Here is a 56,106-nt window from a genome sequence, read left to right as displayed (position 1 = left end):
TGGAGACGGAGCTGCCCTACGCGAGCGGGCCCGGCTGGCAGGCCGCCGAACTGGCCTACGCCGGCGGCGGGCTGGCCATGTGGGTCCTGCTGCCCGCGCCGGGCGGTTCCCCCGCGAGACTGCTCGCCCCCGAGGCGCTCACCCGGGTGCGCGACGGGCTGGAGCGCACGCGGGTCCGGCTCGCCCTGCCCCGCTGGGACTTCTCCACCGCGCTGGAGCTGGGACCGGCTCTGGAGGGGCTCGGGCTGCGGAGCTCCGGCTATCCCGGCATCTCCGACGGCCTCGTCCTCGATCGGGCCGTCCACGGCGCGAACATCACCGTGGACGAGTGGGGCACCGAGGCCGCGGCCGTCACCGGCCTGGCCTTCCGGCTCTCCGCTCCGCCGCCCGCCGAGGCGGAGCTCCGCGCCGACCGGCCGTTCGCCTTCGCGGTCGTCCACCGGCCGACGCTGGTGCCGCTCTTCATCGGCCAGGTCGCCGACCCCGCCGCGACCGGCTGACCGGCCCCGCGGGCGGGCCCGGAGCCCGCGACGCCCGGCCCGGCACGATCAGCTCGGCACGATCAGCTCGGCATGATCAGCCCGGCATGGTCCTGGCGGGCCGGCACGGTCCTGCCCGGCCCCACCCGGCACGACCGGGCGGGCCTGTCACGCCTGGACGGCTCCCGACGGCCGGCCGCCGATGTTCAGCAGGCCCGCGTCGACCACCCGGCGGCCGAAGGCCCGGGCCAGCTCGGCCAGGCGGGCCGGCTCGTCGCCGGTGAGCGCGGCGTAGGCGGGCGCGGCCAGTTCGTCGGTGCGCTCCTCGATCCGCCGGTTCAGCGCCCGTCCCTCCCGGGTGAGCTCGTCGCCCGCCAGGAGCCCGCGCTCGCGCAGCGACTCCTCGGCCGCCAGCCACTCCTGCGCGGGCCAGGCCCGGCTGACCTTCAGGAAGACCGCGGGCACGGCCCCGGTGGCGCTGTGCAGGACCAGCGCCTCCAGCGGGCCGATCCCCTCGGCGAGCAGGGCCGCGACGTGGCCGTCGCCCCGGAACTCGCGCAGCAGCGTCTGGGCGTGCCAGAGCTCCAGCAGCGGGTCGTCCGGCCACGGCAGCGCGGCGTGCGCGGCGAACAGCGGACGGCCCTGGGGGTGCTCGCAGGCGCGCTCGGCCGCCCGCCGGGCCAGCGCGGCCGTCTCGGCGAGGGCGGGCAGCTCGTGGACTCCGCCCCGGCGCAGCGCGGCCCCGGCGGCCTCGTAGCGGGCCGCCAGGACCTCGGCGGGGGTCGTCTTCTCCCAGGCCGCCGGGAGCGAGGCACGCACGAGGCCGGGACAGAAGTTGTAGAAGGTCGCGATGACGAGCTCGGGTGAGGCGGTGCCGAACGCCGCCGAGCGGGAGGCGAAGTAGCCCGCCCGCTCGTCGAGCCCCAGGGCCGCGTAGCGCTCGGCGGCCTCGGGGACGAAGTAGATCATCGCGTGGACGGGCTCCAGGCGGCGCCAGGCCTGCCGGGCGAGCTGGACGTCGGTCATCGTGCCTCCAGGAGTCGGCGGAGCGGGCTCCTCCGACCGGGGCCGCCGCACCCGGACGGGCACGGCCTTGGACCGACCGGCCGGTATGCAGAACCTAAACCTACTCGCCGGTAACCGTCAACGACGGCGCAGCACGAAGACGCCCCAGCCCAGGTAGCGCCGGCCGTACTCGACGTGCGAGCGGCGGGCGCGCTCCAGGAACACGCGCATCTCCGCGGCGTCCGGATCGCCGGGGTTGGCGCGCAGCCAGTCGCTCACCGTCCACCACTGGCTCGCCGCGTACCGGTCCCAGCTGTCGGGATCGGCCAGCACCATCTCCAGCACCTCCGTCCCGGCCGCCTCGAACCGGTCGAACGTCCCGGCCAGCGAGGTGAAGTCGTCCGGCCCGAAGCCGAACGCCTCGTGCGCCCCGGCGGGCGGCTCCTCGGTCCAGTACGGCTCGCCGACGAGGAGGATCCCGTCCTCCTTCAGCGCGGGGAGCATCAGCTTGACCGTGCCCTCCACCCCGCCGCCGATCCAGGTGGCGCCCAGGCAGGAGACGACGTCGAAGGAGCCCGGGTCGGCCCGGTAGGCGCCGGCGTCGCCCCGCTCGAACCGGATCCGCCCGGCCACGCCGAGCTCCACGGCCCGTTCGTGCGCCGCGTCGAGGAAGACCTCGCTGATGTCGACGCCCACCCCCTCGGTCCCGTGCTCGACGGCCCACCGGCAGAGCATCTCGCCCTTCCCGCAGCACAGGTCGAGCAGGCGCATGCCGGGCCGGAGCCGGGCGACCTCGCCGAGCAGCGCCAGCTTCTCGTCGGTGAACGGGTTCAGGATGCGGTGACCGCCCTCGGCGATCTCATGAAAGCGCAGTGGCATGTGGTCATGCTGCCCGTTCCGCCCGGGCGGGCCAACCGGTTATCCGCGTCCGCCGCCCGCGCCACGGCGGGACGCCGACCGGGACGGCGACCGGGACGGCGGCCCCGGACGCCCCGGCCCGGGGCGCCTCAGCCCCGGGTCTCCTCCCGCGCCGCAGGCTCGGGCCCGGCCGCCTCCTCCTGCTCCCGGGGGACGCGGATGGTCAGGCCGCCGGGGACGACCTCGGCCCGCAGCTCGGTGACGGTGCCCTTGGCTCCGCCGTCGAGCTCGTAGGCCATGGGCGCGCCGAGCTTGACGGTGATCCTCCTCGCCCGGGTCATCCGGACGAAGGGCGAGGAGTCGGAGCGCCCGACGCTCATCCGGCCGAGCGTGCGGGCCCACTGGACGGGCCCCTTCGCCGTGGTCACGCCGACCTCCAGCCAGCCGTCGTCCGGCCGCGCGTCGTCGAACGCCTCGATGCCGCCGGTGATCGTGCCGACGTTGCCGAACAGCACGCAACTGGCCTCGCCGTCGAACCACTTCGCCCCGTCGACCTTGATCTTCATCGGCACGAGGTCCCCGCGGACGTGCCGCAGGCCCGTCCAGAAGTAGGCCGCCCGGCCCATGCGCTCCTTCAGCCCCCGGTCGGCATCCTTGATCATCTCCGCGTCGAACCCGGCTCCGGCCATGACCGCGAAGTGCTCCCCGTTGACCCGGCCCAGGTCCAGCCGGCGCTCCCGCCCGTGGAAGGCGATCCGCACCGCCTCCGGCAGGTCCTCGGGGATGCCGAGGTTGCGGGCGAACATGTTGGCCGTACCGGCCGGGATGATGCCGACGGGCACGCCGGACCCCGCGGCCGCGTCCACGCACCGCTGCACCATGCCGTCGCCGCCCCACACCAGCAGCAGCCGGGCGTCCGCCTTGAGCGCCTTCCGCACCTTCTTGGGCGCCTTCTTGCTCTTGGGCACCTCGTACCAGAGCAGTTCCTCCACGCCCTCGTCGGCCAGGAGCCGGCGCAGCTCGTCCAGTCCTCCGCCGAGCGACTTCTTCCGGTGGGCGACCACCGCGACCGTGCCGATCCGTGGCCGCTTCTGCAGCATGGCCGTCCTCCTCATGCACACCGTCGTCGGGACGGCCGACGGCTTCCCTGATCGGGGAGATCCAAACGCGGGAACGGCGGCAGGCGCGGGGCTCGCGGACGGGAAGCGGACATCCGGGCCGTTCCCCGGTACGATGCCGAGCAAGGTTACCGGCCAGTAGCACAAGTGCCCACGCAGAACTCCACGGGTCAGCCGACCCCGCCCGGCGCGGACCGCCCACCGGGCGGGAAAGCGGCGGGCAGGACCGGCCCCGCGCCTCGGGGAGCGGCCCGCGACCCGACCGATCCTCGTGAAGGAGCAGCCATGCCCACGCTCGACCGCCAGGACGACGTCTTCGTCCTCGACCTCGGGGACACGGAGAACCGCTTCCACCCCGACTGGATCGCCTCCGTCAACGCCGCGCTGGACGAGGTGGAGAAGGCGGAGGGCGCCCGGGCCCTGGTGACCGCCGCCACCGGCAAGTTCTTCTCCAACGGGCTGGACCTGGAGTGGCTCTCCGGCAACCTCGACCGGATGAGCGACTACGTCACCGGTGTCCAGGAGCTCTTCGCGCGGACGCTGAGCCTGCCGCTGATCACCGTGGCGGCCCTGCAGGGGCACACCTTCGCGGCCGGGGCGATGCTCTCCCTGGCCCACGACTTCCGCGTGATGCGCGCCGACCGGGGCTTCTGGTGCCTGCCCGAGGCCGACATCAACATCCCCTTCACCCCGGGCATGTCCGCGCTCATCCAGGCCCGGCTCACCCCGCGGACCGCGCACGAGGCCATGACCACCGCCCGCCGCTACGGCGGCCACGACGCCCTCGCCGCCGGGATCGTCGACCGCGCGGTGGACGAGGACGCCGTCCGGCCGACCGCCCTGGAGATCGCCCGCGCCAACACGGGCAAGGCCGGCCCCACCCTCGGCACCATCAAGACCCGCATGTACGCGTCCGTCCTGGACGTGCTCCGGGAGAAGGACATCTCCATCTCCTTCGGCTGAGCCGTACGGGCTCCTCCGGCTGAGCCGTACGGACGGAGCGCCCCGGCGCGGACGGCGGCCGGGGCCTCCGGGGTCCCGGCCGCGTTCCGTCACGGCGGCGGTGCCGCCGGGCCGTCGGCCAGGTCCGCCACGACGGCGGCGTGGTCGGAGGGCCACACCCCCTCGACCGGGGCGTCGCCCGCCCGGAACACCCGCAGGACGCGGCCGAGGCCATCGGGGCCGGGCGCTCCGACGTGGACGTAGTCGATGCGCGCGGCGGGCTCGAAGGTCCGGGCGACGTAGGGGTTGGCGGGATCCCAGGTGGACGACGGGGCGGCGGGGTCGGCGTACAGCCAGGCGTCCAGGAGCACCTGCCCGGGCACGGGCGGGGCGGTTCTGTGGCCGCCGAGCAGCCGCATCTCGTCGGAGTCCGGCACGGCGTTGCAGTCGCCGGTCAGCACGGGCGGGAAGGGCGTGCCGGCGCGGTGCGAGGCGACGAACCCGGCCAGGGCCCCGACCTGGGCGCACCGCACCGCGGACTCGTGCGGGGCCGAGTTCAGGTGGGTGGTGAACAGCGGCACGGGCTGCCCGGGGGCCTCCACCCGGGCGTAGAGGACCGTGTGCCCGTCGTCGGCGCCTCCCGCGGCCGGCAGGCGCAGTGTCGCGTGCTCGGCGACCGGCCAGCGGCTGAGCACGGCGTCGCCGACGTCGAAGGCGGAGTCGCCCAGGCGCCGGTGCCACCGTCCGGGCGTGTCGGAGGGCGCCCACGTCCAGTGCATGCCGAGCTCGCCGGCGAGCCATCCCGCGAGGTTGTCCTCGCCGCGGCCCCACACCTCCTGCAGGCCGACCAGGTCGGGCCGCAGGTCACGCAGGACGGACAGGATCGCCTCGCGCCGCTCCCGCCACGGGCCGAAGCGCCACCACACGTTCCAGGTCATCACCCGCATCTCAGCCCGCACCGAGCTCGAGGACCGGTGTGAGGGCGGGGCGCTTGGCCGTCCGGCCGTCACCGGAGGAACGGCCGAGCAGGCGGCGGCCGAGCCACGGGCCGGCGAACGCGGCGAACCACCGCAGTTCCGTCGCCGCCGCGCGCCAGACCGGGGGTGCGGGCAGCGGCGGGAGCGGGTCCATCCAGGTGCCGTCGCTGCCGGGGAGGTCCAGCGCGTGCGCCAGCGCGGCGGCGATCACGGTGTGGCCGGCGGGGCTGGCGTGCAGCCGGTCCGCGCTCCACAACCGGGCGTCGGTGACGGAGGCGAGCGGGAAGGTGTCGACGACGGTCACCCCGTGGCGGGCGGCGGCCCGGCGGATGCGCTCGTTGAGGTCGAGCACCCGGGGCAGCAGCCGCCGCGCGACCGGGACGATCCTGCCGATGTCGGGGTAGGTCACGGTGACCACGTGCGCCCCGCCGGCGGTCAGCCGGGCGAACATCTCCTCCAGGGCGCCCGCCACCTCGGCCGCGTCGAACCCGGGCCGGATGAGGTCGTTCATGCCCGCCACGACCGTGGCCAGATCGGGACGGAGCTCCAGGGCCGCCGCGAGCTGCTCGTCGCGCACCTGGACGGCACGCCGGCCGCGCACGGCGAGGTTGGCGTAGAGCAGGCCGGGACCGACGCGGGCCAGGTGCTCGGCGAGCCGGTCGGCGAAGCCGCGGTACCCCCTCGCCTCGTCGCCGTCGCCCATGCCCTCGGTCTGGCTGTCCCCGAGGGCGACGTACCGGTGGTAGACCGTCATGGCCGCCTCCTCTCCGCCCGGTGGTAGACCGTCACGACGGCCTCCTCTCCGCACGCCGCGCGGCGCGCTCGCTCAGCGTCCGCGCCGTCTGCGCGCACCACTCGTGCATCTGCCGCTCCAGCCGGATCCCGCCCAGGCAGGTGAGGTACGGGCCGACGCGCTCCCCGCGGCGCAGGAACTCCTCCTCGTCCAGCCCGCCCCGCAGATGCGCCAGCGTCCTGCCGAACAGCTCGAGCTTGGCCTCCGCCTCCCTGGCGCGCTCGTGGAGCTGGTCGATCAGCGGCTCGGGGGCGAGCAGATCGGAGGCGTGGACCTTCACGATGAGGTCGTCGCGGATCAGCAGCGGCCTGGCCGGCGCGGCGGCGAAAGCGGCCAGCTCGGCGAGGCCGGCCTCGGTCACGGCGAACACCCGCTTGTCGGGGCGCCCCCGCTGGACCACCCGCCGGCCCGCCACCAGTCCGCCGGCCTCCATCCTGGCCAGTTCGGCGTAGAGCTGCTGCGGGGAGGCGTACCAGAAGTTGGAGACGCCCACGTCGAAGATCTTGGCCAGCTGGTAGCCGCTGTGCTCCCCGTCCAGCAGCGCCGCCAGCACCGCGTGCCGCAGAGCCATCGGCTAGCGATACTCAAAAAATTGACTAGTCACGGAAATGACCATAAGAGATGGTGCGGGCAGCGGCAAGCCCCGGACCCAGGTCCCGACCGGCGGGCGGCGCGCCGAAGAGCCGAACCAGCCGGTCGGCGTCGAGATACGTGGTGATGCCGCGGATCAGCCCCTCGGACACGTCCAGGAGGACCAGCCCGAAGGGCGTGTAGGCGCCGTCGGGACCGGGCCGCAACTGCCAGAACGCCGGCGAGCCGTTCGCCGCCACCGGGACGAGGCGCGCACCGGCGCAGGGGGCGTCCGGGGCCAGCAGCACCCGCCTGATCCGGTCACGGCCGCGGAGCCACCAGCCGAAGGGCGGCATCGACATCGTGGCGTCCTCGCGGAGCAGGGCCACGAGCGCGGCGACGTCATGGCGCTCGAACGCGGCGCAGTAGCGGGCGAGCAGCTCGCGCTGGACGGGGTCGGACGGCCGCAGCGGCTCACCGGGCATGACGCCGACCGCTCTGAGCCTCGCCCTCGCCCGTTGCAGGGCGCTGTTCACCGACGCGACGGTGGCCGCCAGGAGGTGTGCGACCTCCTCCGCCTTCCAGGCCAGCACGTCGCGCAGGATCAGCACGGCCCGCTGCCGGGGCGGCAGGTGCTGGAGCGCGGCGACGAACGCCAGTCGGATCGTCTCGCGCCGCACCGCCGCCTCCTCCGGATCGCCGTCCGCGGGCGGCAGGAGACCGTCGGGGATCGGCTGGACCCAGGCCCGCTCCGGCAGCGGCTCACCGATGCCCTGCCCCGCATCCGCCGCCCGGCGCAGATCCATGGCCAGGGCCCGGCGCTGCGCGCTGCGCAGCATGTCGAGGCAGACGTTGGTGGCGATGCCGTAGAGCCACGTCCGCAACGACGCCCGCCGCTCGTCGTAGCGGTCGAACGACCGCCAGGCGCGCAGGAGCGTCTCCTGCACCGCGTCCTCGGCCTCGAAGGCCGAACCGAGCATCCGGTAGCAGTAACCGATCAGCTCGGCCCGGAACGGCTCCAGCCGGGCCCCTTCACCGGTCGATGTCTCCGTCACCCCTCGACCGTACGCGCCGCCGCCGACACATCCCGGCGGTGACCGATGACTTTCCGGCCCGGCGTTCGTACCCCTGTACGGAGCGCACGGCGGATCCGTGCGCCGGACGGGAGAACGTGATGACCGGGAACGTGATGACCGAGGACCGCATCAGGGCCGCGGTGGCGGAGGAACGCGGCGAGCAGGCGGATCTGCTCGCCGCCCTCGCACCGGAGCAGTGGGACGCGCCCACGTTGTGCGACGGCTGGAGGGTGCGCGAGGTGGTCGCCCACACGACGATGCCCTTCCGGACCTCGCTCGGCAGGACGCTCGTGGAGCTGGTACGGGCACGCGGGGACTTCAACCGTATGGCCGACCGGTGCGCGCGCCGCGACGCGGCCGGTCTGCCGCCCGAGAGGCTGCTCGCGTCGCTGCGGGCGAACGTCGCCCACCCGTGGGCCCCTCCCGGCGGAGGCGTCCACGGGGCGCTCTCCCACGACGTCGTCCATGGACTCGACATCACGGTGGGCCTGGGGCTCGACCGCCGGGTCCCCCTCGAGCGGATCGCCGCCGTGCTGGCCGGGATGCGGCCGAAGAACGTCGCGTTCTTCGGAACCGACCTCACGGGGGTCGCACTGCAGGCGACCGACCTCGGCTGGAGTCACGGCACGGGGACACCGCTCCGGGGTCTCGCGCAGGACCTGCTGCTCGTCCTCTGCGGGCGGCGCCTGCCGCCGGGCCGGCTCGAGGGTGCGGCCGCCGCGCGGTTCTCCCGGCGGCCCGGACGCTGACCGGGCCTGGACGCCGGCCGGGCGGCGGCTTCGAGGGCGCTCGCCTCGTGCCCTACGCCGGTTCCCTGACGGCCGGGCCCGCCGCGGCCGGCTCCCGCGTGACGCGGCGGCGCCGGCCCGGCAGCCCGAACGTCGGGTTGGCGACGCCCCAGGCGGCGCCTCTGCAGACCAGCTCCTTGTAGACGGCGGCGAGCCGTCCGGTCAGGGTCGCCCGCACGGCGCGGTCGTCGGCGGTGACGTACTGGATCAAGCCCTCCCTGCGGCCCAGCGAGACGCACTGGTTGAAGTAGCGGATCGACGTGTTCGGGAGCCTCCCGCCGGTCAGGCGCGCCGCGATCGCGTCGGCGGCCTGCCACGCGGTCGGGGTCCCCGAGGCGCACGACATCCGCAGCGGCTTGCCCCCGGGGCCCGTCACCATGGCCGCGTCGCCGACGGCGTACACCTCCGGGTGCGAGACCGAGCGCATGGTCCCGTCGACCACGATCCGGCCGGTGCCGGTGACCTCCAGGGCGGTCGCCCGCGCGATCGGGTGGACCGCGAAGCCGGTGGCCCACACGGTGACCGCGGCCGGGACCGTCCTGCCGTCCGCGGTGGTGACGCGGTCGGCTCCGACGGCGGTGACGGCGGCGTGCTCGTGCACGGTGACCCCGAGCCTGCCGAAGACCTTCCGCAGGTGCCCGCGGCCCTTGGGCGAGAGCCAGTCGCCGAGGCCGCCGCGGGCGGCGAGGGCGACGTCGAGGTCCGGGCGGGCCTCGGCGATCTCGGCGGCGGCCTCCAGGCCGGCGGGGCCGCCGCCGACGACCACCACGGCCTGCCCCGCGCCGAGGCGGGCCAGGCGCTCACGCAACCGGAGCGCCCCGGAACGGCCGGCGATCTCATGGGCGTGCTCGGCCACCCCGGGGACGCCCTGGGTGTCCCAGCCGCTGCCGAGGGCGTAGACGAGCGTGTCGTAGGCCAGCTCTCCGGTGCCGTCCGCGCCGGCGACGGCGACGGTCCTGCGGCCGGCGTCGACGCCGGTGACCTCCGCGATCCTCGGCTCGACGCCGGTGCCCGCGAACATCTCGCGCAGCGGCCGGGGTTCGAGGTCCTGGCCGGCCGCGAGCTGGTGCAGGCGGACACGTTCCACGAAGTCGGGCTCGGCGTTGACGAGGGTGATGGCGGCGTCCTCGCGACGGAGCCGCCTGGCGAGGCGCCCGGCGACGGTGGCTCCGGCGTATCCGGCTCCGAGGACGACGATGCGGTGCTGCATGCCCTTGCTCCTGTCTTGTGCGGTTCACCTCCTGAACCGGGCGGCCCGCCGTTCCCTGACAGGAACACGGTGTGAAGCACCTCACACCGTGTTCGGAAGGCGATGGACAGGGGTTCTCCGTCAGAAGGCGGTGAACAGGGGCTCTCCGTGCTCCGCGGCCGCCCACCGTGCGGTCGCGCGGTCGAGCTTGTCGGGGTTGACCTGGTTGCGGAGCGCGGTGATGCCCTCGGCGGTGACCTCCAGGCACATGACGCCGACGACCCGGCCGTCCACGACGGCCACGACGGCGGGGTCGCCGTTGGCGGTCCAGGCGTAGACCTCGGGCGTGCCACCGGCCAGGGCGCGCTTGGCCGTGCCGGGCTTGAACAGGCCCCGCAGGAACTTCGCTACCGCGACGGCGCCCTCGAACGCCTTGGCCCGGGCCGGGACCTTCCCGCCGCCGTCACCGATCGAGACGGCGTCCTCGGTGAGCAGGCGCACGAGCGGCTCGATCCGGCCGCTGGCGGCGGCCGCCAGGAACTCCTCGACGATCCGCCGCGCGGCGGCCCCGTCGATCTCGGTGCGGGCCCTGCCCTCCGCGACGTGCTTCTTGGCGCGGTGGAAGAGCTGCTGGCTGGCGGCCTCGGTGATGTCGAGGATCTCGGCGATCTCCCGGTGCGGGTAGCCGAAGGCCTCCCGCAGCACGTACACCGCCCGCTCGCCGGGCGACAGGCGCTCCATGAGGGTGAGGACCGCGTACGAGACCGACTCGCGCTGCTCGGCGGTGTCGGCCGGGCCGAGCATCGGGTCCCCGGCGAGCAGCGGCTCGGGAAGCCACTGGCCCACGTAGGTCTCGCGCCGCGCCCGGGCGGAGGTGAGCTGGTTGAGGCAGAGGTTGGTGAGGACCTTCGTCAGCCAGGCCTCGGGGACCTCGATGCGCTCGACGTCGGCGGCCTGCCAGCGCAGGAAGGTCTCCTGCACGGCGTCCTCGGCCTCTCCGGCGGAGCCGAGGAGGCGGTAGGCGACGGCCTCCAGACGCGGCCTGGAGGCCTCGAACCGGTCGACGTCGTCCGCGGTCAGGGGCATGGCCCGATCCTAGGCCGCGCGACGCGGACCGGCCGCCGCCACGACGGGCCCCTCACCGTCCGAGGCCCCGTCCGTCCTCACGGACGGCCGGCGGGCACGTCAGCCGGCCACCGCCGGTCCGCCGCCGAGGCCGAGCCCCAGCTCACCCACGCGCACCCCGGCCTGGAACCGGGAGCCGGCGTCCAGTTTCGCCATCAGCTCGGCGACCCGTCTCCGGTAGGTGCGCAGCGAGAGGCCGAGCCGCCTGGCCGCGGCCTCGTCGGTGTGCCCGGAGCCGAGGGCCCGGAGGACCGCCAAGCCGTCCGCGTCGAGGTGGGGCACGTCCCCGGCGAGATAGGCGCCGAGATCGGTGGCGGCCTCCCAGGCCGCCTGGAAGAGCGCGTGCACGCCGCCGACCAGCGCGGGCGAGGTGGTCACGGTGAACTCGCGGGGACCCGGCGCGTCGCGGCCGGCGAGGATCGCCACCCGCCGGTCGATGACGATCGTCTCGTGCGGAAGCCCCGTCGAACTGATCCGCACCTGGGCGCCCCCGGCCATGACCTCGCGCAGATGCGACCTGGCCGCCTCATCGGCCAGAGCCACCGGGCTGAGGAGCTTCCTCACCGCGAGACCCGCTCCGCCGGTCGCGCGCATCCGGTCCGTGACGGCCTGCCGCGCCGCAGGCTGCGACCAGGTGTCCAGGTCACGCGCCGCGCACACGAACTCCTGGCGGATCCCGGCGAACAGGTGACCGGCCCGGGCGACGAGCTCCGCGTCACCGCGGACGGTGATGACCTGATCGGTAGTCACCCGCCCATTATCGCCCTCGGCTCCACCGGCCGACCGGCCGCGAGCCCCCCGTGACGACCCGATCGGTGGCCACCCGCCCGTCGTCCCCGCCGCGGGTGGTGGCAGCTTGCTGCCACCGCGTTGGCCCGCCGTACGGGTCCGGAGATGCTGACAGGCATGACGACGAACGGCACGCATCCGGACCAGGCACTCCCCGCGGCTCTCTCCGGAGAGTTCCTCCTCGGCGGCGATCTTCCCGTCCGCCGGCTCGGCTTCGGAGCCATGCGCCTTGTGACCGGCACCTTCCAGGGACCCGTCCGCGATCCGGAGACGGGCATCGCGGTGCTCCGCCGCGCGGTCGAACTGGGTGTCGACCACATCGACACGGCCTGGTTCTACCGGAGGGGCGGGGTGGCGGCCAACGAGCTCATCCGGAAGGCGCTCGCTCCGTACGGGGACGGCCTGGTGATCGCGACGAAAGTCGGTCCGCTGCTCGACTCCGGCGGGATCCCGAGCGGCGAGGCCGGACCGGCCGACATGCGGAGACTGGTGGAGGACAATCTGCGCAGTCTCGGCGTGGACCGGCTCGACCTCGTCTACCTGCGGGTGGGCGGCATGGCCGGCCCCGGGGGCGAATCGGTCGCCGACCGGTTCGCGGCCCTCGCCGGGCTCCGCGAGGAAGGACTGATCAGGCACCTGGGTGTGAGCAACGTCGACGCCGCCCAGCTCGCCGAGGCGCAGGCGATCGCACCGGTGGCGGCGGTGCAGAACAGCTTCCACGTGCAGGACCGGGGCGACGCCGGGCTCCTGGCGCAGTGCGAGAAAGACGGGATCGCCTTCGTGCCGTTCTTCCCGCTCGGCGGCGGCCGTCGCCCGATCGACGCGGCCAGGATGGCGCGGGTCACGGCCCGCCGTCAGGCGACCACCGCGCAGGTGGCGCTCGCCTGGTCGCTGGCGAGCTCCCCCGTGCTGCTCGCCATCCCCGGCACCGGCTCCCTCGACCATCTGGAGGAGAACATGGGCGCGAGCCGGATCCGCCTAACCTCCCAGGACCTCGCCGAACTCGAGAGCTGAGACACCCAGCGAGCCCGGACCGCCTGGAAACGACGAGATCCCGCTCGATCGGAGCGATCGGGCGGGATCTCGTCGACTATCTTGAGTGGAGCTATGGGGATTCGAACCCCAGACCTCTTCCATGCCATGGAAGCGCGCTACCAACTGCGCCATAGCCCCTTGCGGTGCAGAGAAATACTAGCCCACTCCGGACCCGCCTCGCGCCACCGTCTCCCGGCGGGAGGGCCGCGGGCGTGCCGCGCGGGAGCGGCCGCGGCGCGTCCCCGCGCCCACGGCCGCCGGACGCTTCGCGGGGCGCCGCGGCCCGCCGGCCCGGGTCGAGGCCGCCGCGCTCCCTGCCGCCGGCCGGCTCCGGGGGCGTCCGCGGCAGGACGCCCCCGGAGCACAGGTCCGCCTTCGGTGCTCAGCCGAGCACCGCGGTGACCGTTCCCGCGCCCACGGTCCGGCCGCCCTCACGGATCGCGAAGCCGAGCCCGCTCTCCAGCGCGACCGGCCTGCCGAGCTCGACGGTCGCCTCGACCGTCTCCCCCGGCAGCGCGCTCGGCGCCCCGTGCAGCTCCATCCGGCCCGGCACGTCCGCCGTGCGGAGGTAGAACTGCGGCCGGTACCCGGTCGCGACCGCCGTGCTCCGCCCGCCCTCGGCGGCCGCCAGCAGGTAGACCCTGGCGGTGAACCGGTGGTGGGCCGTCTGGCTGCCGGCGGCGGCCAGCACCTGGCCGCGCCGTACCTGGTCGCGGCGGACCCCGCGCAGCAGCAGCGCGGCGTTGTCACCGGCCTCGCCCCGCTCCATGGTCTTGCCGAAGGTCTCCACCCCGGTCACCACCGCGGTGAAGCCCCCGCCGAGGCCCACGGCCTGGACGGTGTCGCCGACCTTGACCGTGCCGCGCTCGATCGCCCCGGTGACCACGGTGCCCCGTCCGGTGACGGTGAGCGCGTTCTCCACCGGGAGCAGGAACGGCGCGTCGGTGTAGCGGACCGGCACCGGCACGTGGTCGTCGACCGCCTGCAGCAGCCGCTCGACGGCGGCCGTCCACTCGGGGTCGCCCTCCAGCGCCCGCAGGCCGGAGACCCGCACGACGGGCGAGCCGGGATAGCCGTGCTCGTCGAGCAGCTCCCGCAGCTCCAGCTCGACGAGGTCGGCGAGCTCGGGGTCGGCGCCGTCGGCCTTGTTGAGCGCGACGACGACGTGCTCCACCCCGACCCGTCGCGCGAGCAGCACGTGCTCGCGGGTCTGCGGCATGATCCCGTCCAGCGCGGAGACCACCAGGATGGCCCCGTCGAGCTGCGCCGCCCCCGTGATCATGTTCTTCACGTAGTCGGCGTGGCCCGGCATGTCCACGTGGGCGTAGTGCCGCGTGGCGGTCTCGTACTCGACGTGGGAGATGTTGATGGTGATGCCCCGGGCGGCCTCCTCGGGCGCCCGGTCGATCCGCTCGAACGGCACGTACTCGGCGCCGCCCCGGTCGCCGAGCACCTTGGTGATCGCCGCGGTGAGCGTGGTCTTGCCGTGGTCGACGTGCCCCATCGTGCCGATGTTGAGGTGCGGCTTGGTGCGCGCGTAGACCTTCTTGGACCCTCCGGTCCGGTCGGCCGTGCCGGCCATGTTCCCTTCCTTCGATGCTCGTCTCCTCGGTGACCCGCGCGTACGGCCGACCCCTCCCCGCCGGGTCACCCGGACTCACGGGAAGAGGTCAGCGCTCCGCGCCGCCGAGGGGCATCGAGGCACGCGCCGCGGCGCCCGCGGTGGCGGGCGCTGCGAGAAGGGCGTGCCGGAACATGCCTGCCATGGTCGGGCACGGCCCCGTGCCGTGGCAAAGGGTTTTCCGTCCGGGAAGACCCCGGCCGTCAGCCGGCGGTGGTGCGCATGGTCAGCTCGGAGCCGTCGGCGGACAGCTCCAGCGCGACGGCGACCGTGCCGAGCTCGGAGGTGCGCGACAGGTGGGTGCCGCCGCACGGGATGCTCGCCTCGCCGCCGGGCAGGCCGCAGTGCCAGGTACGGCGTGCGGTCAGCTCCGGCCCCGGGCTGTCGATCCAGACCGGCGCGTCGGCGGCGGCCCACTCCTGGAGCAGTTCCCCGGCCCGCGCCTCGACCTCCGGGAGCTCCTCGGCGAGCCCCTCGGCGGTGAAGCCCTTGCGCCGCAGTGACTTGCCCAGCCGGTAGACGTCGTGGCTGCCGCCGGGCACGATCCGCGAGGAGGTGATGGCCGCCTGGTCGAAGTCCGGGTGGCCGAGCGCGTCGGCGGGGGCCTCCTTGCGCCAGCGCCCGGCGAGCGCGGCGTTGAGCGCGAGGGCCGACAGGTGGCAGGCGGTGTGCCCGGCCGACAGGGAGCGGCGGAGGCGCGGGTCCACCTCCAGGTCGACCTCGCCCTCCAGCGGCGCGTCGGTGACGTGCACCACCAGCCAGTGCCAGCCGTCCGTGCCCCGGCGGACGGGGATGTCCTCGCCGAGGCGGACGGCGCCCGTGCCGTGCTCCACGGCCCCGGTGACGCAGTCGGCCACCGGCCGCCCGCCGATCGTGCCGGTGTCGGCGGGCTGGTCGGGCCAGGTGTGGTCCAGCGGGTGGAAGGGGGTCTCGGCGACGACCACCCCGTACCGGTCCCCCACCGGCAGGGCGGCCAGCACCTCCGAGCGCCCCCGGGTCTCCCCGGCCGGATAGGTGACCCGTGTCGACGCCGTGAACTCCGTGAGATCCATGGCGTCCATGATGGCAGCCGGGGTCCGCGCCGCCCCCGAGGAGGCGCGGGCCCCGGCCGCCGGGCGGACCTCAGCGCGCGACCGCCCGATGGGTCCGCTCGTCCTCCAGATAGCGGGTGCGGCCGGCGTACCAGCCCGCGGCGGACTGCACGGCGACCACCGCGAACAGCAGCAGGAAGGGGAGCGTCCAGCCCCCGGTCGCCTCGCGCAGCACGCCGACGACCAGGGGTCCGGCGCCCGCGATGAGGTACCCGGCGCTCTGCCCGAAGGCGGACAGCGCGGCGGTGGCCTCGGGGGTGCGGGTGCGCAGGGCGAGCATGGTCAGCGCGAGCGGGAAGGATCCCATCCCGATGCCCACCAGCACCGCGGACGCCCAGGCCCAGGAGGCGGGCGCGAGCCAGAGACCGAGGAAGCCGGTCACGTAGAAGGCCGCGAACGCCGCCACCGCGGGCCGCTGGTCGGAGAACCTCGCCGCGACCGCGGGCACGGCCATCGAGACCGGGATGCCGATCGCGGTGAAGACGCCCAGCACCAGGCCGGCCTGTCCGGCGCTGAGGCCGCCGTCGACGAGGATCTGGGGCAGGAAGCCGAACATGATGTAGGCCACCATGCTCTGGGTGCCGAAGTAGGCGGCGACCGCCCAGGCCAGCCTGCTGCGCAGCAGTACGGCCAGGCCCAGCCGCCCGGTGCCGCCGGCGGCCGCGGACTCGCTGCGCAGCAGCACCAGCCAGGGAAGGGCGGCGACGGCGGCCAGCGCGCCCCACACCCCGAGCGCGACGTGCCAGTCGCCGCCGGCGGCCTGCTCGATCGGGACGGTCGCGGCGGCGGCGAGCATCGTGCCGACCGCCAGGGCGGTCGTGTAGACCGTGGTCATGGTCCCGGCGCGGCCGGGGAAGTGGCGCTTGATCAGGGTGGGGATGAGCACGTTGCCCACCGCGCCGCCGGACAGCGCCAGCGCGCTGCTGAGCAGGAAGACCTCGGCCGAGCCGGCCGCCGCGCGGATCACCAGGCCCGCGCCGAGCGCGAGCAGGGCGAGCAGCAGCAGCCGGTGCTCCCCGGTCCTGCGGGCCAGGGACGGGGTGGCCGCGCCGACCGTGGCGAAGATGAGGACCGGCAGCGTGGTGAGCAGGCCGACCGTGGCCCCGGACATGCCGAGCGCGGCCGAGACCTGGTCGAGGACCGGTCCGACGCTGGTGACCGCGGTGCGCAGGTTCAGCGCGGCGAGGACGATTCCCAGCACGAGCAACCAGGCCAGAGATCCTGTCGTTCCCCCTGTGCGGCCCCGGGTCCGGTGGGTGAGCACGCTCATGCGGGTCCGGTCCTCCTTCTCGACTTCGCGATCGGATCATGTATTCATGGGATGATCAGGTGACTCAAACTGTAACAGGACTGAAACCACTGCTTGTTCCTGACTTGGCCGATCCCTGACAACGTGAAAGCCCGGGCCCCTCCCTGCTGACAGAGAGGAACCCGGGCCCGGAAGCTCAGCGGCTCAGATCAGATCGGCCCGCCCGGCGCGGTCGGGGGAAGGCCGCCGCCGAGGGCGCCGGTGCCGCGGTCCTGCGGGCCGGGCACGTCCCCGCGCCAGGCGCCGGTCTCGGCGCCGCGCGCCTCGATGAACGCCTTGAAACGCTCCAGGTCCCCCTTGACCCGGACCCGGACGATCTGCAGCCAGTCGCCGACGGTCTCGACGAAGCCCTCCGGGTCGTACTCCATCTGGAGCGTGACCCGGGTGGTGTCCGGGGTGAGGTGGTGGAAGGTCACCACACCGGCCTGGTGCGGCCGGTCGACGGACTTCCAGGCCACCCGCTCGTCGGGGTGCTGCTCGGTGATCTCCGCCTCGAACTCCCGGCGGACGCCGGCGATCTCCACGATCCACGCCGTGCGAGTGTCGCTCAGCTGTTTGACCGACTCGACGCCCTCCATGAACTCCGGAAAGCTCTCGAACTGCGTCCACTGGTTGTACGCCGTGCGGATCGGCACGTTCACGTCGATCGACTGCTCGATCGTGCTCACGATCTGCCTCCCTTGTTCGTTTTCCGTTCGGGAGGCTGCACTGCCCAGCCGTACGCCGGGCTAACTACTTACGCCGCGACAACCAGTAAAGGCCCAAAAGGGGAAGAAGCACCGGAATGTAGACATATCCACTGCCGAATCCAGACCAGACCGTGGCGTCCGGGAACGCCTCGGTGTACACCAGGCTCAGCGTGCCCACGATCAGCACTCCGGCCAGCTCGATGCCGCACGCGGCCAGGGCCAGCCTGCGCATCCCCAGGCCCAGCGCCACGGCGAGCAGGAGGTAGACCGCCGCGGCGAAGGCCGACAGCGAGTAGGCCAGCGGCGCCTCGCCGAACTGCCGCGCGATCTGCACGGCCGCCCGCGCCCCAGCGGCGAGCGCGAAGACCCCGTAGACCGCGACCAGGACCCGGCCCGGCCCGGAGCCGACGCCGTGGCCGGCGTCGGACGCCCCGGTCCCCGCGCCCTTCTCCCCGACCCGCTCGCTCATGCCACTCCCTGCCAGATCTGCAGCATCCGCCCGACCATCCCCGGGATCGCGAAGCCCGCGACCGCGATCACCGCGGGACCCCAGCGGGAGCGCTCGCCGACGCCCCAGAACGCCGCGATCGGCGGGATCACCACGGTGCCGGCCGTGTAACCGATCAGTGTGGCGGTGTCGTCCGGGCCCTCTCCCCCGACCAGTCCCGCGACCACGAACCCGGCCTGGACGAGCAGGCCGAGCTCCAGCAGGCCGAGCGCGACGAGCAGCACCGTGCCCATCGCCTTGTTCAGCGCGGTCGTCAGCAGGCTGCCCAGCGCGATCACCAGCGCGAACACGATCAGGCCGATGGCCAGCGGATCGATCATCGGGCCACCCCGGCGTTTACGGACATGGAAAGAAGGGTACTGCCCGCCCGGCCCGGTCCCCGACCCGGGCGCGTACCCTGGGGACCGTGGAGAAGATCCTGGTCAGCGCCTGCCTGATGGGACGGAAGGTCCGCTACGACGGAGGCGCCAAGACGAGCGGCGACGCGCTGCTGGCCCGCTGGCGGCAGGAGGGCCGGCTGGTCCCGTTCTGCCCCGAGGTCTCCGGCGGGCTGCCCGTCCCCCGCCCGCCCGCCGAGATCGAAGGCGGCGCCGGAGGCGCGGCCGTGCTCGAGGGCGCGGCCAGGGTGCTGACCGCGGACGGGGCCGACGTCACCGGGGAGTTCCTCGCGGGCGCCCGCGCCGCGCTGGAGGCCGCGCGGGCGGCCGGGGTCAGGATCGCGATCCTGAAGGAGGGCAGCCCCTCCTGCGGGAGCCTCGCCGTCTACGACGGCGCCTTCCAGGGACGCCTCCTGCCCGGCCGGGGCGTCACCACCGCGCTGCTGGAGCGGCACGGCATCGCGGTCTTCAACGAGGACCGCGTCGCCGAGGCCGGGGTACGGCTCGGCGAGCTCGAGCGGCCGGATCCCCCGTCGTCCGGACCGGTCTGACCCGGCCCCGCCGGAGGCCCTGCGGACCGGCCCGATCCGGCCCGCGGGGAGAGGCGGAAGGCCCCGCGCCCGGAAGGTCCGGAGCCCGGCCGGTCACGACTCCCAGGAGTCGGTGCGGTTCTCGTGGCCGATGCAGAAGGCGGACGAGGTGCTCCCGTCCTTGGTCAGGTCCACCCTCATCCAGCCGGCGTTCTCCCAGACCTTGGTCTCGTAGCCGGCCCTGGGCGCGGCGGAGATCAGCCTGCAGACCCCGTTCTCGATGGTGAACGAGACCGAGCCTCCCTTGACGTTCACCACCCGGACGTCGCCGGCCGGAGCCGCCTGGGCCGGGGCGCGGGGCGCGGCGGAGGTCGCGGCCGAGGTGGGCGCGGAGGTCGAGGCCGGCGCGGACGTCCGGGCGGGCGCGCTCGCGCGGGGGCTGCCGGAGGCCGCGCGCCGATCGGGCGGGGCGGTGGCCACCGGGGCGGAGCCGGTCCGGTCCGTCCGTGCCGTGCTCCTCACCGGTGCGGGGGTGGCCGGGCGCCGGGTCGTCCGGTCGCGCCCGGCGGGGACGGACGACGCGGTCGGAGTGCCGACCTGGGGGGACGCGGCAGGCGCGGCGGACGGGTCCTCGGACGGGGGCGCGGGCAGGGCCGCGGTCCCCGGTCCGTCGTCCACGGCGCTGATCGGCTGGATGCTCATGTCGTCGACGGCTTCGCTGCGGAGCACGTCGCGGACCCCGAACCAGGCGACGCAGGCCGCCAGGACGGTGGCTCCCAGCCATACCGCGAGGAACCCGAGCGTCTGTCGCATGCGGTGAATTATTACCCCAGATGTCTCTTTGTTCACTACGGTACGCCCATGGCGACCGTTCTCGTGGTGGAAGACGACGAGTACGTGCGCTCCGCGATCATCCAGGAACTGGGCAGGCGCCGGCACGCCGTGCGCAGCGCGGGGCGCGCTCTCGACGCGTTGCGGGAGATCACCCAGCATCCCCCGGACGCGGTGATCCTCGATCTCGGCCTGCCCGACCTGGACGGTTCGGAGGCCCTGAAGATGGTGCGCAGCGTCTCCAGCGTCCCCGTCATCGTGGCCACCGCCCGGGACGACGAGGCGGAGATCGTCCGCCTGCTCCAGGCCGGCGCCGACGACTACCTGGTCAAGCCGTTCTCCGGTGACCACCTGAACGCCCGGCTGGAGGCGGTCCTGCGCCGCGCGCGGCCCGCGGGCCCGTCGAAGGCGGTCCGCGTCGGAGGGCTCGCGGTGGACCTGGACCGGCGGGAGGCCACCCTGGACGGCACGCCGGTCACGCTGACCCGGCGGGAGTTCGACCTGCTGGCCTACCTCGCGGCCCGGGCCGACCGGGTCGTCTCCCGCAAGGAACTGCTCGCCGAGGTGTGGCAGCAGTCCTACGGCGACGACCAGACCATCGACGTCCACCTGTCGTGGCTGCGCCGCAAGCTCGGCGAGAAGGCCTCCGCCCCCCGCTACCTGCACACCGTGCGCGGCGTCGGCGTCATGCTCGTCACCCCGCGATGAGACGGACCCTCGCGCTGCTCGCGCTCGCCGGCACCTCGATGATCGCCCTGGCCTTCCTCGTCCCGCTGGGGATCATCGTCAAGGAGACCGCCCACAACCGGGCCCTGTCCGCGGCAGAGCGGCAGGCCTCGGCGCTCGTCCCGGTCCTGGCGATCACCCTCGACCCGGCCCGGCTCCCGCACGCCCTGGCCAGCAGCGGGGCGCGGGACCGCATCGCCGTGCACCTGCCGGACGGCGGCACGGTCGGCACGGTCCGCGCGCCCGCCTCGGTCGTGGCCGTGATCTCCCGGCGGACCCGGGCCGAGACCGTCGAGATCGACACCGGGTACCTCCTGCTCCGCCCGGTCGCCCTGGACGGCGGCCGGACCGTGGTCGTCGAGGTCTTCGTGCCCGCCGGGGAGCTCACCCGGGGCGTCGCCCAGGCGTGGGCGGTGCTGGCCGGGCTCGCGGTGGTGCTGGTCGCGGGCTCGGTGCTGGTCGCCGACCGGCTGGGCGCACGCGTGGTACGCGCGACCCGCCGGCTGGGCCGGGCGGCCGGCGCGCTGGGCTCCGGGGACCTCAGCGTCCGCATCCGGCCCGAGGGGCCGCCCGAGCTGGTCACCGCCGCCGAGGCCTTCAACACCATGGCCGACCGGGTGGTCCAGCTGCTGGCCGCCGAGCGCGAGATGGCCGCCGACCTGTCGCACCGGCTGCGCACCCCGCTGGCCGCCCTGCGGCTCAGCCTCGGCCACCTGGGCCCGGAGGCGGAGCCCAGCCGTCACTCCCTCGCCCGGCTGGAGGCCGAGGTCGACCAGATCATCGCGGCCGCCCGCGCGCCCTCCCGTGCCCCGGAGGCCGTCTCCTGCGACGCGGCCGAGGTGCTGCGCGAGCGGCTGACCTTCTGGTCCGCGCTCGCCGAGGACCAGCAGCGGCCGTGGGAGCTGATCGGCGCGGACGCGCCCGTCCGCGTCCCGGTCCCGGCCGGCGAGCTCAGCGCGGTGGTGGACGCGCTGCTCGGCAACGTCTTCCGGCACACCCCCGAGGGCACCGCCTTCACCGTGACCCTGCACCAGGGCGCCGGCACCGTCGGCCTGCTGATCGCCGACGCGGGACCGGGCATCCCCGACCCGGCGGCGGCGCTGCGGCGCGGGGCCAGCGGCGCGGGCTCCACCGGGCTGGGCCTGGACATCGCCCGCCGGCTCGCCGAGTCCTCCGGCGGCGATCTGCGGATCGACTCGTCCTCGCTCGGCGGCGCCCGGATCCAGCTCTGGTTCCGCACCGAGCAGCGGGCCCGCGCCCCGCGTGCGGCCCGGCGGCTGGTGGGCGGCCGCTGGTCCCGCCGGGGCGCGGTGCGCTGAGAGGGTACGGGCACGGAGAAGGCGGGAGCACAGAAGGCTCGGGCACGGAGAAGGCGGGAGCACAGAAGGCGCGGGCGCAGGGAAGGCGCGGGCACGGAGCCCGGGCCGCCCCCGGTCAGTCCGTCCGGAGCAGGGGGAGCAGGATCTCGTCCACGGTCCGGACGACGAACTCGTCGTCGAGCGCCTCTCCGGTGAGCAGCAGCCGGTGCCAGAGCAGGGCCTTGGTGACCTCGACGGCCGCCGCCACGCGGTCGGCGCCGACGGGCTCGCCCCGCGTGCGGGCCCGTTCCACCAGCTCGTCCGCCTCTCCCCGGCCGGATTCCAGCATGTGCCGGTGGAGCAGCCGCCCGAGCGCCGGGTCGCTCCGGATGGCGGGGAGCAGGCCGAGCACGATGGAGTGCTTGCGCTCGTAGATCCGGCAGAACACCGAGAGCGCGGCGACGAGGTCGCCGCGCAGGGTCCCGGTGTCGGGCAGCGGCTGGTGCTCCACCACCAGCCCGTGCATGGCCGCGGCGACCATCTCCGCCTTGCCCGTCCAGCGGCGGTAGATCGTCGCCTTGCTGGCCCGGGCCCGCCGGGCCACCTCGTCCATGGACATGCGGTCGTAGCCGACCTCCGCCAGGATGCTCAGGACGGCGCTCAGGATCGCCCGCTCCCGCTCGGGGTTGAGGTTGCGCGCGCCATCCGTGCCCTGCGGTGTACGGCCCGGCGCCCGTGCCGTCATCCCGACCCTCCTGCGCTCCGGTCCGTCCGGGCCTGCGGACGAAAGATCAGGGACGTACCCCGCCCCGCTCGAACGCCAAGAAGCGTACCCCGGTCAGCTCCTCGGAGGCCTCCCAGAGCCGCCGGGCGGCCTCCCGGTCGAGCGCCCGGGCGGCCGGGCGCACCCGGGCCGGATGCCCGCGCCGCTCGGCGAACCCGTCCGGGCCGAAGAGCTCCCCGCCGGTGACGGACGGATCGGCCGCGGCGTACAGCGAGGGCAGCGCTCCCATCGCGGCCGGCTGCGCCCCCGGTTTCACGAGGGTGACCAGCAGGTCCTGGAGCGGGTGACCGGTCCGGGCGAGGTTCGTGCGGGCGACCCCGGGGTGGGAGGCGACACTGACGAGGTCCGCTCCCACCGCCGTGGCGCGCCGGTGCAGTTCGAGGGTGAAGAGCACGTTCGCCAGCTTCGACTGGGTGTACGCGCGCAGCCTGCCGTAGCGGCGCTCCCCCATCAGGTCGTCGAAGTCCATCCGCCCCGAGCGGTGCAGGCCGCTGGTCACGGTCACCACCCGGGCGCCGGGCCTGGCGAGCAGTTGCGGCAGCAGCCGGCCGGTGAGCGCGAAGTGCCCCAGGTGGTTGACGCCGAACTGCCGCTCGAACCCGTCGGCCGTGACCTGCCGGGGCAGCGCCATCACTCCGGCGTTGTTCACCAGCAGGTCGAGCCCGCCGTGCCCGCCGAGCGTGGCGGCGACGCGGGCCGCGAACCGCTCCACCGAGGCGAGGTCTCCCAGGTCGAGCGGGGACCACTCGGCGTGCCCGCCCGTCTCGGCCCGGATCCGCGCCGCCGCGGCCTCTCCCCTGCCCCCGTCCCTGCTCGCGAGCACGACCCGGGCGCCGCGGCGGGCCAGCTCCAGAGCGGTGTGGAGGCCCACCCCCTCGCCGGCTCCGGTGACCACCGCGTTCCGGCCGCGCAGCTCGGGCATCTGCGCCGCGGTCCAGCCGCTCATCTCCCACCTCCATTGGTGTACGAAACGGTTTCGTACACCAATGGAGCGTAACGCCGTACGGCGGCGCGGACAACCCCGGGCGCGGAGAGGCGGTGGCGGGAGGCGGCACCCGCGGCACCCGCGGCACCCGTCCGGACGGACCCTCCGGCGGCACGCCTGCCGGGAGGGCCACAGGATCCCGGCGGAGCGCGGCCCGGCGGCTTCTGTCGGTGATGATCTCTACTCTCCCGCCCATGACGAATGCGACGCAGGCGTACGGACACGCCTCGCCCTCCGCCCCGGCGGACCGGGCTCACGCGGAGACCGACCGGTGAGCGCCTGGCAGCAGGTGCGCGACCTCATCACCGAACGCGACGCCCGAGGACTGGTCGAGCGGGTGACCTCGCTGACCGAGGCCGAGCGCGCCGAGGTGGGCGGGCGGCTCCCGGACTTCCTCAAGGAGATGCGCGAGACCGCGACGCGGATGGCCCGCGAGGGCCACCTGGACGGCTCCGGCCTCGGCGAGGACGAGAGCGGCTGGTCCGAATGGGAGCGGGAGGAGCTCCGGAGGGAGGTCCGCTGGGAGGTGGGCGACGCGATCGCCGCGTTCGGGACGCTGCTGCGGATCGCGGGCGCGGGCACGATCTCCGGTCCCGCCGCCGCGGCCGCCTGGCTGACGCGCCGCGAGTTCGGCTCCCGGTGGGAGCCGCAGCCGGACCCCTCCGACGTGGTCCGGGTGGCGGCCGCCCGGCCCGCCGCCTGGCAGGCCGAGGTGGCGCACCGGCTCGCCGGGAGGATCCGCCGGGCGAGCGACCCCGTCGTCCCGCTGGCGCTCGCGCTGCTGCGCGCCTCCGGGTGCGAGCCTCCCGAGCACGACCCGCTCGTGGTCGCCTGGCTCTCGGCCGCGCCGGCGGACGACGACCCGCTGACCGGCTCGCTGCTCCCCCGGATCTTCGAGGCGGAGGGGGCGGGCCGCGCCCTCCGCGAGGAGCGGCTGTCCCCCTCGCCCACCCGGTGGCTCTCCCTGTTCCAGCGCCTCCTCTCCCGCGGGCGGATCTCACGCAAGGAGGTCCTCGACGGGTGCCTGAGCCGCTTCCTGCGCGGCGGCGACGCCCTCGACCTGCGGTTCTTCGTGCGGCTGCACGAGCTGGTCGGCCCCACCTCCGCCGAGGCCGCCGAGCGGGCCCCCGACTACCTGCGGCTCCTGCCGGCCGCTCCCGGCCCGGTCGCCGAGCTGGCGCTCGCGCAGGTGCGCCGGACCGGGCCGCACGACGCCGCCGACGCCGCCGAGGCGATCGGCGCGCTGACCTTCCGGGCCGAGGCCAAGCTGGCCCGCGCGGGGCTGAGGTGGCTGGAGGAGGAGGTACGGCGGGCACCCGAGCTCGCCGGTGAGCTGGCGCCCGCGCTGGCCACGGCGTTCGCGCACGCCTCCTACGAGGTCAAGGGGCGGGCTGCCCAGATCGCGCTCAGGCGCGCCGCGGCGTTCGGCGCCTGTCCGGAGCCGATCACCGAGGCCGTCCCCCTGCTGCCCGCGGCGCTCGGCGCGCGGGTGGCCGCGGTGTTCGGGGGCGAGGCCGTGCGGGAGGAGGCGGAGGAGCCGGAGCCGTTCGTCCCCGTCGCGCTGCCCGTGCTCCCGGAGCAGCCCGGCCCCTTCCCCTCCCCCTCCCTGGACCGGAGCGAGTGGTACGGCCACGGCTGGGTGGAGTCCGAGCGGTGGCTGGCCGCCTTCGTCGAAGAAGCATGGAACGACCGCGCGGCCCTGCGCGAGGCGCTGGCGCCCGCCTTCGGCGGCTCCCTCCGCGGGTACGGCAGGGAGGACCTGTACGCCAGGGAGCGCTGGACCTCCTCCGAGCAGTGGATCGCCGCCCTCGCCAAGGAGGTGATCGATCCCGGCTCCGATCCCGGCTCCGATCCCGGCGTGCCCGACCCGGAGCCCGTCGATCCCTGGGAGGGGGCGGGCTTCTCGGTGAGCGTCACCGCCGTGTCCGCCGAGGAGCGGGCGGCGCTGGACGCGCAGCTCGCGGAGGCGGCGGAGCAGGCGGAGGCGGCAGAGGGCGACGAAGGAGCGGGCGAACCCGGGCCGGCCTTCGCCGACCTGCCCGAGCGCGTGCGGGAGGAGATCTTCCGGGGGATGGAGGAGATCGGGGTCTCCCCCGAGCGGGTGGCGGCGATGCGCAACGGCCTGCCCGAGCCCCCGCCCGGCCCCGAGGAGCCGGACTACAGCGTGCACATCGGCTACATGGGCTACGCGCCGCTGTTCGGCCGGCGCGAGGAGCCCGACCCCGCGGTGGAACTCCGCCTGCGACTCCGGCTCCCGGAGCCCTCGTGGGTCTCGCCGCCGCACATGTTCCTGTTGCGCCGGCTCAGCGAGCTCCACACGGCGCTGCGGGAGGGGACGCTCCCGCCCGTCCTGCTGGCGACGCCCACGCTGCTGACCGGTCACCTCGACCCGGACGTGCTGGTGGACCGGCTGGAGGCGTGCGCGGCCGCGGGCGCCGAACCGCTCTCCACCGACCTGCAGCAGGCGCTGCTGCGGCTCCCGCGGGGCGCGCACCCCCGCGCCGCCGCGCGCGCCGCGCGCCTGGACTCGCGGGCCGCGGCGCAGGCCGCCGCCTGGCTGGCCTCGGGCGGGCTGCCCGATCCGGAGACCGGCGTGCGGTGGCGCTACTACGAGGACGGCCGTGGTCACCTCTTCGAGGAGCGCAGGCCGCGGCAGCGCGTCCGCGAGCCGCGGCTGGTGCCGGTGCTGCGCGCGGAGCCGACCGGGCACGGCCTCATCGACGAGCTGCTCCGCGAGGTACCGGACTGGTCCGGGGAGGACCACGGCGAGGGCATGGGCGAGTGGCCGGCGGTGCTGCCGTCGCACCGCGAGGTCGTCGCCGTCAACTTCCTGCCCCACCTGCTCTACCAGTGGAACCGGCCGGGGGTCTATCCGCCGTATCTCGCGGCGCTGGCCGAGGCGGACGGCCCGCTCGGGGACGCGACCGCGCTCATCCTGGCCTACTTCCTGGCCGATCGGAACAGCGAGGCGGTGCCGCTGCTGCTGCGGATGGCGGCCCGGGGCGACCTGCCCGCCGAGGCGGTCGGCCGCCAGCTCGCCCTCCTGATCCGCCTGACCTGGTTCGAGACCCGGCCGGTGCTGGCCTCCCTGGCCGAGGCCGCCCGGCAGGGCGGGCACGTCCAGGTCTGGGAGATCATGCGGGGCATGCTCCCGGTCCTGCTGCCGGGGGAGGGCGAGCGACCGAACGTCACCCACTCCGAGGCGGTGGCGTTCGCCGCCGACGTGGCCGCCTGGACGGGGGCCCGCGGCGAGATCCCCGCCGTCTCGGCCGCCGCGGGCAGCGGCCGCGCCAGCCGCTTCGCCCGGGAGTGCGCGCGCCTGCGCGACCGGCTCCGCTGACCGCTCTCCGGCCGACCGGCGGCCTCGCCGGGTTCACGCGGCCGCGCGGTGAGCCCGTCGGTCAGGGACTGTCCGGCCTCGCGCGCCGGTCCTGCCCGGCAGGACCGGCGACGACCGGAAGAACGCCGAGATCCCGCCCGATCGGGGTGATCGGACGGGATCTCGTCAATCCTCTTCGGGGCCTCTCGGCGACGCCCTTACGTGGAGCTATGGGGATTCGAACCCCAGACCTCCTCCATGCCATGGAGGCGCGCTACCAACTGCGCCATAGCCCCTGGTCACCGCTCCGAGTGCTCTCGTCGCGGCGCTCCGGAAGCATATAGGGACATCGTCCCGTTCGCCTAATCGGCGCCCGTACGGCCCGGCCCCGCGGAAGAGCGGCGGGCCGTACGGCGTGCGGATCGGGCGTGCGGCGTCAGGTCCGGGTGGCCTCGGGGCTGTCGTCGCTCTGGACCGGCTCCGGCAGGGTCCCGGCGTTGTGCTCCATCAGGCGCCAGCCCTTGCGCCCCTCCTCCAGCACCGACCACGAGCAGTTGCCCAGCCCGCCGAGGGCAGGCCAGTGCTCCTGGGGCAGACCCATCAGCTTGGCGATGCCGAGGCGGATCGCGGCCCCGTGGGAGACCACGACGAGCAGCCCGTCAGGCTCTACCTGGGCGGCCCAGCGGCGGATCGCCGCCGAGACCCGCTCGGCGACGTCGGCCACGTCCTCGCCGCCGGGGGCCTCCCAGGCGGCGAACTCACGGGGCCAGCGCTCGGAGATCTGCTCGCGGGTCAGGCCCTCCCACTCGCCTCCGCCGCGCTCGCGCAGCTCCTTATCGACCGCCACGTCCAGGCCGGTGGCACCGCCCAGCGCCCTGGCGGTGTGCAGGGCGCGCTGCAGGTCGGAGGAGACGATCATGTCGGGGCGGAGGTAGGCGAGCAGCGAGGCGGCACGGGCCGCCTGCGCGACCCCGGTCTCGTCCAGCGGGATGTCGGTGTGCCCCTGGAAGCGGCGCTCGACGTTCCACAGGGTCTGGCCGTGCCTCAGGCAGACGACGCGGCGGCTCATGCGGCCCCCTCACCGGCGGCGCGGGCCACCGCGCCGCCGGGCTCTCCGGCGGGCATGCGGCGCAGACTCACAGAGCGTCCTCCGCAGGCACGTCCTTCGGCGGCGCCGGCCGGGCACGCTGCGCGGCGACCTGGGTCACGCTCTCCGGCAGGGCGATGGAGGGGCAGTCCTTCCACAGCCGCTCGAGCGCGTAGAAGGTGCGGTCCTCCTCGTGCTGGACGTGCACGACGATGTCGACGTAGTCCAGGAGGACCCAGCGGCCCTCCCGCTCCCCCTCGCGCCGGACGGGCTTGGCGTCGGCCTCGACGCGCAGGCGCTCCTCGATCTCGTCGACGATGGCGCGGACCTGGCGGTCGTTGGTGGCGGAGCAGAGCAGGAAGGCGTCGGTGATGACGAGCTGGTCGCTCACGTCGTAGGCGAGGATGTCGTCGGCCAGCTTGTCCGCTGCGGCCTCGGCGGCGATCCTGATGAGCTGGACGGATCTGTCGGTTGCGGTCACGGTGTGGGTAAGTCCTCCGGTAGTCGGCGCTGTCACCCCTAAGGATGCCCCGCGCTGCCCGCGGTCAAGAGCGGGCAGTCAGTACAACGCCTATCGTGTGCCACCCGATTCCGCGCCGCAAACGGATTGACGGGCCGCCGGGCGCCCACCCGCCCGCGCCACCGGGCCGTGGCGGTGGCACGGGCGGGCGGCGGCCCCGGTCAGGGGCCGGTGAGGCGGCGCTCGCCGCGGGTGGTGACCACGAACACCTGCCAGTTGTAGTAGGCGTAGTACTTCCTGATGTCCCGCTTCATCTGGCGCGCGTGCAGCAGCACCGCGTCGACGTACGCCCAGGAGTGGTTGTAGGCGTACAGCGCGCGCCGGTAGTGGCGCGGGGCCCCCGACGCGTGCAGATAGTTGGCCGCGCCGAGCACGGCGTCCCGGGTGTCGTGGACGTCGCCGCCCATGCCGTAGGCCTCCCACGTCCGCGGCATGAACTGCATCGGCCCCTGGGCGCCCGTGTGGCTCGGCGACCGCACCCGGCCGAACTTGGTCTCGACGAGCATCACCGCCGCCAGCACCTCCCACTCGACGCCGAAGCGGCGCTCGGCGTGCCGGAAGTGGCCGAGCAGGACGTCGGCGGGCTTGGGCTCCTTGACGCGGAACCTCGCGGGCCTGCTGACGGGGTGGACGAGGGTGAGCAGTTTCCTGATCGCCGTGACGTCCGCCTTCACCGAGGGCTCCAGGGCCCGCGGCAGCCTGGCGTAGGTACGGGAGGCCAGGCGCGGGTCCCGAGCCAGGAGGCGGTAGGCGCGCTGCTGGTACAGGGCCAGCAGCACCACCGGCTCGGGAGCCTGACCCCGGGACGGGTCCCCCTCGCTCCGCCACTCGTCGACGGCCCGCCGGAGCCGCTCGGAGGTCTCGGTCAGGGAGCGGGCCAGCCGCGCCGGGTCCCTGGGGATCGCCGCGTCCGGGTCGGGCAGGGCCTCGGACGGGACCGGGGTCCGGTGCGCGGTCTCCGTCGCCGCCGCGGTCGTCCCCGGTTCCGCCCCCGTCGCCGCCGAGGTCGCCTGCCGCTCCGGGGCCGGAACCGGAGCGGTGACCTGGGCCGACTGCGCCGTACGGCCGGGCGCGGTCGCCGAGGCGGCGCCCGGCGAGCCGGTGCAGCCGGAGAGCGCGACGGCCAGGCCGACGATCGAGGCGACCACCGGCGTGCCACGCCCCGTACGCGCGTCCACCGGCCCACCACGTCCCGTGCGCGCCTCCACCGGCCCGCCACGTCCTGTGCGCGCGTCCGGTGGCCCGCCACTCGGACCGTCCGTCCAGGCGGACGTCACCCGCCCGCTCCACCACTGACCTCGCATCGGCCCCGCACCCCCCGTGTGCTGATCCTCCATCCGGCTCAACGTAGCCCGGGGCGCGGCCTCACGCCCCGCTTTCCCGGGGCGACACGGCGGCGGGGACCGGCAGCGATGATCTCACCGGGTGGGAGCGGCATGGGCGGCACCGTCATCTTCGGAGCTTCGGAGCGGCCCGCTTCCGCCGACGTGCCCCGGGTGTGCCCCGCACCGGAGGACCGGCGGCGAAAGCCCTGGTCAGCCCTCCGCGTCCCGGTACAGCCCGCGCTTGTTGATGTACTGGACGATGCCGTCGGGCACCAGGTACCAGATGGGCTCCCCCGCGGCGACCCGCTGCCGGCACTCGGAGGAGGAGATGGCCAGCGCCGGGATCTCCAGCAGGCTCACCCTGCCCTCGGGCAGGCCGGGGTCGTGCAGGTGGTGGCCGGGCCGGGTCGCGCCGACGAAGTGCGCGATGGTGAACAGCTCGTCCGCGTCCCGCCAGCTCAGGATCTGGGCGAGGGCGTCGGCTCCGGTGATGAAGAACAGCTCCGTGTCCGGCCCGCAGGACGCCGAGATGTCCCGCAGGGTGTCGATGGTGAAGGTGGGCCCCGGCCGGTCGATGTCCACCCGGCTCACCGAGAAGCGCGGGTTGGAGGCGGTCGCGATGACCGTCATCAGATAGCGGTCCTCGGGCGCGGAGACCGCCTGGGCGGCCTTCTGCCACGGCCGTCCGGTCGGCACGAAGACGACCTCGTCGAGGTCGAAGTGGTGGGCGACCTCGCTGGCGGCCACCAGGTGCCCGTGGTGGATCGGATCGAAGGTCCCGCCCATGACACCCAGACGGCGCTTTCCGTGTTCGGTGGGAGCGTTCGCCATGGAAGGGACCATACGCGCAAGCCGTACGGAGCTTTTAATCACCCCCCGCGCGTGCCCGGCGGGGCCGACGTAGCATGCCGGGCATGACCACCACCCCGGATCGCAACCGCGTGCAGCTTCCCGGCATCAGCTCCCGGGCCTACGAACATCCCGCCGACCGGTCCGCGCTGGTCGCCCTCCGCTCGCTCAGCGGATTCGACACGGTCCTCAAGCAGATGTCCGGCCTGATCAGTGAGCGCCGGCTGCGCCTGATCTATCTCGCCTCCGCGGTGCGCACGAGCGACACCCAGTTCCGCGCCCTGCACGACATGGGCCGGGACGCGGCCTACATCCTCGACCTCCCGCGCATCCCGGAGGTCTACGTCCAGCAGGACCCCAAGGTCCAGGCGATGGCCATCGGCTTCGACGACCCGTTCATCGTCGTCACCACCGGCCTGCTCGACCTGATGGACGCCGAGGAGCAGCGCTTCGTCATCGGTCACGAGACCGCGCACATCCTGTCCGGCCACGCCGTCTACCGCACGATGCTGGACATCCTCACCCGGCTGGCCACCCGGGTGGCCTGGATCCCGCTGGGCTACATCGGCCTGCGCGCGATCGTGGCGGGGCTGGAGGAGTGGCACCGCAAGTCCGAGCTCTCCGCCGACCGGGGCGGCCTCCTCGTCGGCCAGGACTCCGACGCCGCCCTGCGCGCGCTGATGAAGCTCGCCGGCGGCTCGCGCCTGCACGAGATGAACATCGAGGCCTTCCTCGACCAGGCGCGCGAGTACGACACGGCGGGCGACGTCCGCGACGGCCTGCTCAAGGTCCTCAACCTGCTCGGCACGACGCACCCGTTCGCGGTCTCCCGCGTGGCCGAGCTCGACAAGTGGCGCCGCGGCGGAGAGTACGACGCGATCCTCTCCGGCACCTACCCCCGCCGCACCGACGACTCCAGCGCCAAGATCACCGAGGAGATCAAGGCCGCGGCCCGTTCCTACCGCGAGTCCTGGTCCCAGTCCCAGGACCCGTTCATCGGCGTCCTGCGCGACGTGGCCGAGGGCGCGGTCAACGCCGGCGAGCGCATCTTCAACCGTTTCGCCCGCCGTGACGGCAACTGACACCTGCCGTTCTCATACGGTTCACGGAAAGGCCCGGGAGTCCGCCTCCCGGGCCTTTTGCGGCTGAATACGGGTTTGCCGATCACATGGGACTGCCTTACCGTGCCTGTCCATGAGAATCCGCGTGATCACCGCCCTGACCGGCGCGGCAGGTCTTCTCCTCACCGGCACGGCTCTGACGGGAACGGCTCACGCCTATCCCATCAAGGACAAGGCGCTGACCCAGAACAAGCTCTACTCCACCGGCAAGCTCGCCACGACGGAGTGCGCCGAGAAGCCCGTCGAGGACGGCGACCGCGCCTCTGCCAAGAGATACCTGACCGGGGTGCTGAACTGCCTGAACACCTCCTGGAAGGCACACCTCGATGCCGCGGGCCTGCCCTTCACCAAGCCCGTGCTGAAGACGTACGCCAAGGCGCCCGCGCGTTTCTGCGGTGACAAGGTCGGCAAGGGAACCGAAGCCCTGTACTGCTCGAGCTCGAGGACGATCCTCATCGAGCTCCACAAGGACCTGCTCTCCGACACCGGCGACCTCTACCTGTTCCATCTCATGAGCAGCATGTACAGCTACCACGTGCAGAACCTCGTCGGAATCGACGAGGCCTACACGGCCGCCCCGTACAAGAACGCCTCCGAGATGAACGAGCAGATCCGCCGCAACTCGCTGCAGGCCGACTGCCTGGCCGGGGTGTTCATCAAGAGCGTGTGGCCCTCGCTGGAGCGTCCGGCCTCCAACTGGAACCACATGCTGGGCATCCTGAAGGACAACGGCGATCCCAAGGGCGGGCCCCGTACCCACGGCAAGGGCGGCAGCCAGGTCTACTGGTCCAAGCGCGGCTACAGCACCGGCGACCCCGCCTCCTGCAACACCTGGACCGCCTCCTCCGCCAAGGTGAGCTGATCACCTCCCGGCAGGCGTCCCGCGGCCCTGCCGGGAGACCCACCGCTCCCGCCCGGGGAGCCCCTCCTCCCCTCACTCCGAGACGGCTCCGCGGTCGGACCGGCGGAAGGCCTCCTAGAGGAGCAGCGCGACCACCCGCACGGCCGCCGCGCACAGGGCGGTGAACCCGCCCAGCACGACCATCGCGCGCAGGCCCTCCCTGCGCAGGTCGGGGAGCCTGGAGCCTGCCTGCTCCACCTCCCTGCCGGTGATCGCGCCGCAGACCACCCCGAACACCACGCCCGCGACGGCGACCGGGGCGGGGCGCTGCCACCAGTCCGGAGGCAGCGCCCCGCCCTCGGCCAGCCAGAACGCCGCAGCGGCCAGCCCGGCCGCGGGCGCCCCGGGCCAGACCGCCGCGGTCAGCAGCGAGCCGGCGAAGGTCACCGGGAAGCCCAGCACCCGCAACAGGACCCGGACCCGGGTGGACCTGCGCTTCCTCACCAGCCAGTGCCCCGTCCAGAGGGCACGGACCAGGACCGTGAACAGGCCCGTGACCGCGAAGACCACCGGCGGCCAGATCACCGAGGCCACGACGCAGGGCACCGCCAGCAGCGCGATGAGGAGCAGCGTCACGTTCCCCGCGGGCAGCGGGCCCGCCCTTCCCGGGGTCGCGGTCTCCGCCGCCAGGGCGCTGTCCGTCTGCCGCCCGCCGCCCGTCGTCCGCACCGCCCGCACCGCCCGCACCGCCCGCGGGGACCTCCGGCTCCCCTTCGGGATATCCCCCGTGCCGGGCCGCGCCGTCCTCGCGGGCTCCTTCTCCCGAGCGGCGCCCCCCGTCCGGGACTCCTGCCGCACCGGGACGGGGACCGCCGGCTGCGCGCCCGTCCGCTGCGGCCCGGTCCGCGGTCCCGTCCCCGTCTTCTGCGGTCCGGTGGCCTTCTGCCCGGTCTTCCGCGAAGAGGGCGGGGAGGCCGCCGCGGACGCCGGACCGGCGGGAGCGGAGGCGGAGGCGGCCCTGCTGAGGCGGGCCAGCCGTCCGGAGAGGAGGGCGGCCGTGGGCCGCTTGGCGGCCTCCCTGTGGAGCGCGGCGCGCACCAGCGGGAGGAGCGCCGCGGGAACTCCGGCCAGGTCCGCCCGGCCGTTGAGGACGGCGTACATCTGCGCCTCGACCGAGCCCCGGCCGAAGGTGGGGCGGCCGGTGGCGGCGAAGGCCACGGTCGCCGCCCAGGCGTGCACGTCGGCGGGCTCCCCCACCGGCTCGTCCGCGAACAGCTCGGGCGCGGCGTAGCCGGGGGTGCCGAGGAAGGTGCCGGTCATGGTGAGCCGGGTGGCGTCCAGGACCTGGGCGATGCCGAAGTCGATGAGCACGGGCTCGCCCGAGGGGCTGAGCAGGACGTTGGCGGGCTTGAGATCGCGGTGGACGACCCCGGCCGCGTGGATGATCGACAGTGCCATGGCCAGCCCGTGGGCCACCGTGATCAGCTCGGCGCCCTGCAGGGGGCCGTCGCGCCGCACCCGCTCCAGGAGGGTGTCGCCCTCGATGTGCTCCATGACCAGGTAGGGCCGGTCACCGTCGAGATCGGCGTCGACGACCCGGGCGACGTAGGGGCTCTCCACCCTCCGCAGCGCCCGCACCTCGCGCTCCAGCCGGATCCGCGCCTCGGAGTCGGCGTCGACCACGGTGTGGAGCATCTTGAGCGCGACCTTCTCGCCCCGCCGGGTCGTGGCGAGGTAGACCTCGCCCATGCCGCCTCTGCCGAGGCGCTCCACCAGCGTGTACGGGCCGACGCGCCCGAGCCTGCCCACCCGCCCTCCACCCATAGGAGACCCCACCATAGCGGGCGGGTACGACGATCCTCCGGCGACGCGCCGGACGCCGGAGGATCAGTGTGACGAGGGCCGGAGGATCAGTGCGGCGGGGGAAGGGGCGGGAGGCTCAGGACCGGCCCGCGTACTCCCGGTTCTGCGGGACGAGGCGCTCCAGCGGCTCGGCGTCCGCGGGCTCCCCCGGCTCAGGGACGAGCAGGCTCTCCAGCTCCGCCACGGGCTCCGACGACAGGTCCAGACGTCCCTTGCGCCGCCAGTTCACGTGCCCCCGGCTCTCCAGGAACAGCATCAGCCTGTCGACGGAGAGCAGCACGACGCCCACGAAGAGGATCCCGATCACGATCTGCATGAGGGCCAATCCAACCACCCCTTCCCATCACTCAGCGAACCGACACGGTCGCATACCGCAGTCGGCGAGTCGCTTGACCGGATCCTGAACGAGGCGGCGGAGCACCGGCCGGACCACCGGGCCCTGGCCGGGCAGCCGGCCGTGGAGACGCGCCCGCCGGCGGATCCGGGTCCCGCCACCGGGCATCGCCTCCAGCGTGACCTCCGCCCTCAGTCCAGCGCGGAGGCGCCCCCGCAGGACGGGATGACGGTCCCCTCCGAGGTCCGCAGGTGGCCCTCACCGGTGTAGACCCACTTGGTGGAGGTCAGCTCGGGCAGGCCCATCGGGCCGCGGGCGTGCAGCTTCTGGGTGGAGATGCCGATCTCCGCGCCGAACCCGAACTCCCCGCCGTCGGTGAACCGGGTGGAGGCGTTGACCGCCACGGCCGCGGAGTCGACCAGCGCGACGAACCTGCGGGCCGCGGTGACCGACCGGGTGACGATCGCCTCGGTGTGCGCGGAGCCGTACTCCCTGATGTGCCGGACCGCGTCCTCCAGGGAGTCGACCACGGCCGCGGCGATGTCCAGCGAGAGGTACTCGGCGCGGAAGTCCTCCTCCTCCGCCGGCACCACGGCCTCGCCGTAGGCGGCGATGCGCGCGTCGCCGTGGACCGTCACGCCCGCCCCGGCCAGCGCCGCCAGCGCCCGCGGCACGAAGGCGTCGGCCACGGCGGCGTGCACGAGGAGCGTCTCGGCGGCGTTGCAGACCGAGGGGCGCTGGGCCTTGGCGTTGAGCAGGATCTCGACCGCCAGGTCGAGGTCGGCCTCGGCGTCGACGTAGACGTGGCAGTTGCCGGTGCCGGTCTCGATGACCGGCACCGTCGACTCCTGCACCACCGAGCTGATCAGCGAGGCGCCGCCGCGCGGGATCAGCACGTCGACCAGGCCGCGGGCCCGCATGAGCTCCTTGGCCGAGTCACGGGTCTGGCCGGGCACCAGCTGCACGGCCCCCGCCGGGACGGCCGTGCCCGCCAGTGCCTCCTGCATGACCCTCACGAGCACCGTGTTGGACTCGTAGGCGCTGGAGGAGCCGCGCAGCAGGGTGGCGTTGCCGCTCTTGAGGCAGAGCGCGGCCGCGTCGACCGTGACGTTGGGCCGGCCCTCGTAGATGATGCCGACCACGCCGAGCGGGACGCGGAGCTGGCGCAGCTCCAGCCCGTTGGGCAGCGTGCTCCCCCGGACCACCTCGCCCACCGGGTCCGGCAGGTCGGCGATCTGCCGGACGGCCTCGGCGATGACCTCGACGCGCCCGGCGGTCAGGCTGAGCCGGTCGATCATGTACTCGGAGGTGCCGTTCTCACGGGCCTTCACCACGTCGCGCGCGTTGGCCTCGATGATCTCGGCGGAGCGGGCCACCAGCGCGTCGGCGATCGCCCGGAGCGCGGCGTCCTTCGGCGCCCGCGGCAGCGGGGCCAGCTCGGTGGCGGCCTCCTTCGCCGCCCGGGCTACCTTCAGGAAGTCTTCCGACGCAGACATGTCGCGCTCCAGGGAACTAGTTGGTGGTATCCAGTATGACGATGTCGTCACGGTGGATCAGCTCGCGTTCGTATTCCGGACCGAGGGCGCTGGCCAGCTCCCTGGTGGAGCGGCCGAGCAGGTCCGGGATCTCCGCGGCGTCGAAGTTGACCAGGCCGCGGGCGACGACCTCGCCGAGCGGGCCGCACAGGTCCACCGGGTCCCCCGCGGCGAAGTCGCCCTCCACGCCGACGACCCCGGCGGGCAGCAGTGACTTGCGGCGCCCGACGACCGCCTCGACCGCTCCCGGGTCCAGGAGCAGACGGCCGCGGCCGGTGGTGGCGTGCGCCAGCCAGAGCAGCCGGGTGCCGGGGTGCCGCCCGGCCGGGTGGAAGTAGGTGCCGACGTCGGCCCCGGCGAGCGCCTGGGCGGCGTGCGCGGCGGCGGTGAGCACCACGGGCACCCCCGCGCCGGTGGCGATCCGGGCCGCCTGCACCTTGGTGACCATGCCGCCGGTGCCGACCGCGCCGCCCTTGCCGAGTTCGACCTCGGCCAGGTCCTCGGGGCCGCGCACGTCCGTCAGCCGCCGGGCGCCGGGCCTGCGGGGGTCGCCGTCGTAGAGGGCGTCCACGTCCGACAGCAGCACCAGCGCGTCGGCGCGGGTCAGGTGGGCGACCAGCGCGGCGAGACGGTCGTTGTCCCCGAAGCGGATCTCGTCGGTGGCCACGGTGTCGTTCTCGTTGACGATCGGGACGATGTCCAGCTCCAGCAGGCGGTGCAGCGTGCGCTGGGCGTTGACGTGGTGCGCGCGGCGCATCATGTCGTCGGCGGTGAGCAGCACCTGCCCGACGCGCAGGCCGTACCGGGCGAAGGAGGAGGTGTAGCGGGCCACCAGCACGCCCTGGCCGACCGAGGCCGCGGCCTGCTGGGTGGCCAGGTCGCGGGGGCGGGCGGACAGGCCCAGCGGGCCGAGCCCGGCCGCGATCGCGCCGGAGGAGACCAGCACGATCTGCGTGCCGGCCTTCCGCCGGGCGGCGAGCACGTCGACCAGGGCGTCCACCCGGTCGACGTCGATCATCCCCTGCGGGGTGGTGAGCGAGGACGAGCCCACCTTCACGACGAGGCGTGAGGCCGTACGGATGCGATCGCGCGCAGGGGTGGTCACGACGCGTGCCTTTCTCGTGGAGCAGGTGCGGGGAAGCGGTCAGCCGAGCCGGTTGTCGGTGCCGCGCGGTCCCTGCCGCACGGCCTCGGCGTTGAGCGTCGGCTGCCAGTCGAAGATGTAGCCGTCCTCCATGGAGCCGATGACGACCTCGGCCCCCGCCTTGGCCCCGGCCGCCAGGAGCTCCTCCTCGACGCCGAGGCGCTCCAGCCGGTCGGCGAGGTAGCCGACGGCCTCGTCGTTGGTGAAGTCCGTCTGGCGGATCCACCGCTCCGGCTTGGCCCCGGTGACCTGGAAGGTGTTCTCGTCGACCCGGCGCACGGTGAACCCGGTGTCGCCGATCTGCTTGGGCCTGATGACCAGGCGGGTCGGCTCGGGCGCCGGCGCGGCGGCGCGGGCGGCGGCGACCATCTCGCCCATGGCGTAGGTCAGCTCCTTCAGGCCCTCGTGGGTGGCCGCGGAGATCGCGAAGACCCGCAGCCCCCGCTCCTCGAGCAGCGGCCGGACGATGTCGGCCAGCTCGCGCGCGTCGGGCACGTCGGCCTTGTTGAGCACCGCCAGCCGCGGCCGGTCCTCCAGCTTGCCGTAGGCGGCCAGCTCGGCCTCGATGACCTCGTAGTCGCTGATCGGGTCGCGGCCCGGTTCCATGGTCGCGCAGTCGATCACGTGCACGAGCGTGTTGCACCGCTCGACGTGGCGCAGGAACTCGTGGCCCAGGCCCTTGCCCTCGGAGGCTCCGGGGATCAGTCCGGGCACGTCGGCGACGGTGAAGACCGTCTCGCCGGCGGTGACCACGCCGAGGTTGGGCACCAGCGTCGTGAAGGGGTAGTCGGCGATCTTCGGGCGGGCCGCGCTGAGCGCCGCGATGAGGGAGGACTTGCCCGCGCTGGGGAAGCCGACCAGCGCCACGTCCGCGACGCTCTTCATCTCCAGCAGCACGTCGAGCTGGTCGCCGGGCTCGCCGAGCAGCGCGAAGCCGGGGGCCTTGCGCTTGGCCGAGGCCAGCGCCGCGTTGCCCAGGCCGCCGTGGCCGCCCTGGGCCACCACGTAGCGGGTGCCCGCGCCGATCAGGTCGACGAGCACCTCGCCGGTGGCGGCGTCCTTGACGACGGTCCCGTCGGGGACGGGCAGGACGACGTCGGCGCCGTTGGCGCCGTCGCGGTTGGAGCCGGAGCCCTGCTTGCCGTTCTCGGCCCTGCGGTGCGGGCGGCGGTGGTACTCCAGCAGGGTCGCGGTGTTCGGGTCGACCTCGAGGATCACGTCCCCGCCGCGGCCCCCGTTACCGCCGTCGGGGCCGCCCAGCGGCTTGAACTTCTCCCGATGCACAGAGGCGCAGCCATGTCCCCCGTCACCGGCCTTGATGTGCAGGACCACCTGGTCCACGAAGTCCGGCATGTCTGCTTCTCCTACCCCCATCACCGGGATCTTGCTCGGCGGGAAACCCCGCTCACACACGAACAGGGGCGGACCGCTGATCGCGATCCACCCCTGTCGTAACGTCGTGCGGTGCGGATCTACTCCGCGACCGGGACGATGCTCACCGCGCGACGACCGCGCTTGAAGCCGAACTGCACGTGGCCGGCGGCCAGCGCGAACAGCGTGTCGTCGCCACCGCGGCCGACGTTGTCGCCCGGGTGGAAGTGGGTGCCGCGCTGGCGGACGATGATCTCACCGGCGTTGACCAGCTGGCCGCCGAAACGCTTCACACCGAGCCGCTGAGCGTTGGAGTCGCGGCCGTTCCGAGTGGACGACGCGCCCTTCTTGTGTGCCATCTCTCAAAGCTCCCGAACTCAGGCCTGGTTGATGCCGGTGATCTTCACCTGGGTGTACCGCTGGCGGTGACCCTGGCGCTTCTTGTAACCGGTCTTGTTCTTGTACTTGAGGATCCGGATCTTCGGACCCTTGGTCTCGCCGAGGATCTCGGCGGCGACGGTGAACTTGCCCGCCTCGGTGGTCACGTCGCCATCGTTGACGACGAGCACCGTCGGCAGCGTAACCGTGGAACCGACCTCACCGGCGACCTTGTCCACCTCGAGGACGTCACCGACGGAGACCTTCTGCTGCCTGCCGCCGCAACGAACGATCGCGTACACCGCGGAACCCTTCTTCTGCCTACTTGCTCGCTGGATGCTGCGCCCGCATCCGGCTGTGGTCACCGTTTGACCGACGTACCAGGTGGGCGCGCGAACAGGGCGCGCCACTAGCGCACCGATTCATCAGGGTACCGGACTACCGGACCCTGGTCGAACCGGGCGGAACGTCGGGGTGCCGGCGCGACGAGGCGCGCCGGCGATGTCGGACCTGGGTCCCTCCGCCGGCGGCGGAGGGGAACCTAGTCGGCCGACTTGGCCTTGCGGGAGCGTCTCCGCCCCTTCCCGGCACCCTGTACGGCCTGCGCGTCCTCGACCTGGACGTCGTCAAGCGCATCGGTCACCGTATCACGTCCGGAGGACTCACTGGCGGCGACGGCGTTCCCGACCTCCTTGGCGGCCTCCTTGGCGAGCTTCTCCGCGACGGCCTTCTCCACGGCCATCTTGCCCTGGGTGCCGCGCGGCTCCGCTCTGCCCTCGACCGGCTCGGTCGAGATGTGCAGCCCCCGGCCGTTGCAGCAGTCGCACACGGTGGAGAACGCCTCCAGCAGGCCCTGCCCGACGCGCTTGCGGGTCATCTGGACCAGGCCCAGGGAGGTGACCTCGGCGACCTGGTGCTTGGTCCGGTCCCGGGCCAGGCACTCCAGCAGCCGCCGGAGCACCAGGTCGCGGTTGCTCTCCAGCACCATGTCGATGAAGTCGATCACGATGATGCCGCCGATGTCCCGCAGCCTGAGCTGACGGACGATCTCCTCGGCCGCCTCCAGGTTGTTGCGGGTGACGGTCTCCTCGAGGTTTCCGCCCTGGCCGGTGAACTTGCCGGTGTTGACGTCGACGACGGTCATCGCCTCGGTCCGGTCGATCACCAGCGAGCCGCCGCTGGGCAGCCAGACCTTGCGCTCCATCGCCTTGGCGATCTGCTCGTCGATCCGGTAGGCGGAGAAGACGTCGCCGTCCTCCTCCCACCTGGTCACGCGGTCGGCCAGGTGCGGAGCCACGTAGCGGACGTACTCGTCCACCGTGGTCCACGCCTCGTCGCCCTGGACGACCAGGGAGGCGAAGTCCTCGTTGAAGACGTCCCGGACCACCCGGACGGTCATGTCCGGCTCGGAGGAGAGCAGCTCCGGCGCGCTGGCCGTCTTGGCCTTGCGCTGGATGTTCTCCCACTGCGCCGAGAGCCTGGCCACGTCGCGGCCGAGCTCCTCCTCGGAGGCGCCCTCGGCGGCCGTGCGGACGATCACACCGGCGTTCTCCGGCATGACCTTCTTCAGGATGCTCTTGAGCCGGGTGCGCTCCTTGTCGGGGAGCTTGCGGCTGATCCCGGTCATCGAACCGTCGGGCACGTAGACCAGGTAGCGGCCGGGCAGGCTGATCTGCGACGTCAGCCGGGCGCCCTTGTGCCCCATGGGGTCCTTGGTGACCTGGACGAGCACGGACTGCCCCGACTTCAGGGCCGCCTCGATCCGCTTGGGCTGGCCCTCCAGCCCGGCGGTGTCGAAGTTGACCTCGCCGGCGTACAGCACCGCGTTGCGGCCCTTGCCGATGTCGACGAAGGCCGCCTCCATGCTCGGCAGGACGTTCTGCACCTTGCCGAGGTAGACGTTGCCCACGTAGGACTGGCTCGCCTCGCGGTCCACGTAGTGCTCGACGAGGATGTCGTCCTCCAGCACCGCGATCTGGGTCCGGCCTCCGGTGCGGCGGACCACCATCACCCGCTCGACGGACTCCCGGCGGGCCAGGAACTCCGACTCGGTGATGATCGGCGGGCGCCTCCGGCCGAGCTCGCGGCCCTCCCTGCGGCGCTGCTTCTTGGCCTCGAGACGGGTCGAGCCGCGCACGCTCTGCACCTCGTCCATGGCGCTGCCGCGCCCGGCGCGGGGCGCGCGGATACGCACCACGGTGTTCGGCGGGACGTCCTGGACGTCCTCGGCCTCCTCGGAGCCCCTGCGGCGGCGACGGCGCCGCCGGCGCGAGGTGCCGGCCTCCGCGGCCTCGGCCTCCTCGGCCGCCGCGCTCCCGGCGTCCTCCGCCTCGGCGCCCTCGGCGTCCTCGGCCTCGCCCTCTTCGGGCTCGCCGCCCTCGGCCTCCTCCTGCTCACGCGTCCGCCCCCGGCCGCGCCCGCCCCTGCGGCGGCGACGGCGGCGGCCGCCGGCCTCCTCCTCGCCCTCCTCCTCGGGCTCCTCGGCGCCCTCCGGCTCCTCCTCGGCCTCGGCGGGCTCGAACGGCGGCTGCGCGGCGGGGCGCGCGGGCTGCTGGATCAGGGACGGGTCGGGGGCCTGGAAGAGCGGCTGGAACACCGCGGCGGGGGCCTGGAAGGTCACCGAGGGCACCTCGGGACGCTGGGCGGCCGTCAGCCCGAACGGGTCGGCGACCGCCTCCGACCGCTGCCCGGCGTCCTCCTCCTCGGCGGGCTCCTCCTGCTCCTCGGCGGACACCGAGAGCCGCAGGGCGGCGGCGACCTCCTCGGCCTCGGCCTCGGTGAGGTCGTCGAGGAGCGGCGCGGGCTCGGGCCGGGTCTCCTCCCCTGCCGTCTCCGGGACGCTCTCCTGGGCGGCGGCCTTCTTGCGCGTGCGGGTCCGCTTGGCCGGGGCGGCGCTCGCGGCCCCGGTGTCTCCGGGGGCGGGTGCGGGCTGCGCGGCCTCGGCCGCGGGGGCCTCCGCCGCCGGCTCGGCCTCCGCCTTCCGGGTACGGCCGCGCCGCGTGGCGGCCTTGCTCCCAGCGGCCGTCTCGGTGGCCGTCTCAGCAGCTGTCCCGGTGGCCGCCGCGATCTCTGCGGGGGCGGCCCTGCGCCGGGTGGCGCGCTTGGGCGCCGCCTCCTGCACGGCCGCCTCCTGCACGGCCTCTCCCGCCACGGCGGGCTCCACCCGCGGCTGCGCGGGCTCCGGCCGGGGCGCCGGGGCGGGCTTCAGGTCCTCCGGCTCCGGCGGCGGGCCCGCGGGCCTGCTCGCGGCCCGCCGGCGGCGCGGCTGAACTGTCTTCTCCGTTATGTCCCCCGTGGGGCCGTTGGCCCCGACGGCGGGTTCGTTGTCGAGCATGCGGGCGCTCTCCCGTCAGCCCCCGGGCACGTCTCCGCGGCCGCGCAGGGGCTCTCGTCTGTCGATGTCCGCCGGGCCGGGGCCCGGCGCCAAGTCCTATAGGTCGCCGCCGACGTGTTCGCTCACCGGTCTCGTGTCACCGCCGCGCGTGTTGTCGCGGTCCAGGTCGAACGGGTCGGCGGGCGCACCGGTGCGCACGTCCAGCGGCCCCTGCGCCAGCCTGGTCACCTCGGGGGGCACCGGCGGCGCGAAGTCGGCCACGAGACGCAATCCGGTGAGAACGTCGTCGGGTCGAACGGCAGGAGTTGCGTGCCGTACAACCATGCGAAGTATGACACATGACTGACCGGACGCCTGACCTGCTGTTGTCTCCGTTCCCTCCGGCACCGCCAGGCTCAGCACCGCCTCGCGCGCGTCGAAGCGGCGCATCCCCTTCTTCGTCAGGCGCTCCACCTCGATCCGCTCGGCGGCGTTGAACCGCTCCACCGCCGCACGGGCGAGACCGGGGTCGGCTCCCGGCAACCTCACCTGCCACACCGAGCACTCCAGCCGGTCGGCCAGGCTCCCCGGGCCCGCCTCCACGACGTCGAGCACGTCGAGGCCGGGCGGGAGCGAGGCGTCCAGGGCGGCTCTCACCCCGCCGGGATCGCACCTGCGCGCCAGGCTGATCTCGAGGTACTCGGCCTCGCTGGCGACCCCGGTCGGGGCGGCCGACCCGACGTAGGAGATCCTCGGATGAGGTGAGAAACCGGCGCTGTAGGCCACGGGGACATCCGCGCGCCGGAGCGCGCGCTCGAGAGCCCGGGAGATGTCACGGTGGCTGGTGAAGCGCAGGCGGCCGCGCTTGGCGTAGCGCACACGCAGGCGCTGCGCCACGGGTGCGGGCGGGGGCCCATCGGGAACGGGTTTCAGAGTGGTGTCGTCCTTCCTCGTCGCGGTCGTCTCATCTGCGGGCGGGCCGTGCGGGGCACGGCCTACCTCAGACAACCTCCGATAACACGAGCTTCTTCCCCCGAAGGGTGCGGCGCCGCCCCTCGCCCCGTGGCGCGGAGGAGGGGCAGGGCGCCGGCGCGGACCGTCACACGACCGTCAGCGGCAGGAGCTTCCTGCCCGTCGGGCCGATCTGGATCTCGGTGCCCATCGTGGGGCAGACGCCGCAGTCGTAGCACGGCGTCCAGCGGCAGTCCTCGACCTCGCCGCCGCTCACGGCGTCCTGCCAGTCCTGCCAGAGCCATTCGCGGTCGAGGCCGGCGTCGAGGTGGTCCCAGGGCAGGACCTCGTTCTCCTCGCGCTCACGCGTGGTGTACCAGTCGACGTCGACCCCGGCCCTGGCCGCGGCGTCCATCCAGCGCTGGTAGGAGAAGTGCTCGCTCCAGCCGTCGAACCGGCCGCCGTCCTCCCAGACCGCGCGGATGACGGCGCCCACCCGGCGGTCGCCCCGCGACAGCAGGCCCTCCACGATCGAGGGCTTGCCGTCGTGGTAGCGCAGGCCGATGGCCCGGCCGTACTCCTTGTCGCCGCGCAGGGCGTCCTTCAGCGCCTTCAGGCGACGGTCCACCGTCTCGTGGTCGGCCTGCGCCGCCCACTGGAACGGCGTGTGCGGCTTGGGCACGAACCCGCCGATGGAGACCGTGCAGCGGATGTCCCGCGAACCGGTCGCCTCCCGGCCCGCCTGGATGACCTTCTTGGCCAGACCGGCGATGGCCAGGACGTCGGCGTCCTCCTCGGTGGGCAGGCCGCACATGAAGTAGAGCTTCACCTGCCGCCAGCCCTGGCTGTAGGCGGTGGTGACGGTCCGGATCAGGTCCTCCTCGGTGACCATCTTGTTGATCACCTTGCGCATGCGCTCCGAGCCGCCCTCGGGGGCGAACGTCAGACCGGACCTGCGCCCGTTGCGCGAGAACTCGTTGGCCAGGTCGATGTTGAAGGCGTCGACCCGGGTCGAGGGCAGCGAGAGCGAGGTGTTGGTGCCCTCGTAGCGGTCGGCCAGGCCCTTGGCGACGTCGCCGATCTCGGAGTGGTCGGCGCTGGAGAGGCTGAGCAGCCCGACCTCGTTGAAGCCGGACGCCTTGACGCCCGCGTCGACCATCTCGCCGATCGTGGTGATGGACCGCTCCCGCACCGGCCGGGTGATCATCCCGGCCTGGCAGAAGCGGCAGCCCCGGGTGCAGCCGCGGAAGATCTCCACGCTGAACCGCTCGTGCACGGTCTCCGCCAGCGGGACCAGCGGCTTCTTCGGATACGGCCACTCGTCCAGGTCCATGACCGTGTGCTTGTGGATCCGCCAGGGCACGCCCGGGCGGTTCGGGGCGACCCGCCGGATCCGGCCGTCCGGGTGGTACTCGACGTCGTAGAACTTCGGCACGTAGACCCCGCCGGACTCGGCCAGCCGCATCAGCAGCTCGTCGCGCCCGCCGGGCGAGCCCTCGCCCTTCCACTCGCGGATCACCTCGGTGATGGCGATGGCGATCTGCTCGCCGTCACCCAGCACCGCGGCGTCGAGGAAGTCGGCGATCGGCTCCGGGTTGAAGGCGGCGTGGCCGCCGGCGAGCACGATCGGGTCGTCGTCACCGCGCTCGGCGGCCAGCAGCGGGATCCCCGCCAGGTCCAGCGCGGTCAGCATGTTGGTGTAGCCGAGCTCGGTGGAGAAGGAGACGCCGAACACGTCGAAGGCCCGCACCGGCCGGTGCGCGTCGACGGTGAACTGCGGGACGCCCTCGGCGCGCATCAGCGCCTCCAGGTCGGGCCAGACCGCGTAGGTCCGCTCGGCGAGCGTCTCCGGCAGCTCGTTGAGGATTTCGTAAAGGATCTGAACGCCCTGGTTGGGCAGCCCCACTTCATAGGCGTCGGGGTACATCAGAGCCCAACGGACTCCGGCGGAGTCCCAGTCCTTGACGGTCGAGTTGAGCTCACCCCCGACGTACTGGATCGGCTTCTGCACCTTGGGCAGGAGCGCTTCCAGGCGGGGAAACAGTGACTCGACAGGCATACGTCCAAGGGTATCGGCCTGGAAAGGGTGCCACGGGCGGTCGTCGCCCGCTCGCAGCGAGTCGAGCCGGGGCCGCAGCTCCTGGCGGGCCCGGCCCATCAGCGATGTTCGCTCGACGAACCGCACACCGGTGAGAGCCGGATTCCGCGCGCATGCGGAGGCCCTTCGGTAACGCGCGGCCGGGGCAGCGGTCCGGCCGGCGGCGTCACAGCCTCGCGCGCAGGTGGATCGCCTGGAGCAGCCCGATCGCGATCATGTTGGTGAACGTCGCGGTGCCCCCGTAGGAGAGGAACGGCAGGGGAAGACCCGTGATCGGCATGATCCCGATCGTCATGCCGACGTTGATGAAGGTCTGGAAGGCCAGCCAGCACACGATCGTGCCGGCCGCGATCGTGCCGAACCGGTCCTCGCACCGGATCGCGATCCGCAGCGCCCGCAGCAGCACCACCCCGAGCAGCACCACGACGGTGGCCGAGCCGAGGAACCCGAACTCCTCCCCCACCACCGTGAAGATGAAGTCGGTGTGCTGCTCGGGCACGAACCGGCCCATCGTCTGCCCGCCGCCGAACAGGCCCTTGCCGAACAGCCGTCCCGATCCGACGGCGTTCAGCGACTGGGTGCTGTTGTAGCCGACCCCCCGCGGGTCGGTCGACGGGTCGAGGAAGGCGGTGAACCGCGCGACCTGGTACGGCTCGAGCACGTCGAGCCGCCAGACGGCCAGTCCCGCCCCGGCCACGGCGAGCACCAGCAGGACGAGCCAGCGTTTGCGCATCCCGCTGACGACCAGCGCCGACGCCGTGATCACGCCCAGCACCATCGTGGTGCCGAAGTCGGGCTGGAGCATGACCAGCCCCATCGTCACGGCGGCGACCACCAGCCCGACCAGGACGTCCGCCCCGCGCGGCCGGTCGCTGCCCTCGGCGGGCTGGGCCAGCAGCGTGGCGAGCATCAGCACCAGGGCGAGCTTGGCGAACTCCGACGGCTGGAAGGCGAAGCCCCCGCCCAGCATGATCCAGGAGTGGGCGCCGTTGACCTCCGCGCCGACCGGGGTGATCACCAGGATCAGCCCGGCCAGCGCCACGAGGTACACCAGCGGCGCGTAGGCCCGCATCACCCGGTGGTTGACCGCCGTCACCGCCACCGCCAGCGCGGCGCCGACCCCCAGGTTGAGGATGTGCTTCTTGACCAGGCCGGTGGTGCCGGGCACCCAGGTCCGGGTGGACGACCACACCGCCAGCACACTGATCACCGCCAGCGCCAGCACCGCCACCGCCAGCGCCGCGTCCACCCGCCACACCGGTGAGGACGCCCCGACCGCCCTGCGGGCGAAGGAGCGTCCCGCCACCGCCGTCACCCGGCTCACCATGCCAGCGTCCCATCCTTCTTGATCGCCGGGAGCTTGGCCGCGGGCGTCCCGGCCGGCAGCGCCTTGGGCGCCGGCTTCCCCTTCGGCGTGAACCCGTAGATGCCCTCGTAGATCTTCCGTACGGCCGGCGCCGCGGCCGCGCTTCCCAGGCCTCCCTGGGAGACCATGGCGACGACCACGAACCGCGGGTCCTCCACCGGCGCGAACGAGGCGAACCACGAGGTGTCGGCCTTGCCGTACACCTCTGCGGTACCGGTCTTGCCGCCGATCCGCACCTTCTTCATGGGGAACCCCTGGAACGCCCCGGCGGCCGTACCGTCGGAGGCGACCTGGCTCAGCGCCCGCTTGATGTAGGCCCGCTCGGCCGCGGAGACGGGGAGCCTGCCCCGCACCGGCACCTCGATCTCCCTGACCCTGGTGCCGTCCGACCGGACCAGTGCCCAGCCCAGCCGGGGGCTGCGCAGCCTGCCGTCGGTGACCAGCGCCGCGTACGCCGTCGCCAGCTGCAGCGGGGTCACCAGCACGTCGCCCTGCCCGATGGAGAAGTTGGCCGCGTCACCCGGGCGCAGCAGATGGCCCTCCAGGCAGTTCTCGTGCGCCAGCCGGGTCAGGAAGGCGGCCCGGCCTCCGTCACTCCCGGCCAGGTCCCGGTAGCCGTCCTTGGCGTTCTTGCAGTTGACGTCCCTGGTGGCGGCCCACATCTTCTTCTTCCAGGTCCGGTCGGGGATCCGCCCCGGCGACTCGCCGGGCAGGTCGACCCCGGTGGGACGGCCGAACCCGAAGGCACGCGCCGTCCTCGCCATCACTTCCTTCGGCTTGCCCTTGGGACGCAGCCCGCCGTCCTTGAGCCACTGCTCGTAGGCCGCCCGGTAGAAGATCGTGTCGCACGACTTCACCAGCGCCGTGTGCAGCGTCATGGAACCCAGCGACCGGCCGCGGAAGTTGTGGAAGGCGCGGCTGCCCACCATGTAGACGCCGGGGCAGTTGTAGTGGCCGTTGATCGGGTAGCCGGCCCGCAGCATCGCGGCCACCGACGACATCTTGAACGTCGATCCGGGAGCGAACTCCCCCTTGATCGCCCGTGACACCAGCGGTTTGCCGGCCTTGTCCGACAGCAGCCGCTCGTACTCGTCCTCCCGGATGCCCCCGGCCCAGACCTTCGGGTCGTAGCTCGGCACGCTGGCCAGGGCGATGACCCGGCTGGTGCGCGCGTCCAGCACCACCGCCGCCGCGCCGTCGGCCTTGGGCGCGGACTTCATCGCCTCGGCGACGGCCCGCTCGGCCACGGCCTGCACCTTGGCGTCGAGGCTGGTGATGAGCGTGAGGCCGGACTTGCCGGGCGTCTCGTGCTCGACGCCGAGCAGCCGGCCGAGCCGGTCCACCTGGACCCGCCGCCTGCCGGGGGTGCCCCGCAGCTCGTCGTCGTAGACCTCCTCGAGACCGTCCCGGCCCGCCATGTCGACCCCGGAGAACTCCGCCTTGAGGCCCTCGCGCCGCTCCAGCTCCTCCTTGGTGACCGGCTGCAGATAGCCGAGCGCCTGCACGGCCGCGCTTCCGTAGGGGTGGTCCCGTACGGCCTGCGTCTCGGCGATGACGCCGGGGAACATCTCCTGCCGCTCCATGATCTGCAGCGCCTGCGCCGTGCTGACGTCGGCGTCGACCGGGATCGGCTGGTGCGGCGAGCCCGCCCAGCAGGGGCGGGAGACCTTGGCGTCGCACGGCCGCATCCGCAGCCGCAGCTCCTGCGGGTCCCGGCCCAGCACGGCGCCCAGCCGTGCCAGCACGGCCCGCCCCCCGTCCTCCATGCGGCCCAGCTTCGTCCGGTCCACCGAGATCACCAGCGTGGTCCGGTTGCGCACCAGCGGCCGTCCCGCCGAGTCGAGGATCAGCCCGCGCACCGCGGGCACCACGACCTCGCGCGTGCGCGTCTGGGTCGCCGCCGTCGCGTACTTCGCGCCGTCCACCACCTGCACCTGCCAGAGCCGCCCGACGAGCAGCACGAGCAGCGCCACCATCAGCAGTTGCAGCACGATCAGCCGCCGCCTCATGCGGATCATGTCCGTCCCCCCGCGAGACGTCCCGCCCGCCGTACGGCCCGCTCCCGGCCACGGGCGACCCTCGTCATCATCCAGACCATCAGCGGTGCTGCCAGCAGGTTGTAGAGCATCACCGAGGGGAGCGAACCGGCGAGCACGACCACGCCGGCGGCCGCCCCGCCGAAGACCACCCCGATCACCACCGCGACCACCGGCCCGAGCGCCGCGCAGCCGGCCGCCACCGCCGGCCCGGCCTCCGGGCGGCTCTCCGCCCAGCGCCCGGCCACGAACCCGATCAGGCACAGCACCAGCGCGTACTGCCCGACCTCGTGCGCGACGGGGGGCACCACGTCTCCGAGCAGCCCGGCTGCGAACCCCATGACGGCTCCGCGGCGGGCGCCCCGGGCCAGCGCGTACCCCACCACGCCGAGCATGACCAGGTCGGGCACGGCGTCACCGGGCAGCGGCAGGCGGTTGACGAACGTGACCTGCACGATCATCACCAGCAGGAGCGCCGCCACGGAGAGAACGTCCCGGTTCACCGCGTGCCCCCGTTCCCACCACCGGCGGCGGCGCCCTGACCGCTCCGCCCGGCGGGCGGCAGCACCGCGTCCCGCGGGTCCCGGGGCGGGGCCTGCACCACCACACCGACCACGTTCAACGCGCTCATGTCGGCGTACGGCCGCGCGTAGGCGATCCTGGTCAGCTCACCCGGCGTCGGCTCCACCCGCTCGACCACCCCGATCGGCACCCCCGCCACGTACGGCACGCCGCGGTGAGAGCCGAAGCTCACGATCCGTTGGCCCGGGGTGACCGGTGTGGACGAGTCGAGCAGCCGGAAGTGGAGCAGGCGGCCGTTCTCCCCGGCGCCCTGCACGATCCCGATCTCCCCGCTGCCCTCCAGCCGGGCCCCCACGGAGGAGGCGGGCGCGCTGATCAGCGCGACGGTCGAGGTGTACGGCCCCGTCTGGACCACCCTGCCGACCAGTCCTTCGCCGTTCAGCACCGTCATCTCCGGCCGCACCCCGTCGGCGCTGCCGACGTCGAGTTCGACGGCCTCCTCGAAGCCGGGCACCCCGCGCCGGGCGATCACCTGGGCGGGCACGACCCGGTAGCCGCCGACCCCCGCCAGCCCCAGCAGCCGGCGCAGCTCCGCCGAGCGCTGGTGGTCCAGGGCCTGCGCGGCCAGGGCGTACTTGAGCTGGGAGTTCTCACCCTGCAGCTGCTCTATCCGGCGCTGCGCCTCGGGCGCCGCCGCCAGCGACTCGAAGAATCCCACCACCGGCCGCACGGCGCTCGCGCCCGCCTGCTCGACGACGCCGAACACCGCCGTGCCGACGCCCCGGAGCGGGCCGAGTGGCGAGTCCTGCCCCGACCGGTGGTCCACCGTCATGAGCACCAGTGCCGAGGCCAGCAGCAGCCCCACGGTCGCCCGTGCCTGTCGCGTGTCCCTCATCACCGTCTCGGCTCCGGAACGAGGACCTGGTGCAGCGCCTCGAAGTCCTCGACGCACTTGCCGGTGCCCAGGACGACCGAGTCCAGAGCGTTGTCCACCCGGTGGATCGGCATCCCCGTCTCGTCCCTCAGCCGCTCGTCCAGGCCGCTCAGGAGGCCGCCGCCCCCGGTGAGCACGATCCCGCGGTCCATCAGGTCTCCGGACAGCTCCGGCGGGCACTTGTCCAGCGTGGTCTTGACCGCGTCGATGATCATGTGCAGGGGCTCCTCCATGGCGGCGCGGATCTCCGCCGCCGACATGACGACCATCTTCGGCAGGCCGCTGACCAGGTCGCGCCCGCGGATCTCCGCGTGCCCCTCCTCGGACATCGCGCAGGCCGAGCCGATCGAGATCTTGATCTCCTCGGCGGTGCGCTCCCCGAGCAGGAGGGAGTACTCCTTCTTCGCGAAGTTGATGATCGCCTGGTCCAGCTCGTCGCCGCCCACGCGGATCGACTGGCTGGTCACCATGCCGCCCATCGAGATGATGGCCACCTCGGTGGTGCCGCCGCCGATGTCGACGACCATGTTGCCGGTCGGCTCGTGCACCGGCAGGCCCGAGCCGATCGCCGCGGCCATCGGCTCCTCCACGATGTAGACCCGCCGCGCGCCGGCCTGGTAGCCGGCCTCCTTCACCGCGCGCTGCTCGATGGCGGTGATCCCGCTGGGCACCGCGACGATGATCCGCGGTTTGGCCCAGGGACGGCGCACGTGCACCCGCTGGATGAAGTACCGGAGCATGCGCTCGGCGACTTCGAAGTCGGTGATGACACCGTTCTTGAGCGGCCGGACCGCCTCCACGTTGCCGGGAGTCCGCCCGATCATGCGTTTGGCCTCGATGCCGATCGCCACGATCTTCCCGGTGACGGTGTTGATCGCCACGACGGAGGGCTCGTTGAGGATGATGCCACGGCCCCGCACGTAGACGAGCGTGTTGGCGGTGCCGAGATCGACCGCCATGTCGCGGCCGAGGAATGCGAGCTTGCTGCCCATGGGGAAGCCGCCTTCCTTCCGTCGGTCATCAGCGAGCACTACAGAGCGAACTCGCTTTGTGACTGTGTGTACCCACCTATGCCCATAATGAGGCGGCCTGTCCCAGAAAATCTCAACTGTCACTAAACGCACTCAGGGCCCCGCCATCCATCGGATGACAGGGCCCTGCGGGGCCGGAGGCCCGGAGCCGGAGGCTCAGAAGCGGTCCGGCCGGAGGCTCAGAAGCGGTCCGGGAAGAAGATCTTGATCTCGCGGGCGGCGGACTCCGGCGAGTCGGAGCCGTGCACGACGTTCTCGCCGATCTCCAGGGCGTGGTCGCCGCGGATGGTGCCGGGGGCGGACTTCACCGGGTCGGTCAGGCCGGCCAGGGCGCGGAACGCCTCGACGGCGCGGGGGCCCTCGAGCACCATGGCGACGAGCGGGCCGGAGGTGATGAACTCGACCAGCTCGCCGAAGAACGGCCGCTCGGAGTGCTCGGCGTAGTGGGCCTTGGCGGTCTCCGCGTCCAGGGTGCGCAGGTCCATCGCCACGACCTTCAGGCCCTTGCGCTCGACGCGGGCGATCACGTCGCCGATGAGGCCACGCTTCACGCCGTCGGGCTTGATCAGGACAAGAGTGCGCTCGGACACTGAGGTTCTCCTTCGAAGAACGGGATCGGGCCGCAGACTGCGGTGAACGGGCGAAGTTTACCGTCCCCGGCGGGTTCCCCCGTGGTCGGCGGCACCGGGCCCCAGGCCCGCCCCGGCCGCGGGTCCGGCGCCGTCGTCGCACCGGGTCGCGGGGCACCGGGCCCCGCGCGGCGCGCACGGCGTTCAGCCGCCACCGGACCTCCGCCACCGGGTCGTACGGGAGAGCACGAGCGGCACTGAGGTCAGTGGCCGCCGGGGCCGTCCGCGTCCTCGGGCGAGGGCATGGGCGGGGGCACCACCGGTCCCGGGCCGGTCTCCTCCGCCGGCGGCCGGGAGCCGTCCGGGAGGCGTCTGCCGCCCCCGTCCCGAGGTCCGGCGCCCGCGCCCCTCCCAGGGACCCGCTCCGGGTCCTCCGTGCCCTTCGGGTCCTCCGTCTCCTCCGCCGCCCGCTCCACGGCGGCCGGGGGGGAGATCCGCTCCGCGGTGGTCCGCTCCGTGGCGGCCTGCTCCGTGGAAACGGGAGCGCCCGCGGGCCCGGCGCCGGAGGAGACCCGCGGCAGGGTGTCCGTCCCGGATCCGCCGCCCGCGCCGCGGGTGGGGTCCGCTCCGACGCCCTCGCCCGGGCGGGTGTCCCGCCCCTCCGCGCCGTCTCCCTCGGCGCTGCTTCCCCCGGCGCCCTTCGCGTCCGTGCCGTTCGCGTCCGTGCCGTTCGCGGCGGCCCTACCGGAGCCGGTGGCCGCAGCGGCACGCCGGGCCAGCAGCGCGCAGAGCACGATCACCACGACCACCAGGCCTCCGCCGAACAGCGCCCACAGGTGCAGGGCCCTGACGAACCCGTCCACCAGCCCCTGCGAGGAGGTGGCCTCCTTCAGCCGGGACACCTGGATCCCGCTGCCCAGCAGGAAACCACCGAGCACGGCGGGGAAGAACAGCGCCAGCGCGAAGAGCGAGGAGCCCACGCCCGACAGGCGCAGGGCAGAGGTGAGCGCCACCGCGGCGCCGGCCGCCAGCAGCACGAACGGCGCGATCAGAACAGGCCCGTCGGGAGACGGGAGCAGGAACCTCACCGAGCACAGGCCGATCACCACGGCCACCAGGCCGGCCGCCGTCGTCATCGGCACGGCCGCGCCATCCATCCGGTTCACCAGTACGGCGGCGGCGAGCGCGCCGATCCCCGCGAGCACGAAGGCGGGCCAGAGCCCGGACAGCCCCGGACCTCCCAGGCCGCCGAGCTCGACATAGGTGACCTGGGCCGCCGTGGGCAGGATCACCGCCCCCACCGCCACCATGGTGTAGGCGAGAGTACGGCCTCCTGTCCCTTCCGCGGCTCCCGCGGAGGCGAGCCCCAGCAGCGCGACGACGGCCAGCAGCGCCGTCAGGACCACCAGGCCGGCCGACCAGTCGAAGGTGACGCCCACCGCGAGGAGGGCGACGCCCACGGACGGCACCGCGGCCATCAGCAGCCGCCCCCGCTCCGCCGTACCCTGCTCCGAGGAGGCCGTCCCGCTCTCACCGCTCCTCAGCGAGAGCACGAGGTGGCAGGCGGCCAGCACGAGCGCGATACCGGTCAGCAGCGGGTACGGCTGCAGCGTGACCCGCCAGGACGTGGCCTCGTCCAGCGGCCACAGGGCCAGCGCCTGCGCCGCGAGCAGGCTCGTCGCGAGCATGCCCGCCCACACCGCGCGCAGGACCCGGGGCCGCTCCCACACCGCCACCAGCGTGGCTGGGATGAGCAGGCCCGCGCCGATCCCGTGCGCTCCGCGCAGGATGCCGACCACCAGGGCCGAGTCCGCGTAGCCACCCGCCGCGTCGGCGAGCGCGAGCAGCGTCAGACCGCCCATCAGGAGCGGGGCCGGACGCATGCGGCGCACGAGGATCGCGGCCAGCGGGACGGTCACCACCATCGAGGGCAGCGCCAGCCCGTGCGCCCGGATCATCTCGACCTGGGAGACACCGGGCGGAAGAAGCGCGGCCACCACCGAGATGGTGTTGGGGATGGCGACGATCGCCAGTGGGAGCGCCACCGCGACGAGGAGTCCGAGGACGACGTCGAGCAACGCGGAGGAACGGGGCGCGTGCGTCGGGACCGCGGATTCGGCGGTCACCGTCCGCGCCGGCTGAGTTGGGGGGACGGCCATGTAGGCCGACTTTAGCGTGAAGTCACGCCCTCGACACGGTGAGCGACGAATATCGCGGTAATCCACAGCACCAGGAAGATCGCCCCGAGGAAGAACATCATCGGGACCATGACGCCCGAGACGATCGCGAGCACCTGGACGAGACTTCCCGCGACGTAGGCGGACGGCCGCTTGAGCATCCCGGCGACCACGACGCAGAGGACCGCCAGACCGATGCCGACCGTCACCGCCGTCCCCGCGGGCACCCCCTGGACGTTGATCGCCACCGGGGTGGTCAGCCCGACGACGATCGCCTCCATGCCGAGGACGCTGGCGCAGAGCCGCCGCATGCCCGGGGTGACAGTGATCATCTTTCGCCCTCTCTCAGCGGCCCCGGTCATCCGACCTCTCCCGCCTTGAGCAGCAGCCGTGCGTCACCCGCCGTGACGACCGACCCGGTGATCAGGACCCCCGCCCCGGCGAGCTCCCCCGCCTCGTCGGCCAGGCCGATGCCGATGTCGATGGCGTCGTCGAGCCGGTCGGCCCTGCGCACCCGCTCGGTCCCGAAGATGTCCTCGGTGAGCGCGCCGAGCTCGCCGACCTCCATGGAACGCGGTGAGGAGTTCCGCGTCACCACGATCTCGTCGACCATGGGTTCCATCAGCTCCAGCATGGTCCGCACGTCCTTGTCGCCGGCCATCGCCACCACCCCGATGAGCCGGGAGAATCCGAAGGACTCGCTCACCGCCTCCAGCATCGCCTGGACGCCGCCCGGGTTGTGCGCGGCGTCCACGAGCACGGTCGGGCCCCGCCGGACGACCTCGAGCCTGCCGGGCGAACGCACCTGCATGAAGGCCTGCCGGACCAGTTCGGAGTCGAGGGCCTCGTCTCCGGCCGTCAGCGCCTCGACCGCCGCCAGGGCGCAGGCGGCGTTGCCCGCCTGGTGCGCGCCGTACAGCGGCAGCAGGACCTCCTCGTAGTCGGCCTTCAGGCCCTTCAGATGGAGCAGCTGCCCGCCGACCGCCACCTCCCTGCCGAGGACGCCGAACTCCAGGCCCTCCCGCGCGACGCTGACTTCCGTCTCCGCCGCCCGGCGCAGCAGCACCTCCGCCGCGGGCAGTTCCTGCTGGGCCAGTACGGCGGTCGCGCCGGGCTTGATGATGCCCGCCTTCTCCCCCGCGATGGTCGCGATGTCGGAGCCCAGATAGTCGACGTGGTCGAGGGAGATGGGGGTGATGACGACGACCGCGCCGTCCGCGACGTTGGTGGCGTCGAAGCTGCCGCCCATGCCGGTCTCGATGACCGCGACGTCCACCGGAGCGTCGGCGAAGGCCGCGAAGGCCATCGCGGTGAGCGTCTCGAAGAAGGAGAGCCTCCTGCCCTGGGCGTCGATCATCTCCAGGTAGGGCGCGATGTCCTCGTAGACCTCGGTGAAACGCTCCTCGCTCAGCGGGACGCCGTCGACGCAGATGCGCTCCCGCATGGAGACCAGGTGGGGGCTGGTGAACCTGCCGACGCGGAGGTTCCGCTCACGCAGGATGGTCTCGATCATTCGCGTCGTGCTCGACTTGCCGTTCGTGCCGGCGACGTGAATGACCTGATACGCGTGCTGCGGGGAACCGAGCACGTCCATGAGCGCGGAGATCCTGTCCAGAGTGGGCTCGAAGTTCCACTCGACACCGCGCTCCATGATTGCTCGTTCAACCGCTCGATAATCCACCTCTCCAGCCTACTGACTCGGACAGCAGGGTCCTGACACGCCCGTGGAAGCACGAGAAAGTGCGGTCCACCGGCAGGCGTTCGGAAGTGGGAGATCTCCCCGCGCCCGGTCCGTCCTCCCGCGAAAAACGGGAACAGGCCATCCCCGGCGGCGGTCCCCGGCGACGAAAAAAAGGGGCCGCCCACCAGCGACCCCACCCCCGCACAACCCCCGCGAAAACAGAAAGGGCCGCCCCGAAGGGCGGCCCT

The 56,106-nt window shown here is 73.7% G+C and carries 52 protein-coding genes and 2 tRNA genes (1 of these 54 only partly in view); 10 read left to right on the top strand and 44 right to left on the bottom strand.

From position 1 onward, the window contains the following. Positions 1–500, top strand: the end of a protein-coding gene (locus ACFOWE_RS22320) for a serpin family protein (RefSeq protein ID WP_377290873.1). Its footprint begins 805 nt before the window's first position; 500 of the gene's 1,305 nt are visible here — the last part of the coding sequence; the start codon falls outside the window, past its left edge; its stop codon occupies positions 498–500. A gap of 147 nt (positions 501–647) precedes the next feature. Here ACFOWE_RS22320 and ACFOWE_RS22315 read toward each other — a convergent pair whose 3' ends face one another. The 3 genes from ACFOWE_RS22315 to ACFOWE_RS22305 form a co-directional block, all read right to left on the bottom strand. Then, a complete protein-coding gene (locus ACFOWE_RS22315) occupies positions 648–1,505 on the bottom strand; it encodes an SCO6745 family protein (RefSeq protein ID WP_377290871.1) in 858 nt (285 codons plus the stop codon). A gap of 117 nt (positions 1,506–1,622) precedes the next feature. Then, on the bottom strand, positions 1,623–2,363 hold the full coding sequence (locus ACFOWE_RS22310; protein WP_377290867.1) for an SAM-dependent methyltransferase: 741 nt from the start codon (positions 2,361–2,363) through the stop codon (positions 1,623–1,625). A gap of 128 nt (positions 2,364–2,491) precedes the next feature. Continuing rightward, positions 2,492–3,442, bottom strand: coding sequence for a diacylglycerol/lipid kinase family protein (locus tag ACFOWE_RS22305; protein WP_377290865.1), 951 nt, complete (start codon positions 3,440–3,442; stop codon positions 2,492–2,494). A gap of 303 nt (positions 3,443–3,745) precedes the next feature. On the opposite strand from ACFOWE_RS22305, the gene ACFOWE_RS22300 reads away from it, so the two are divergent. Beyond that, a complete protein-coding gene (locus tag ACFOWE_RS22300; RefSeq protein ID WP_377290863.1) occupies positions 3,746–4,423 on the top strand; it encodes an enoyl-CoA hydratase-related protein in 678 nt (225 codons plus the stop codon). A gap of 89 nt (positions 4,424–4,512) precedes the next feature. Here ACFOWE_RS22300 and ACFOWE_RS22295 read toward each other — a convergent pair whose 3' ends face one another. Genes ACFOWE_RS22295 through ACFOWE_RS22280 form a run of 4 tightly spaced genes read right to left on the bottom strand, consistent with a single transcriptional unit; the run spans position 4,513 to position 7,797 of the window. Further along, positions 4,513–5,340: an endonuclease/exonuclease/phosphatase family protein gene (locus ACFOWE_RS22295; protein ID WP_377290861.1), complete on the bottom strand. Its 828-nt coding sequence runs from the start codon at positions 5,338–5,340 to the stop codon at positions 4,513–4,515. 10 nt (positions 5,341–5,350) lie between these two features. Continuing rightward, positions 5,351–6,133, bottom strand: a complete 783-nt coding sequence (locus ACFOWE_RS22290) for an SGNH/GDSL hydrolase family protein (protein WP_377290859.1) — start codon at positions 6,131–6,133, stop codon at positions 5,351–5,353. Positions 6,134–6,164: 31 nt separating this feature from the next. Continuing rightward, positions 6,165–6,743 carry a PadR family transcriptional regulator gene (locus ACFOWE_RS22285; RefSeq protein ID WP_377290857.1) on the bottom strand — a complete coding sequence of 193 codons (579 nt, stop codon included), beginning with the start codon at positions 6,741–6,743 and terminating at the stop codon, positions 6,165–6,167. A gap of 25 nt (positions 6,744–6,768) precedes the next feature. After that, complete coding sequence (locus ACFOWE_RS22280) at positions 6,769–7,797, bottom strand: sigma-70 family RNA polymerase sigma factor (RefSeq protein ID WP_377290856.1); 1,029 nt, start codon at positions 7,795–7,797, stop codon at positions 6,769–6,771. A 119-nt stretch (positions 7,798–7,916) separates the two neighbouring features. Here ACFOWE_RS22280 and ACFOWE_RS22275 point away from each other — a divergent pair, with 119 nt between their 5' ends. After that, positions 7,917–8,567 (top strand): maleylpyruvate isomerase family mycothiol-dependent enzyme, encoded by a 651-nt coding sequence (locus ACFOWE_RS22275; RefSeq protein ID WP_377290854.1) that lies wholly within the window; start codon positions 7,917–7,919, stop codon positions 8,565–8,567. 52 nt (positions 8,568–8,619) lie between these two features. On the opposite strand, the gene ACFOWE_RS22270 is transcribed toward ACFOWE_RS22275, so the two are convergent. The 3 genes from ACFOWE_RS22270 to ACFOWE_RS22260 form a co-directional block, all read right to left on the bottom strand. Then, positions 8,620–9,816 carry an NAD(P)/FAD-dependent oxidoreductase gene (locus tag ACFOWE_RS22270; RefSeq protein ID WP_377290852.1) on the bottom strand — a complete coding sequence of 399 codons (1,197 nt, stop codon included), beginning with the start codon at positions 9,814–9,816 and terminating at the stop codon, positions 8,620–8,622. Positions 9,817–9,936: 120 nt separating this feature from the next. After that, complete coding sequence (locus ACFOWE_RS22265) at positions 9,937–10,881, bottom strand: RNA polymerase sigma-70 factor (RefSeq protein ID WP_377290850.1); 945 nt, start codon at positions 10,879–10,881, stop codon at positions 9,937–9,939. Between the two features lie 99 nt (positions 10,882–10,980). Beyond that, complete coding sequence (locus tag ACFOWE_RS22260) at positions 10,981–11,670, bottom strand: DNA-binding response regulator (RefSeq protein ID WP_377290848.1); 690 nt, start codon at positions 11,668–11,670, stop codon at positions 10,981–10,983. A 156-nt stretch (positions 11,671–11,826) separates the two neighbouring features. Here ACFOWE_RS22260 and ACFOWE_RS22255 point away from each other — a divergent pair, with 156 nt between their 5' ends. Beyond that, the gene (locus ACFOWE_RS22255; protein ID WP_377290846.1) at positions 11,827–12,723 is read left to right on the top strand and encodes an oxidoreductase; all 897 of its coding nucleotides are present in this window, start codon (positions 11,827–11,829) and stop codon (positions 12,721–12,723) included. Between the two features lie 86 nt (positions 12,724–12,809). On the opposite strand, the gene ACFOWE_RS22250 is transcribed toward ACFOWE_RS22255, so the two are convergent. The 7 genes from ACFOWE_RS22250 to ACFOWE_RS22220 form a co-directional block, all read right to left on the bottom strand. Next, positions 12,810–12,882 (bottom strand) — tRNA-Ala (locus ACFOWE_RS22250). A gap of 244 nt (positions 12,883–13,126) precedes the next feature. Continuing rightward, a complete protein-coding gene (gene tuf / locus ACFOWE_RS22245; RefSeq protein ID WP_377290844.1) occupies positions 13,127–14,326 on the bottom strand; it encodes an elongation factor Tu in 1,200 nt (399 codons plus the stop codon). A 242-nt stretch (positions 14,327–14,568) separates the two neighbouring features. After that, positions 14,569–15,417 (bottom strand): metal-dependent hydrolase, encoded by an 849-nt coding sequence (locus tag ACFOWE_RS22240; protein ID WP_377290843.1) that lies wholly within the window; start codon positions 15,415–15,417, stop codon positions 14,569–14,571. Positions 15,418–15,487: 70 nt separating this feature from the next. Next, the gene (locus tag ACFOWE_RS22235; RefSeq protein ID WP_377290841.1) at positions 15,488–16,726 is read right to left on the bottom strand and encodes a CynX/NimT family MFS transporter; all 1,239 of its coding nucleotides are present in this window, start codon (positions 16,724–16,726) and stop codon (positions 15,488–15,490) included. Between the two features lie 188 nt (positions 16,727–16,914). After that, positions 16,915–17,433, bottom strand: a complete 519-nt coding sequence (locus tag ACFOWE_RS22230) for an SRPBCC family protein (protein ID WP_377290839.1) — start codon at positions 17,431–17,433, stop codon at positions 16,915–16,917. A gap of 64 nt (positions 17,434–17,497) precedes the next feature. Next, positions 17,498–17,923 (bottom strand): hypothetical protein, encoded by a 426-nt coding sequence (locus ACFOWE_RS22225; protein ID WP_377290837.1) that lies wholly within the window; start codon positions 17,921–17,923, stop codon positions 17,498–17,500. Beyond that, positions 17,920–18,282: a hypothetical protein gene (locus ACFOWE_RS22220; RefSeq protein ID WP_377290835.1), complete on the bottom strand. Its 363-nt coding sequence runs from the start codon at positions 18,280–18,282 to the stop codon at positions 17,920–17,922. The genes ACFOWE_RS22225 and ACFOWE_RS22220 overlap by 4 nt, the downstream gene beginning before the upstream one ends. 86 nt (positions 18,283–18,368) lie before the next feature. On the opposite strand from ACFOWE_RS22220, the gene ACFOWE_RS22215 reads away from it, so the two are divergent. Next, a complete protein-coding gene (locus tag ACFOWE_RS22215) occupies positions 18,369–18,890 on the top strand; it encodes a DUF523 domain-containing protein (protein ID WP_377290833.1) in 522 nt (173 codons plus the stop codon). Between the two features lie 93 nt (positions 18,891–18,983). Here the strand turns inward: ACFOWE_RS22215 and ACFOWE_RS22210 are convergent, their stop codons facing one another. Further along, the gene (locus ACFOWE_RS22210) at positions 18,984–19,682 is read right to left on the bottom strand and encodes a hypothetical protein (RefSeq protein WP_377290831.1); all 699 of its coding nucleotides are present in this window, start codon (positions 19,680–19,682) and stop codon (positions 18,984–18,986) included. A 48-nt stretch (positions 19,683–19,730) separates the two neighbouring features. On the opposite strand from ACFOWE_RS22210, the gene ACFOWE_RS22205 reads away from it, so the two are divergent. Further along, positions 19,731–20,408 carry a response regulator transcription factor gene (locus ACFOWE_RS22205; protein ID WP_377290829.1) on the top strand — a complete coding sequence of 226 codons (678 nt, stop codon included), beginning with the start codon at positions 19,731–19,733 and terminating at the stop codon, positions 20,406–20,408. Continuing rightward, positions 20,405–21,745, top strand: a complete 1,341-nt coding sequence (locus ACFOWE_RS22200) for a sensor histidine kinase (RefSeq protein WP_377290827.1) — start codon at positions 20,405–20,407, stop codon at positions 21,743–21,745. Before ACFOWE_RS22205 ends, ACFOWE_RS22200 begins: the two co-directional genes overlap by 4 nt. A 115-nt stretch (positions 21,746–21,860) precedes the next feature. Here ACFOWE_RS22200 and ACFOWE_RS22195 read toward each other — a convergent pair whose 3' ends face one another. Further along, on the bottom strand, positions 21,861–22,469 hold the full coding sequence (locus ACFOWE_RS22195) for a TetR/AcrR family transcriptional regulator (protein WP_377290825.1): 609 nt from the start codon (positions 22,467–22,469) through the stop codon (positions 21,861–21,863). A gap of 46 nt (positions 22,470–22,515) precedes the next feature. Then, positions 22,516–23,454 (bottom strand): oxidoreductase, encoded by a 939-nt coding sequence (locus tag ACFOWE_RS22190; RefSeq protein ID WP_377290823.1) that lies wholly within the window; start codon positions 23,452–23,454, stop codon positions 22,516–22,518. Between the two features lie 310 nt (positions 23,455–23,764). Here ACFOWE_RS22190 and ACFOWE_RS22185 point away from each other — a divergent pair, with 310 nt between their 5' ends. Beyond that, a complete protein-coding gene (locus tag ACFOWE_RS22185) occupies positions 23,765–26,833 on the top strand; it encodes a DUF6493 family protein (RefSeq protein WP_377290821.1) in 3,069 nt (1,022 codons plus the stop codon). Between the two features lie 202 nt (positions 26,834–27,035). Here ACFOWE_RS22185 and ACFOWE_RS22180 read toward each other — a convergent pair. From ACFOWE_RS22180 to nadD, 5 genes are all read right to left on the bottom strand, one after another. After that, positions 27,036–27,108 (bottom strand) — tRNA-Ala (locus ACFOWE_RS22180). Between the two features lie 140 nt (positions 27,109–27,248). Further along, positions 27,249–27,881, bottom strand: coding sequence for a histidine phosphatase family protein (locus ACFOWE_RS22175; protein ID WP_377290819.1), 633 nt, complete (start codon positions 27,879–27,881; stop codon positions 27,249–27,251). A 67-nt stretch (positions 27,882–27,948) separates the two neighbouring features. Beyond that, entirely contained in the window at positions 27,949–28,380 is a 432-nt protein-coding gene (gene rsfS / locus ACFOWE_RS22170; RefSeq protein ID WP_377290817.1) for a ribosome silencing factor, read from the bottom strand. A 200-nt stretch (positions 28,381–28,580) separates the two neighbouring features. Then, on the bottom strand, positions 28,581–29,597 hold the full coding sequence (locus ACFOWE_RS22165) for a lytic transglycosylase domain-containing protein (protein WP_377290815.1): 1,017 nt from the start codon (positions 29,595–29,597) through the stop codon (positions 28,581–28,583). 357 nt (positions 29,598–29,954) lie between these two features. Continuing rightward, positions 29,955–30,575, bottom strand: coding sequence for a nicotinate-nucleotide adenylyltransferase (gene nadD / locus ACFOWE_RS22160; RefSeq protein WP_377290813.1), 621 nt, complete (start codon positions 30,573–30,575; stop codon positions 29,955–29,957). 74 nt (positions 30,576–30,649) lie between these two features. Between nadD and ACFOWE_RS22155 the strand changes: the two genes are divergently transcribed. After that, positions 30,650–31,675: a M48 family metallopeptidase gene (locus ACFOWE_RS22155; protein ID WP_377290811.1), complete on the top strand. Its 1,026-nt coding sequence runs from the start codon at positions 30,650–30,652 to the stop codon at positions 31,673–31,675. Positions 31,676–31,787: 112 nt separating this feature from the next. Further along, a complete protein-coding gene (locus tag ACFOWE_RS22150; RefSeq protein ID WP_377290809.1) occupies positions 31,788–32,576 on the top strand; it encodes a neutral zinc metallopeptidase in 789 nt (262 codons plus the stop codon). A 114-nt stretch (positions 32,577–32,690) separates the two neighbouring features. Here ACFOWE_RS22150 and ACFOWE_RS22145 read toward each other — a convergent pair whose 3' ends face one another. The 19 genes from ACFOWE_RS22145 to ACFOWE_RS22055 all read right to left on the bottom strand — a co-directional run bounded on the left by ACFOWE_RS22145 (position 32,691) and on the right by ACFOWE_RS22055 (position 55,828). After that, a complete protein-coding gene (locus tag ACFOWE_RS22145) occupies positions 32,691–34,364 on the bottom strand; it encodes a serine/threonine-protein kinase (RefSeq protein WP_377290807.1) in 1,674 nt (557 codons plus the stop codon). Positions 34,365–34,494: 130 nt separating this feature from the next. After that, a complete protein-coding gene (locus tag ACFOWE_RS22140; RefSeq protein ID WP_377290805.1) occupies positions 34,495–34,734 on the bottom strand; it encodes a hypothetical protein in 240 nt (79 codons plus the stop codon). A 209-nt stretch (positions 34,735–34,943) separates the two neighbouring features. Next, a complete protein-coding gene (locus ACFOWE_RS22135; protein ID WP_377290803.1) occupies positions 34,944–36,248 on the bottom strand; it encodes a glutamate-5-semialdehyde dehydrogenase in 1,305 nt (434 codons plus the stop codon). A gap of 16 nt (positions 36,249–36,264) precedes the next feature. Further along, complete coding sequence (gene proB, locus ACFOWE_RS22130) at positions 36,265–37,392, bottom strand: glutamate 5-kinase (RefSeq protein WP_377290801.1); 1,128 nt, start codon at positions 37,390–37,392, stop codon at positions 36,265–36,267. Positions 37,393–37,431: 39 nt separating this feature from the next. Further along, the gene (obgE, locus tag ACFOWE_RS22125; protein ID WP_377290799.1) at positions 37,432–38,784 is read right to left on the bottom strand and encodes a GTPase ObgE; all 1,353 of its coding nucleotides are present in this window, start codon (positions 38,782–38,784) and stop codon (positions 37,432–37,434) included. Positions 38,785–38,903: 119 nt separating this feature from the next. Then, entirely contained in the window at positions 38,904–39,161 is a 258-nt protein-coding gene (gene rpmA, locus ACFOWE_RS22120; protein WP_344861869.1) for a 50S ribosomal protein L27, read from the bottom strand. An 18-nt stretch (positions 39,162–39,179) separates the two neighbouring features. After that, positions 39,180–39,482, bottom strand: a complete 303-nt coding sequence (rplU, locus tag ACFOWE_RS22115; protein ID WP_344861873.1) for a 50S ribosomal protein L21 — start codon at positions 39,480–39,482, stop codon at positions 39,180–39,182. 239 nt (positions 39,483–39,721) lie between these two features. Beyond that, a complete protein-coding gene (locus ACFOWE_RS22110; protein ID WP_377290797.1) occupies positions 39,722–42,514 on the bottom strand; it encodes an Rne/Rng family ribonuclease in 2,793 nt (930 codons plus the stop codon). Positions 42,515–42,610: 96 nt separating this feature from the next. Next, positions 42,611–43,390: a TIGR03936 family radical SAM-associated protein gene (locus ACFOWE_RS22105; RefSeq protein WP_377290795.1), complete on the bottom strand. Its 780-nt coding sequence runs from the start codon at positions 43,388–43,390 to the stop codon at positions 42,611–42,613. 202 nt (positions 43,391–43,592) lie between these two features. Then, the gene (locus ACFOWE_RS22100) at positions 43,593–45,503 is read right to left on the bottom strand and encodes a TIGR03960 family B12-binding radical SAM protein (RefSeq protein ID WP_377290794.1); all 1,911 of its coding nucleotides are present in this window, start codon (positions 45,501–45,503) and stop codon (positions 43,593–43,595) included. Between the two features lie 205 nt (positions 45,504–45,708). Beyond that, the gene (gene rodA / locus ACFOWE_RS22095; RefSeq protein ID WP_377290793.1) at positions 45,709–46,869 is read right to left on the bottom strand and encodes a rod shape-determining protein RodA; all 1,161 of its coding nucleotides are present in this window, start codon (positions 46,867–46,869) and stop codon (positions 45,709–45,711) included. Next, positions 46,863–48,926 (bottom strand): penicillin-binding protein 2, encoded by a 2,064-nt coding sequence (gene mrdA, locus ACFOWE_RS22090; protein WP_377290792.1) that lies wholly within the window; start codon positions 48,924–48,926, stop codon positions 46,863–46,865. The genes rodA and mrdA overlap by 7 nt, the downstream gene beginning before the upstream one ends. After that, on the bottom strand, positions 48,923–49,447 hold the full coding sequence (gene mreD / locus ACFOWE_RS22085) for a rod shape-determining protein MreD (RefSeq protein ID WP_377290790.1): 525 nt from the start codon (positions 49,445–49,447) through the stop codon (positions 48,923–48,925). Before mreD ends, mrdA begins: the two co-directional genes overlap by 4 nt. Then, the gene (gene mreC, locus ACFOWE_RS22080; protein WP_377290788.1) at positions 49,444–50,361 is read right to left on the bottom strand and encodes a rod shape-determining protein MreC; all 918 of its coding nucleotides are present in this window, start codon (positions 50,359–50,361) and stop codon (positions 49,444–49,446) included. The genes mreD and mreC overlap by 4 nt, the downstream gene beginning before the upstream one ends. Further along, a complete protein-coding gene (gene mreB, locus ACFOWE_RS22075; RefSeq protein ID WP_377290787.1) occupies positions 50,361–51,392 on the bottom strand; it encodes a rod shape-determining protein in 1,032 nt (343 codons plus the stop codon). Before mreB ends, mreC begins: the two co-directional genes overlap by 1 nt. A 218-nt stretch (positions 51,393–51,610) precedes the next feature. Beyond that, on the bottom strand, positions 51,611–52,021 hold the full coding sequence (gene ndk, locus ACFOWE_RS22070; RefSeq protein WP_377290785.1) for a nucleoside-diphosphate kinase: 411 nt from the start codon (positions 52,019–52,021) through the stop codon (positions 51,611–51,613). 242 nt (positions 52,022–52,263) lie between these two features. Then, positions 52,264–54,159, bottom strand: coding sequence for a hypothetical protein (locus tag ACFOWE_RS22065; RefSeq protein ID WP_377290783.1), 1,896 nt, complete (start codon positions 54,157–54,159; stop codon positions 52,264–52,266). Positions 54,160–54,170: 11 nt separating this feature from the next. Then, positions 54,171–54,509 carry a DUF4233 domain-containing protein gene (locus ACFOWE_RS22060; RefSeq protein WP_377290781.1) on the bottom strand — a complete coding sequence of 113 codons (339 nt, stop codon included), beginning with the start codon at positions 54,507–54,509 and terminating at the stop codon, positions 54,171–54,173. Positions 54,510–54,535: 26 nt separating this feature from the next. Further along, on the bottom strand, positions 54,536–55,828 hold the full coding sequence (locus ACFOWE_RS22055; protein WP_377290779.1) for a bifunctional folylpolyglutamate synthase/dihydrofolate synthase: 1,293 nt from the start codon (positions 55,826–55,828) through the stop codon (positions 54,536–54,538). Between the last annotated feature and the right edge of the window lie 278 nt (positions 55,829–56,106).

Source organism: Planomonospora corallina (assembly GCF_042650625.1).
In the GTDB taxonomy this organism is placed as follows: domain Bacteria; phylum Actinomycetota; class Actinomycetes; order Streptosporangiales; family Streptosporangiaceae; genus Planomonospora_B; species Planomonospora_B corallina.
This window is presented reverse-complemented; position numbering and strand designations above follow the sequence as displayed.

Coding starts and splice junctions, on each gene's coding strand:
- ACFOWE_RS22265 (WP_377290850.1), bottom strand. CDS start 10,881: ATGCCCCTGACCGCGGACGACGTCGACCGGTTCGAGGCCTCCAGGCCG.
- ACFOWE_RS22100 (WP_377290794.1), bottom strand. CDS start 45,503: ATGCCTGTCGAGTCACTGTTTCCCCGCCTGGAAGCGCTCCTGCCCAAG.
- ACFOWE_RS22140 (WP_377290805.1), bottom strand. CDS start 34,734: ATGCAGATCGTGATCGGGATCCTCTTCGTGGGCGTCGTGCTGCTCTCC.
- mreC (WP_377290788.1), bottom strand. CDS start 50,361: ATGAGGGACACGCGACAGGCACGGGCGACCGTGGGGCTGCTGCTGGCC.
- ACFOWE_RS22110 (WP_377290797.1), bottom strand. CDS start 42,514: ATGCTCGACAACGAACCCGCCGTCGGGGCCAACGGCCCCACGGGGGAC.
- ACFOWE_RS22270 (WP_377290852.1), bottom strand. CDS start 9,816: ATGCAGCACCGCATCGTCGTCCTCGGAGCCGGATACGCCGGAGCCACC.
- ACFOWE_RS22055 (WP_377290779.1), bottom strand. CDS start 55,828: ATGGAGCGCGGTGTCGAGTGGAACTTCGAGCCCACTCTGGACAGGATC.
- ACFOWE_RS22200 (WP_377290827.1), top strand. CDS start 20,405: ATGAGACGGACCCTCGCGCTGCTCGCGCTCGCCGGCACCTCGATGATC.
- mreB (WP_377290787.1), bottom strand. CDS start 51,392: ATGGGCAGCAAGCTCGCATTCCTCGGCCGCGACATGGCGGTCGATCTC.
- ACFOWE_RS22290 (WP_377290859.1), bottom strand. CDS start 6,133: ATGACGGTCTACCACCGGTACGTCGCCCTCGGGGACAGCCAGACCGAG.
- ACFOWE_RS22150 (WP_377290809.1), top strand. CDS start 31,788: ATGAGAATCCGCGTGATCACCGCCCTGACCGGCGCGGCAGGTCTTCTC.
- ACFOWE_RS22205 (WP_377290829.1), top strand. CDS start 19,731: ATGGCGACCGTTCTCGTGGTGGAAGACGACGAGTACGTGCGCTCCGCG.
- obgE (WP_377290799.1), bottom strand. CDS start 38,784: ATGCCGGACTTCGTGGACCAGGTGGTCCTGCACATCAAGGCCGGTGAC.
- ACFOWE_RS22060 (WP_377290781.1), bottom strand. CDS start 54,509: ATGATCACTGTCACCCCGGGCATGCGGCGGCTCTGCGCCAGCGTCCTC.
- ACFOWE_RS22305 (WP_377290865.1), bottom strand. CDS start 3,442: ATGCTGCAGAAGCGGCCACGGATCGGCACGGTCGCGGTGGTCGCCCAC.
- ACFOWE_RS22220 (WP_377290835.1), bottom strand. CDS start 18,282: ATGATCGATCCGCTGGCCATCGGCCTGATCGTGTTCGCGCTGGTGATC.
- tuf (WP_377290844.1), bottom strand. CDS start 14,326: ATGGCCGGCACGGCCGACCGGACCGGAGGGTCCAAGAAGGTCTACGCG.
- ACFOWE_RS22195 (WP_377290825.1), bottom strand. CDS start 22,469: ATGACGGCACGGGCGCCGGGCCGTACACCGCAGGGCACGGATGGCGCG.
- ACFOWE_RS22135 (WP_377290803.1), bottom strand. CDS start 36,248: ATGTCTGCGTCGGAAGACTTCCTGAAGGTAGCCCGGGCGGCGAAGGAG.
- ACFOWE_RS22310 (WP_377290867.1), bottom strand. CDS start 2,363: ATGCCACTGCGCTTTCATGAGATCGCCGAGGGCGGTCACCGCATCCTG.
- rpmA (WP_344861869.1), bottom strand. CDS start 39,161: ATGGCACACAAGAAGGGCGCGTCGTCCACTCGGAACGGCCGCGACTCC.
- ACFOWE_RS22315 (WP_377290871.1), bottom strand. CDS start 1,505: ATGACCGACGTCCAGCTCGCCCGGCAGGCCTGGCGCCGCCTGGAGCCC.
- ACFOWE_RS22295 (WP_377290861.1), bottom strand. CDS start 5,340: ATGACCTGGAACGTGTGGTGGCGCTTCGGCCCGTGGCGGGAGCGGCGC.
- ACFOWE_RS22285 (WP_377290857.1), bottom strand. CDS start 6,743: ATGGCTCTGCGGCACGCGGTGCTGGCGGCGCTGCTGGACGGGGAGCAC.
- ACFOWE_RS22190 (WP_377290823.1), bottom strand. CDS start 23,454: ATGAGCGGCTGGACCGCGGCGCAGATGCCCGAGCTGCGCGGCCGGAAC.
- ACFOWE_RS22240 (WP_377290843.1), bottom strand. CDS start 15,417: ATGGATCTCACGGAGTTCACGGCGTCGACACGGGTCACCTATCCGGCC.
- ACFOWE_RS22225 (WP_377290837.1), bottom strand. CDS start 17,923: ATGAGCGAGCGGGTCGGGGAGAAGGGCGCGGGGACCGGGGCGTCCGAC.
- ACFOWE_RS22210 (WP_377290831.1), bottom strand. CDS start 19,682: ATGCGACAGACGCTCGGGTTCCTCGCGGTATGGCTGGGAGCCACCGTC.
- nadD (WP_377290813.1), bottom strand. CDS start 30,575: ATGGCGAACGCTCCCACCGAACACGGAAAGCGCCGTCTGGGTGTCATG.
- ACFOWE_RS22065 (WP_377290783.1), bottom strand. CDS start 54,159: ATGGCCGTCCCCCCAACTCAGCCGGCGCGGACGGTGACCGCCGAATCC.
- ACFOWE_RS22155 (WP_377290811.1), top strand. CDS start 30,650: ATGCCGGGCATGACCACCACCCCGGATCGCAACCGCGTGCAGCTTCCC.
- ACFOWE_RS22255 (WP_377290846.1), top strand. CDS start 11,827: ATGACGACGAACGGCACGCATCCGGACCAGGCACTCCCCGCGGCTCTC.
- rodA (WP_377290793.1), bottom strand. CDS start 46,869: ATGGTGAGCCGGGTGACGGCGGTGGCGGGACGCTCCTTCGCCCGCAGG.
- mrdA (WP_377290792.1), bottom strand. CDS start 48,926: ATGATCCGCATGAGGCGGCGGCTGATCGTGCTGCAACTGCTGATGGTG.
- ACFOWE_RS22300 (WP_377290863.1), top strand. CDS start 3,746: ATGCCCACGCTCGACCGCCAGGACGACGTCTTCGTCCTCGACCTCGGG.
- ACFOWE_RS22175 (WP_377290819.1), bottom strand. CDS start 27,881: ATGAGCCGCCGCGTCGTCTGCCTGAGGCACGGCCAGACCCTGTGGAAC.
- ACFOWE_RS22235 (WP_377290841.1), bottom strand. CDS start 16,726: ATGAGCGTGCTCACCCACCGGACCCGGGGCCGCACAGGGGGAACGACA.
- ACFOWE_RS22275 (WP_377290854.1), top strand. CDS start 7,917: ATGACCGGGAACGTGATGACCGAGGACCGCATCAGGGCCGCGGTGGCG.